This is a genomic window from Rhizobium sp. Root274, from assembly GCF_001429245.1.
Classification (GTDB): Bacteria; Pseudomonadota; Alphaproteobacteria; order Rhizobiales; family Rhizobiaceae; genus Allorhizobium.
In genome coordinates this window covers 1,620,268-1,677,938 of sequence record NZ_LMJE01000001.1, presented here as the reverse complement: position 1 = coordinate 1,677,938, position 57,671 = coordinate 1,620,268, and the positions used below count along the sequence as shown (strand labels likewise).

At 61.1% G+C, this 57,671-nt stretch carries 52 protein-coding genes, 1 tRNA gene and 1 riboswitch (2 of these 54 only partly in view); of the genes, 22 read left to right on the top strand and 31 right to left on the bottom strand.

Features of this window, described 5'->3' with window-relative positions; translation table 11 throughout:
- The 5 genes from ASE36_RS08330 to ASE36_RS08310 all read right to left on the bottom strand — a co-directional run.
- Nucleotides 1-634 carry the 5' portion of an ABC transporter permease gene (locus ASE36_RS08330; protein WP_062277593.1) on the bottom strand. 470 nt of this gene lie to the left of the window's left edge, so 634 of the gene's 1,104 nt are visible here — the first part of the coding sequence; its start codon is at nt 632-634; its stop codon lies beyond the left edge, outside the window.
- A gap of 7 nt (nt 635-641) precedes the next feature.
- On the bottom strand, nt 642-2,162 hold the full coding sequence (locus ASE36_RS08325; RefSeq protein ID WP_062277591.1) for an ABC transporter ATP-binding protein: 1,521 nt from the start codon (nt 2,160-2,162) through the stop codon (nt 642-644).
- A 68-nt stretch (nt 2,163-2,230) separates the two neighbouring features.
- Entirely contained in the window at nt 2,231-3,223 is a 993-nt protein-coding gene (locus ASE36_RS08320; protein WP_062278221.1) for a BMP family lipoprotein, read from the bottom strand.
- 256 nt (nt 3,224-3,479) lie between these two features.
- Nucleotides 3,480-4,139, bottom strand: a complete 660-nt coding sequence (gene msrA, locus ASE36_RS08315; protein ID WP_062277589.1) for a peptide-methionine (S)-S-oxide reductase MsrA — start codon at nt 4,137-4,139, stop codon at nt 3,480-3,482.
- A 124-nt stretch (nt 4,140-4,263) separates the two neighbouring features.
- Nucleotides 4,264-4,584, bottom strand: a complete 321-nt coding sequence (locus ASE36_RS08310) for a hypothetical protein (protein ID WP_062277585.1) — start codon at nt 4,582-4,584, stop codon at nt 4,264-4,266.
- Between the two features lie 173 nt (nt 4,585-4,757).
- Here ASE36_RS08310 and ASE36_RS08305 point away from each other — a divergent pair.
- A tRNA-Ser gene (locus ASE36_RS08305) sits at nt 4,758-4,847 on the top strand.
- Nucleotides 4,848-4,910: 63 nt separating this feature from the next.
- On the opposite strand, the gene ASE36_RS08300 is transcribed toward ASE36_RS08305, so the two are convergent.
- From ASE36_RS08300 to polA, 6 genes are all read right to left on the bottom strand, one after another.
- A complete protein-coding gene (locus tag ASE36_RS08300; RefSeq protein ID WP_062277582.1) occupies nt 4,911-6,224 on the bottom strand; it encodes an ABC1 kinase family protein in 1,314 nt (437 codons plus the stop codon).
- Nucleotides 6,221-6,568: a thiol-disulfide oxidoreductase DCC family protein gene (locus tag ASE36_RS08295; RefSeq protein WP_062277579.1), complete on the bottom strand. Its 348-nt coding sequence runs from the start codon at nt 6,566-6,568 to the stop codon at nt 6,221-6,223. The genes ASE36_RS08300 and ASE36_RS08295 overlap by 4 nt, the downstream gene beginning before the upstream one ends.
- A complete protein-coding gene (locus tag ASE36_RS08290) occupies nt 6,565-7,713 on the bottom strand; it encodes an FAD-binding domain-containing protein (protein WP_244474682.1) in 1,149 nt (382 codons plus the stop codon). The genes ASE36_RS08295 and ASE36_RS08290 overlap by 4 nt, the downstream gene beginning before the upstream one ends.
- A 179-nt stretch (nt 7,714-7,892) precedes the next feature.
- Nucleotides 7,893-8,678 (bottom strand): 2-oxo-tetronate isomerase, encoded by a 786-nt coding sequence (otnI, locus tag ASE36_RS08285; protein ID WP_062277573.1) that lies wholly within the window; start codon nt 8,676-8,678, stop codon nt 7,893-7,895.
- Between the two features lie 460 nt (nt 8,679-9,138).
- The gene (gene pcaD, locus ASE36_RS08280; RefSeq protein ID WP_062277570.1) at nt 9,139-9,927 is read right to left on the bottom strand and encodes a 3-oxoadipate enol-lactonase; all 789 of its coding nucleotides are present in this window, start codon (nt 9,925-9,927) and stop codon (nt 9,139-9,141) included.
- A gap of 116 nt (nt 9,928-10,043) precedes the next feature.
- Nucleotides 10,044-13,019: a DNA polymerase I gene (polA, locus tag ASE36_RS08275; protein WP_062277567.1), complete on the bottom strand. Its 2,976-nt coding sequence runs from the start codon at nt 13,017-13,019 to the stop codon at nt 10,044-10,046.
- Nucleotides 13,020-13,464: 445 nt separating this feature from the next.
- On the opposite strand from polA, the gene ASE36_RS08270 reads away from it, so the two are divergent.
- From ASE36_RS08270 to dnaJ, 7 genes are all read left to right on the top strand, one after another.
- Entirely contained in the window at nt 13,465-13,896 is a 432-nt protein-coding gene (locus ASE36_RS08270; protein ID WP_062277564.1) for a MarR family winged helix-turn-helix transcriptional regulator, read from the top strand.
- Nucleotides 13,897-14,003: 107 nt separating this feature from the next.
- A complete protein-coding gene (locus ASE36_RS08265) occupies nt 14,004-15,392 on the top strand; it encodes a dipeptidase (RefSeq protein ID WP_062277561.1) in 1,389 nt (462 codons plus the stop codon).
- Nucleotides 15,393-15,721: 329 nt separating this feature from the next.
- Nucleotides 15,722-16,180 carry a YbaK/EbsC family protein gene (locus ASE36_RS08260; RefSeq protein ID WP_062277558.1) on the top strand — a complete coding sequence of 153 codons (459 nt, stop codon included), beginning with the start codon at nt 15,722-15,724 and terminating at the stop codon, nt 16,178-16,180.
- A 188-nt stretch (nt 16,181-16,368) separates the two neighbouring features.
- Nucleotides 16,369-18,600 carry a transglycosylase domain-containing protein gene (locus ASE36_RS08255; protein ID WP_062277555.1) on the top strand — a complete coding sequence of 744 codons (2,232 nt, stop codon included), beginning with the start codon at nt 16,369-16,371 and terminating at the stop codon, nt 18,598-18,600.
- 288 nt (nt 18,601-18,888) lie between these two features.
- On the top strand, nt 18,889-20,793 hold the full coding sequence (gene dnaK, locus ASE36_RS08250) for a molecular chaperone DnaK (RefSeq protein ID WP_062277552.1): 1,905 nt from the start codon (nt 18,889-18,891) through the stop codon (nt 20,791-20,793).
- Nucleotides 20,793-21,260 (top strand): hypothetical protein, encoded by a 468-nt coding sequence (locus ASE36_RS08245; RefSeq protein WP_062277549.1) that lies wholly within the window; start codon nt 20,793-20,795, stop codon nt 21,258-21,260. The genes dnaK and ASE36_RS08245 overlap by 1 nt, the downstream gene beginning before the upstream one ends.
- 4 nt (nt 21,261-21,264) lie before the next feature.
- Nucleotides 21,265-22,413 (top strand): molecular chaperone DnaJ, encoded by a 1,149-nt coding sequence (dnaJ, locus tag ASE36_RS08240; RefSeq protein WP_062277547.1) that lies wholly within the window; start codon nt 21,265-21,267, stop codon nt 22,411-22,413.
- A gap of 116 nt (nt 22,414-22,529) precedes the next feature.
- Here dnaJ and ASE36_RS08235 read toward each other — a convergent pair whose 3' ends face one another.
- From ASE36_RS08235 to ASE36_RS08195, 9 genes are all read right to left on the bottom strand, one after another.
- The gene (locus ASE36_RS08235) at nt 22,530-22,877 is read right to left on the bottom strand and encodes a cupin domain-containing protein (protein ID WP_062277543.1); all 348 of its coding nucleotides are present in this window, start codon (nt 22,875-22,877) and stop codon (nt 22,530-22,532) included.
- Nucleotides 22,870-23,535 (bottom strand): cysteine hydrolase family protein, encoded by a 666-nt coding sequence (locus ASE36_RS08230; RefSeq protein ID WP_062277538.1) that lies wholly within the window; start codon nt 23,533-23,535, stop codon nt 22,870-22,872. The genes ASE36_RS08235 and ASE36_RS08230 overlap by 8 nt, the downstream gene beginning before the upstream one ends.
- Entirely contained in the window at nt 23,535-25,019 is a 1,485-nt protein-coding gene (locus tag ASE36_RS08225; RefSeq protein WP_156378608.1) for an ABC transporter ATP-binding protein, read from the bottom strand. The genes ASE36_RS08230 and ASE36_RS08225 overlap by 1 nt, the downstream gene beginning before the upstream one ends.
- Before the next feature lie 68 nt (nt 25,020-25,087).
- Nucleotides 25,088-26,143: a ring-opening amidohydrolase gene (locus ASE36_RS08220; protein WP_062277536.1), complete on the bottom strand. Its 1,056-nt coding sequence runs from the start codon at nt 26,141-26,143 to the stop codon at nt 25,088-25,090.
- On the bottom strand, nt 26,143-26,844 hold the full coding sequence (locus tag ASE36_RS08215; protein WP_062277533.1) for a cysteine hydrolase family protein: 702 nt from the start codon (nt 26,842-26,844) through the stop codon (nt 26,143-26,145). Before ASE36_RS08215 ends, ASE36_RS08220 begins: the two co-directional genes overlap by 1 nt.
- Nucleotides 26,845-26,855: 11 nt before the next feature.
- Nucleotides 26,856-27,872, bottom strand: coding sequence for a formamidase (locus ASE36_RS08210; RefSeq protein ID WP_062277530.1), 1,017 nt, complete (start codon nt 27,870-27,872; stop codon nt 26,856-26,858).
- 22 nt (nt 27,873-27,894) lie between these two features.
- Complete coding sequence (locus ASE36_RS08205) at nt 27,895-28,821, bottom strand: ABC transporter permease (protein ID WP_062277528.1); 927 nt, start codon at nt 28,819-28,821, stop codon at nt 27,895-27,897.
- Nucleotides 28,821-29,969, bottom strand: coding sequence for an ABC transporter permease (locus ASE36_RS08200; protein ID WP_062277526.1), 1,149 nt, complete (start codon nt 29,967-29,969; stop codon nt 28,821-28,823). Before ASE36_RS08200 ends, ASE36_RS08205 begins: the two co-directional genes overlap by 1 nt.
- 16 nt (nt 29,970-29,985) lie before the next feature.
- Entirely contained in the window at nt 29,986-31,104 is a 1,119-nt protein-coding gene (locus tag ASE36_RS08195; protein ID WP_062277521.1) for a BMP family ABC transporter substrate-binding protein, read from the bottom strand.
- Nucleotides 31,105-31,469: 365 nt separating this feature from the next.
- Between ASE36_RS08195 and ASE36_RS08190 the strand changes: the two genes are divergently transcribed.
- Entirely contained in the window at nt 31,470-32,093 is a 624-nt protein-coding gene (locus ASE36_RS08190) for a GntR family transcriptional regulator (RefSeq protein WP_413813650.1), read from the top strand.
- Nucleotides 32,094-32,157: 64 nt separating this feature from the next.
- On the opposite strand, the gene ASE36_RS08185 is transcribed toward ASE36_RS08190, so the two are convergent.
- The 10 genes from ASE36_RS08185 to ASE36_RS08140 all read right to left on the bottom strand — a co-directional run bounded on the left by ASE36_RS08185 (nt 32,158) and on the right by ASE36_RS08140 (nt 42,639).
- Nucleotides 32,158-33,741, bottom strand: a complete 1,584-nt coding sequence (locus tag ASE36_RS08185) for an FGGY family pentulose kinase (RefSeq protein ID WP_062277518.1) — start codon at nt 33,739-33,741, stop codon at nt 32,158-32,160.
- On the bottom strand, nt 33,734-34,441 hold the full coding sequence (locus ASE36_RS08180) for an HAD family hydrolase (protein WP_413813649.1): 708 nt from the start codon (nt 34,439-34,441) through the stop codon (nt 33,734-33,736). The genes ASE36_RS08185 and ASE36_RS08180 overlap by 8 nt, the downstream gene beginning before the upstream one ends.
- The gene (locus ASE36_RS08175) at nt 34,441-35,928 is read right to left on the bottom strand and encodes a mannitol dehydrogenase family protein (protein WP_062277512.1); all 1,488 of its coding nucleotides are present in this window, start codon (nt 35,926-35,928) and stop codon (nt 34,441-34,443) included. Before ASE36_RS08175 ends, ASE36_RS08180 begins: the two co-directional genes overlap by 1 nt.
- Before the next feature lie 39 nt (nt 35,929-35,967).
- Nucleotides 35,968-36,747, bottom strand: a complete 780-nt coding sequence (locus tag ASE36_RS08170) for an L-iditol 2-dehydrogenase (protein ID WP_062277509.1) — start codon at nt 36,745-36,747, stop codon at nt 35,968-35,970.
- On the bottom strand, nt 36,744-37,742 hold the full coding sequence (locus ASE36_RS08165; protein ID WP_062277507.1) for an ABC transporter ATP-binding protein: 999 nt from the start codon (nt 37,740-37,742) through the stop codon (nt 36,744-36,746). The genes ASE36_RS08170 and ASE36_RS08165 overlap by 4 nt, the downstream gene beginning before the upstream one ends.
- Nucleotides 37,743-37,800: 58 nt before the next feature.
- Nucleotides 37,801-38,625, bottom strand: coding sequence for a carbohydrate ABC transporter permease (locus ASE36_RS08160; RefSeq protein ID WP_062277504.1), 825 nt, complete (start codon nt 38,623-38,625; stop codon nt 37,801-37,803).
- Between the two features lie 22 nt (nt 38,626-38,647).
- Entirely contained in the window at nt 38,648-39,520 is an 873-nt protein-coding gene (locus tag ASE36_RS08155) for a carbohydrate ABC transporter permease (RefSeq protein WP_062277501.1), read from the bottom strand.
- A 199-nt stretch (nt 39,521-39,719) separates the two neighbouring features.
- Nucleotides 39,720-41,030, bottom strand: coding sequence for an ABC transporter substrate-binding protein (locus tag ASE36_RS08150; protein WP_062277498.1), 1,311 nt, complete (start codon nt 41,028-41,030; stop codon nt 39,720-39,722).
- A 149-nt stretch (nt 41,031-41,179) separates the two neighbouring features.
- Complete coding sequence (locus ASE36_RS08145) at nt 41,180-42,133, bottom strand: sugar-binding transcriptional regulator (RefSeq protein ID WP_062277496.1); 954 nt, start codon at nt 42,131-42,133, stop codon at nt 41,180-41,182.
- Between the two features lie 281 nt (nt 42,134-42,414).
- A complete protein-coding gene (locus ASE36_RS08140) occupies nt 42,415-42,639 on the bottom strand; it encodes a hypothetical protein (RefSeq protein WP_062277492.1) in 225 nt (74 codons plus the stop codon).
- A 125-nt stretch (nt 42,640-42,764) separates the two neighbouring features.
- On the opposite strand from ASE36_RS08140, the gene ASE36_RS08135 reads away from it, so the two are divergent.
- The 13 genes from ASE36_RS08135 (at nt 42,765) to glpK (ending at nt 57,484) form a co-directional block, all read left to right on the top strand.
- Nucleotides 42,765-44,060 (top strand): NAD(P)/FAD-dependent oxidoreductase, encoded by a 1,296-nt coding sequence (locus ASE36_RS08135; RefSeq protein ID WP_062277480.1) that lies wholly within the window; start codon nt 42,765-42,767, stop codon nt 44,058-44,060.
- Between the two features lie 99 nt (nt 44,061-44,159).
- Nucleotides 44,160-44,392: riboswitch (cobalamin riboswitch) on the top strand.
- Between the two features lie 194 nt (nt 44,393-44,586).
- Nucleotides 44,587-45,381, top strand: coding sequence for an ABC transporter ATP-binding protein (locus ASE36_RS08130; RefSeq protein ID WP_062277477.1), 795 nt, complete (start codon nt 44,587-44,589; stop codon nt 45,379-45,381).
- Between the two features lie 17 nt (nt 45,382-45,398).
- Nucleotides 45,399-46,358, top strand: coding sequence for an ABC transporter substrate-binding protein (locus tag ASE36_RS08125; protein ID WP_062277473.1), 960 nt, complete (start codon nt 45,399-45,401; stop codon nt 46,356-46,358).
- 67 nt (nt 46,359-46,425) lie between these two features.
- A complete protein-coding gene (locus tag ASE36_RS08120) occupies nt 46,426-47,436 on the top strand; it encodes a FecCD family ABC transporter permease (RefSeq protein WP_062277470.1) in 1,011 nt (336 codons plus the stop codon).
- A gap of 76 nt (nt 47,437-47,512) precedes the next feature.
- Complete coding sequence (locus ASE36_RS08115; RefSeq protein WP_062278214.1) at nt 47,513-48,301, top strand: DeoR/GlpR family DNA-binding transcription regulator; 789 nt, start codon at nt 47,513-47,515, stop codon at nt 48,299-48,301.
- 90 nt (nt 48,302-48,391) lie between these two features.
- Nucleotides 48,392-49,900: a glycerol-3-phosphate dehydrogenase gene (gene glpD, locus ASE36_RS08110; RefSeq protein WP_062277467.1), complete on the top strand. Its 1,509-nt coding sequence runs from the start codon at nt 48,392-48,394 to the stop codon at nt 49,898-49,900.
- A gap of 45 nt (nt 49,901-49,945) precedes the next feature.
- Entirely contained in the window at nt 49,946-51,025 is a 1,080-nt protein-coding gene (locus ASE36_RS08105; protein ID WP_062277463.1) for an ABC transporter ATP-binding protein, read from the top strand.
- Between the two features lie 12 nt (nt 51,026-51,037).
- Nucleotides 51,038-52,108 (top strand): ABC transporter ATP-binding protein, encoded by a 1,071-nt coding sequence (locus ASE36_RS08100; protein WP_062277459.1) that lies wholly within the window; start codon nt 51,038-51,040, stop codon nt 52,106-52,108.
- A gap of 2 nt (nt 52,109-52,110) precedes the next feature.
- Nucleotides 52,111-52,980, top strand: a complete 870-nt coding sequence (locus ASE36_RS08095; RefSeq protein WP_062277456.1) for a carbohydrate ABC transporter permease — start codon at nt 52,111-52,113, stop codon at nt 52,978-52,980.
- Between the two features lie 13 nt (nt 52,981-52,993).
- Nucleotides 52,994-53,812 (top strand): carbohydrate ABC transporter permease, encoded by an 819-nt coding sequence (locus ASE36_RS08090; RefSeq protein WP_062277453.1) that lies wholly within the window; start codon nt 52,994-52,996, stop codon nt 53,810-53,812.
- 10 nt (nt 53,813-53,822) lie between these two features.
- Complete coding sequence (locus ASE36_RS08085; protein ID WP_062277451.1) at nt 53,823-54,104, top strand: DUF2160 domain-containing protein; 282 nt, start codon at nt 53,823-53,825, stop codon at nt 54,102-54,104.
- Nucleotides 54,105-54,188: 84 nt separating this feature from the next.
- Complete coding sequence (locus ASE36_RS08080; RefSeq protein WP_062277448.1) at nt 54,189-55,910, top strand: ABC transporter substrate-binding protein; 1,722 nt, start codon at nt 54,189-54,191, stop codon at nt 55,908-55,910.
- Between the two features lie 80 nt (nt 55,911-55,990).
- Complete coding sequence (gene glpK, locus ASE36_RS08075; protein WP_062277446.1) at nt 55,991-57,484, top strand: glycerol kinase GlpK; 1,494 nt, start codon at nt 55,991-55,993, stop codon at nt 57,482-57,484.
- Nucleotides 57,485-57,505: 21 nt separating this feature from the next.
- Here the strand turns inward: glpK and ASE36_RS08070 are convergent, their stop codons facing one another.
- Nucleotides 57,506-57,671: the final stretch of a cisplatin damage response ATP-dependent DNA ligase gene (locus ASE36_RS08070; protein WP_062277443.1), read on the bottom strand. The gene runs 1,445 nt beyond the window's last position; the window shows 166 of its 1,611 coding nt (coding positions 1,446-1,611); the start codon falls outside the window, past its right edge — the gene reads right to left on this strand; it ends in the stop codon at nt 57,506-57,508.

Sequence of the window (57,671 nt, the reverse complement as noted above, 5' to 3'; positions counted from 1 at the left end):
TGAGGAAGGACACGTTGAACGGGGCAGGGCCGAGCTTGCCACCGAACATGGCGATCAGCCAGTCGAGCTTCGGCAACTGCCCACCTTCAAGGAAGGTGCGCGTTTCCGGCGCCATCTTGCCGGGAACGATGAACACGTTGACCAGCAGATAGACCATAAGCGCCGCACCGATGAAGTTGAACATGATCGTGGTGATGACGATGTGGCTGCCGCGCTTGGCCTGCAGCAGGGCCGGGATCATCGCCCAGGCGGCGCCGAAGAGAGCGGCACCGATGACCGCAAACGGCATCGTCACATACCATGGCACATAATGGTCGAGCGCCAGAGCGGCGAGGGCAGCACCCAGGCCGCCCACATAGGCCTGGCCCTCTGAGCCGATATTGAACAGCCCGGCATGATAGGCGACAGCCACCGAAAGCCCGGTGAAGATGAAGTTCGTCGCGTAGAAGAGCGTAAAGCCGATGCCTTCGCCGCGCCCGAGTGCGCCCTGCAGCATCAGTTGCAGCGCCTCCCATGGGTTTTCGCCGATGATCCAGACCACGAGGCCCGAGACCAGGAAGGCGAGCGTGAGGTTGATCAGCGGCAGCAGCGCATAATTGATCCAGTTCGGAAGGGGTACGGATGCAGTGCTCATCGAATCCTCAAGCGGCAATACCGGCCATCATCAGGCCGAGTGTCTGTTCACCGGCGTCCGGTGTCTTCTCGCCAACCACCTTGCCGGCGAACATCACCAGGATCCGGTCGGACAGCGAACGTATTTCGTCGAGCTCGACGGAAACCAGCAGCACGGCCTTGCCGGCGTCACGCGTTTCGACGATCCGCTTGTGAATGAACTCGATGGCTCCGATATCGACGCCACGGGTAGGCTGCCCTACGATCAGCAGCTTCGGATCCCGCTCGATTTCGCGGGCGACCACGATCTTTTGCTGGTTGCCGCCGGAGAAGTTCGCAGTCTTGAGCCGTGGGTTGGGTGGGCGGATGTCGTATTTCTCGATCTCCGCCACGGCCGCCTTTCGGATCGCCTCCGGATCGAGAAAGAAGCCCTTCCCGTATCGATCGTCGCGATGATAGCCGAGGATCGCGTTCTGGCTTTCCTCGAAGGCAAGCACAAGGCCCATGTGGTGGCGGTCTTCGGGGATATGCGCAACGCCGAGGCCGCGAAGCTCTGCCGGGTCAAGCCCGGCGACGTTCCGCCCGCCGATCCAGATCTCGCCGGAGGTCGGCTTGCGGATGCCGGTGATGGCTTCCAGCAACTCGCTCTGCCCGTTGCCGGCAACGCCAGCAATGCCGACAATCTCCCCGGATCTGACGTCGAACGAGACATTGTCGACCATGGTGACGCCACGGCTGTCCTTGACCGTCAGGTTGCGCACAGAGAGATAGATATCACCTGGATTGGCAGGCTTTTTGTCGACATGCAGCAGCACGCGGCGGCCAACCATCAGCTCGGCCAGTTCCTCGACCGTGGTCTCGGCCGTCTTGCGCGTCGCCACGATCTCGCCGCGCCGCATGACCGACACCGTATCGGTGATCGCCATGATCTCGCGTAGCTTGTGGGTGATCAGGATGACGGTCTTTCCCTGATCGCGCAGGACGCCGAGGATCTTGAACAGGTGATCCGCTTCAGCCGGGGTCAAAACGCCAGTCGGCTCGTCAAGGATCAGGATCTCTGCGCCACGATACAGCGCCTTCAGGATTTCCACGCGCTGCTGCAGGCCTACGGGAAGTTCCTCGACCACCGCGTCGGGATCGACTTCCAGCTCGTAATCTTCTTCCAGCTTCTTGAGGGCTGCCCGGGCGGCGTCGACGCCCTTGGCCAATGTCGCGCCGCCTTCGGCGCCGAGCATCAGGTTTTCCAGCACGGTAAAATTTTCAACCAGCATGAAATGCTGGTGCACCATGCCGATGCCGGCCGTAATTGCCGCCTGGCTGTCGCGGATGGTGATCGGCTTGCCCGCGATCTGGATGGATCCCTGGTCGGCCTGGTAGAAGCCGTAGAGGATCGACATCAGCGTCGACTTGCCGGCGCCATTTTCACCGATGATACCGTGAATGGAGCCTTTGGCGACCGTGAGGTTGATGTTCTTATTGGCGTGCACCGCACCGAACTTCTTGTCGATGCCGATCAGTTCGATCGCCGGTACCTGGCTCGTAGCAGTCATTCCGGTCCCCCAGACATACAAAAAGGGCGCAGAACGACTTGATCGCCGTCCTGCGCCCGGATTTCAGATCACTTCGGGCAGGAATTGTCCGACATGTAGTCGTGCACCTTGACGGTGCCTGCGATGATGTCGGCCTTCGCCTTTTCAACGGCAGCCTTCATTTCCGGGGTGATAAGCTTGGCATTGTTGTCGTCGAGCGCGTAGCCGACGCCGTCTTCTTTGACGCCGAGAGCCAGAAGGCCAGGCGTGAACTTGTCGTTCTTCGCGTCAGAATAGGCGTTATAGACGGCGAGATCGACGCGCTTGACCATAGAGGTCAGGACGGAGCCCGGCTGCAGGTGGTTCTGGTTGGAATCGACGCCGATCGAGAACTTCTTGTTGTCGGCTGCCGTCTGAAGAACACCGAGGCCCGATGCACCGGCTGCCGCGTAGATCACATCAGCGCCCTGGTCGAGCTGGTTCTTGGCCAGTTCACCGCCGCGAACCGGGTCGTTCCAGGCAGCGCCGGTGGTGCCGATCATGTTCTGCAGAACCTCGATGTCAGCCTTGGCAGCGCGTGCGCCCTGCTCATAGCCGCATTCGAACTTGCGGATCAGCGGAATGTCCATGCCGCCGACGAAACCAACCTTGCCGCTGGTCGATGCCATGCCGGCAAGCAGGCCGACGAGGTAAGAACCCTCTTCTTCCTTATAGACGACCGAGCGGACGTTCGGCTTGTCGACAACGGAATCGACGATCACGAACTGCGTGTCGGGGAATTCGGCAGCAACCTTTTCAATGGCCGAAGTCCAGGCGAAGGACACGGCGACGACCGGGTTGAAGCCCTTGGAGGCGAAGTTGCGGATTGCCTGCTCGCCCTGCGTATCGCTGGTCGGTTCGAAATCACGATAGTCGATGCCGGTTTCGGCCTTGAACTTCTCGGCGCCACCATAAGCGGCTTCGTTGAACGACTTGTCGAATTTGCCGCCCGTGCCATAAACCAGCGCCGGCTTGACGTCGGCCGCAAGCGCGGTTGCCGACATCGCGGCCAAGGCAAAGAGACTGAGGAGGGTTTTCTTCATTGTGCAGCCCTGTTTGTTGCTATTGATCTTGTTGGGTCCTCCCGCAAGCCTTCCCGTGAAGAAAGACATGTCTGCGGAACCGCCGCTCCCCTTTTCCAGAGGTCCTGGCTGGCCTGCATCCTTGCATGGCTTGTACGAAAATTCACCAGATTTTTTTCATCTGGTAAAGATTCACACCCGTGCCGAAAATTCAGCGCCGGGTGTGAAAATCTAGTCAGATCAAAGGGATTTGTGCCGCCGCTTTGGGCAGCACGCGTCAGGCCGCGGGGGAGATCGGGCAGGACACGCCGGTTCCGCGAAGTCCGCAATAGCCATTCGGATTCTTGGCAAGATACTGCTGGTGATAATCCTCGGCATAGTAGAACGGGCCGGCATGGGCAATTTCAGTCGTCACCCGGCTGTTATGCCCGGCCTTCACCAAGGCTTCCTGGAACGCGTCGCGCACCCTGATCGCCAGTGCCATGTCTTCCTCCGTCTCGACATAGATGGCCGACCTGTAGGTGGTGCCGATATCGTTCCCCTGGCGCATGCCCTGGGTCGGATCATGCGCCTCGAAGAAGATCTTGAGAAGCGCCTCCAGGCTGATCTTGGCGGGATCATAGACCACCTTGACCACTTCCGTATGACCGGTGAGGCCGGTCACGGTTTCCTGATAGGTCGGATTGGGAGTGATGCCGCCCTGATAACCGGCAGCGGTCACATAGACCCCCGGTGTCTGCCAGAGAAGCCGCTCGGCGCCCCAGAAACAGCCCATTCCTAGATAGATCGTCTGCATCTGCTCCGGATACGGGCCCTTGAGCGGTAAGCCAGAGACGAAATGCGTTTCTGCCGTGGCGAGCGGTTGGGAACGGCCCGGAAGGGCGTTTTCCGCCGTCGGCATCACGGTTTTCTTGTTGAACATGTCGATCAGGAACATCTCGATACTCCTTCTGAGAGGTAAAGTAGTCCGCTGCCGCAACTTGGTCGCAGGCAAAGGCAACCGCGATCGGTTTGACGCGGACCCGTTAGATGAAGGCGGCCGGCGGTGATTTCCGCTCGGCTCAGGCGGCGAAACGGCCGGCCAGCGAGGGCTTCTTGTATCCGACCATCCAGAAGACCAGCGACAGTGCGAACAGCACTACGAAGCCCGGCTGTGGCAAGAGCATATCCTGGACCGCCGACCAGGCCGCAGGCCCGAAACGCATTTCCAGCATGCTCTGCAGTTTCAGCAGCGAGCCTGGGCTGACATCATTCCAGATCGACGCGAGCGGCGTCAGGATCACGCGGGAGGCCGAAACTGATGCAATCGCATCCACCGCCGCAGCGATGGTTCCGACGCAAAGAAACAGCAAACTCAACATTCTGAACGCAAGCCGCACCATACACATCCCCGGCTGAACACGAACGGCAGTCTCCAACCCCACTGCCGTCCGGGACTATAGATAGGGATTTGACAGCCGATGTCAAAATAATGCGAGATTTAGGTTGATCAGTCGGATTTCATGGGTATATATCGCGCCCGACCAACCGCGGTGGTTTGCCCCGCGATCCCCCTGGACAGGTGGCCGAGTGGTTTAAGGCGCACGCCTGGAACGCGTGTGTGCGTGAAAGCGTACCGTGGGTTCGAATCCCACCCTGTCCGCCACCTTCTTCAATATCTTTGTGTCTTCACACCAGCGCCAGCCCGGTCTGTCTGTTGACGTCCTGGCTATGCGTGGCGTGTGAGCGTCTCAACAAGCGGCAGCTGCATCTGGAGCCGCATGAGAAGCAGGGCCATGCCGCTGATCTTGCGCTGAACAAACAGCATTTCCGCCGGCGGAAGATCAAAGCTCTGTCGGTCGGCGGCGATCGGCGCCGTATGCGCGCGCAGCACAGGAATGAGACTGCGATCGGCAAAATCGAGCAACCCGTCGGGCCTCGCGTGCAAATGTTTCAGCCCGATCTGCGCCATGACCCTTAGCGTTCTTCCATGACGCTCCATCTGCGCAGCCGACAGGAAGCCCATGGACGAAAGAGCGTGGAGGACAGCATCGACATCTTGCGAAAGGGCAGCGCGCAACAGCCTGCGATAGGCATCCGACGTCGCGGTAGAGACGGGTCTGGCGGCTCCGAAGTCGAGCAGAACGAGACGGCCTGTGTCGGGTTGCCAGCGAAAATTCGCAAAGTTCGGGTCGGTCTGCATCAGACCAAATTCGAACAGTTCCCGCAGCACCAGGTCAAGCAGCTCTTGTCCTATGCTTCCGCGTCGCTCCGGCGAAGCCTGCTCCAGGGTCTCGATCGGTTCGCCGGCGATGTAGTCCATTGGCAGCACGGTTGGTCGCAGCAGCTCGTCGACAGGTTCCGGCACCAGAAGGCGGTCGTTGCTCGACAAGAGAGCGCGGAAGCGCCGCATCTCCTCAGCCTCCCGCAGGTAATCGGCTTCCTCATGGAGTTGCCGTTTTGCCTCGGCAAGAAGCGGACGCACATCAAGCCCTGCCGGCAACAGTCCGGACATGCGCAGCAAGGTGGCGACATTGTCGACATCGGCGTTGATGCTCGCGGCAATCCCGGGATACTGTACCTTGATCGCAAGCTCCCGACCTGAAGGAAGTCGCGCTCGGTGCACCTGTCCGATCGAGGCTGCCGCTATCGGCTTCGTGTCAAAGCGGACAAAATGTCGGCGCCAGTCTGCGCCCCATGCGTTTGCCAGGGTGCCTGCCAGCTGCTGCGGCGGCATGACATGGGCGCCATCGCGCAGCTGCGCGAGGATCGTGGTGAGTTCTGCTGGAAGCATGTCGCCAGCGTCCAGGGAGATCATCTGGCCCAGCTTCATGGCAGCACCCCTGAGCCGAGACAGCTGGTCCGTCACCCGCAAGGCGTTCGACGGCGTCAGGAGCAGATCGGCAAGCTGCGGCCTCTCCCCTTGCGCCAGCCGCCTGAGCCCTTCGCCAACCACGCCGGTTGCGACGCCCCCAGCAATCTGGCCGAAGGCTGCGAGACGGGCGAGACGGCCCTGGGGCACCGGGCGAAAGCGGTCGCTCATCGCAACCACCGTTGAAGCCGGGGCCGAAATCGCAGAAACGCTTGATAGGCTCGTTCGAACAGCGGGGTGGCCGGCGGCCAGCCGGCGAGCAGACCGAGCGGACGCAAGATGGGTATAGTCCGCCACATTGCGGCAAAGGCCGCCGCTCCTGAAAGCAATCGGCCGTCTTCGAGGGCATGAAAGCGAGACAGGATTTGCCCCCGGTCGATCGGGCAGTCGGTGTCCGGATTGCAAGCATCGACGAAGAGGATAGCCCCGCGCCGATCGAGCCTTCGCATCAGCGCGATTTCGCGTTGGCACAGTGGACATCCGCTGTCGAACCAGATCGTGACGCGCTCGTTCATCTCTGGTCTCCATTGAGAGACATCAGCATCGGGATCTTCTCCTTGAGAGGAAAGAAGCCCTTCCCGCAATATGGCCAAGCGTCAACGTCCCAGGATCGTTGATATTCGGTGAGGGCCAAACCTTCACGCTCGGCGTCAACCTTGAGCGCCGACAACCTGTCAGCAATCGGCCCGACAGGGGCAAAGCCGGTCACGATCTGCCGGAATCCGACAGTTCTTGCCAATCGTAGATCGGAGACACCGAAGGGGCCGAGCACCTGTGTATCTGGCCATCTCTGACGGGCACGCGCCAGTGCGTCGGCAAGCGCCACCGCGTCTGCCTCGCTGTCACCTGGGAGCACCGCGAGCGCGTCGATCGACAAGGCGCCAATTTGCGGCAAGGTTTCCAGCGACAGATCCTCAGCAGTCAGCAGCAGCAGGCTCGACACCCCTTTCTGCAGAGGCACAGCCGGGCGTGGTGCAGATGCTTCGGGACTGTCGATACTGTCGGCGGGGATAAGGGCTCGCCTTGCAAGCCCCTGCGGTGAAAAGCGGCCCTGCGTCATGGCCCGAATGCGCTCGCCGTCGGCAAGATAGGCCTTGCCCTTGGTGTGAAGCCCCGCAACCCAGCGCCAGGAGAGGGTGTTGGAGGCTGGATCTGCATCGATAAGGCGCGAGAACATGTGGGCGGCGCCCAGTTCCCACGGCAGGCCGAGCGTAAAGATCCAGATGGAGGCGAACTGCATGCGCGCCCAGTTGTGCAGATAACCGGTTTCATTCAACTCGGCAGCCCAGGCGTCGAAACAGTCGATGCCGCTACGCCCCTCAACAGCCTGAGAAAACCGCGTTGCCCGATCGCGATCGTGGTCGAGCCATTGCTTTTCGTGATCCACGGCCCGCAAATAGCCAGCCCAAACCGAAGGCCGTTGTTCGAGCCACCCTTTCCAATAGGTGCGCCAAAAGACCTCGCTGATGAACTTTTCGCCGGCGTCCAGTCCCTGTTCGTCCACGACGGCCGAGACGACTTCCTGCTCGCTGATCAGCCGCCTTCGCAGCGCAGGCGACAGGCCTGACACATGCTGATGCCGGCCCGGACCCAGATCCAGGTTTCGCAGCCGGGCGTAGTGCGTGCCCGCCTTGGGTGCGAACTCCCGCAGCCGCGCCAATGCCGCCTCCCGGGTGAGAGGAGCGTAAGTCGGTCCTGAGCGGAGTTGCGGAGTAGCCACGGATCATCCCGTCGGGCAGTTAAAGAATACAACAGCGAGTACGCCACCACCTGTGCCTCGGATCAGAAAAACAGGTCAGTTGAGGATGCGGCATCGCGACGCTGTGTACCGGAGGCCTGTCAGCCGGCTGTAGGACCCGAAATCTTCGCCATCCAGCCGAGGCCTTCTTGCGTGATACCTGCCGGCCGATACTCGCATCCCACGTAGCCTTGATAGCCGATGGCATCGATCTCGGCGAAGATGCGTCGGTCGTCGAGTTCTCCGGTCATCGGCTCGTGCCGCTCCGGAACCGAAGCCGTCTGGATGTGACCGATCAGCGGGGCGAGGCGCCTCAAGGCCATGATCACGTCGCCATGGAGGATCTGCCGGTGGTAGATGTCGAATTGCAGTTGCACATGAGGGGCATCGACCTCCGCGATAAACGCGATTGCGCGGTCGAAGTCATCGAGGAAGTAACCCGGCATGTCGCGGCCATTGATCGGTTCAATCACCAAGCCTAGACCAGCCTTGTCCGTCAGGTCGGTCGCCCGCTTCAGGTTCTCCCGATAGGTATTGCTGGCAGCCGCATCGCGCGCCTGGGCGATGCCCGCCATCATGTGCAGCCGTGCCGGTCCGATGACACGGGCATAGGCGATCGCTCGATGTAAGCCTTCAGCAAATTCCGCTTCGCGACCCGGCAAAGCGGCAAGCCCACGCTCGCCTGCATTCCAGTTGCCCGGGGGCATGTTGAATAGGGCCGGTGTGAGCCCGGCCTCGGCAAGTTTGGCGGCAATAACCTCCGCCGGAAACTCATAGGGAAATAAAAACTCGACGGCTGTGAAACCGCAATCAGCCGCTGCCTGGAACCGGTGGAGGAACGGCACCTCCGTGAACATCATCGATAAATTGGCGGCGAATATGGGCACGTGCTTCCTTCGCAAATGACAAGGGTAAACCGGGTTCAGGGCCGAAAAGTGGCTCTATTGTAGGGGTGGCGGCGTTCGCAATCCCGAAGTCTTTAGGGGTTCGAGCCTTGAGACCAAGACCGATGCTCAAATCATAATCAGATGGCATTGCATTCAGTGCATAGCTGCAGTGCAGCATTGGCGATTGGAATTCTCGGTTTTTGGCGTATGTTCATAGTCATCGAAGCAATGCACCTCCTCCCGCAGAGCTTCGACGCAGAACGACCACTCCTCCTCCCAAGGTCGTTCTACTGAACACTGGCACTCCTCCTCCCAGTCGGTGTTCAAACTTTTCGGAAAGCCTGCCGCACCTCCTCCCGCGGCAGGCTTTTTCGTTTTCAGCCCTTCTCACGTCGACCATTTATCGCCACCGGACAGACGTCCGATGGCCCTTCGGGTTCAGGTGACACAGCGTTTCCGCTCAACCTTGCCGCATGAAACGCTGGATCAGTTCGGCGAGCGCTTCCGGCTGCTCGATTGAGGGAATGTGGGCGCATTCTTCGATGATCTCGAAGCGGGCGCCTGGGATGAGCTCTGCCGCAGCCTGCACCGTCTCAGGTGGAGTTGAACCGTCTTGGTCGCCGACCACCACAAGCGTCGGAACAGTGATCGTTGACAGAACATCGGAGAAATCGGTGTCGCGAAGGGCCGCGCACGTCGAGAGATATCCGGCAACCGGCTGGCGAGTCATCATCAGGCGGTAGCCGGCGAGCTCATCGGCACGATCCTCGTGAAAGGCGGGCGTGAACCATCGCGCCATCGCATTGTCGGCAGCACTGTCCAGTCCACCCTTTTCGATCCCGGCCATTCGCTCGCCCCAGATCGCGGCACTGCCGATGCGCGGAGCCGTGTCGCACAAAACCAGCTTGCGGAAGAGGTCCGGCCGAGCTTTCCAGAGGCCCTGACAGACCAGACCTCCGACAGAGAGGCCGCAGAAAGTCGCCTTGCGAATACCGAGCTCGTCGCACAGTCCGGCGAGATCGCCCACCAGTTCATCCATGCCGAAGGGGGCGTCGGCGCCACCGGAAAGCCCGTGGCCGCGGCTGTCATAGAGTAGGACGGACACGTCGTCGCCGAGCTCGTCAAAGAGTGGCAGCCAGATACGGAAATCCGTGCCCAGGCCGTTCGAAAAAACGATCAGGTTATTGGCCTTCGCTTCCCCGATCAGTTCGTAATGCATCAGGTGGCCGTTGATGGTCTTGAACGCCAAGGGTTGTTCCTCCGTTGGGCGGGCATCTCCGGTTCGCCAATAGGGCGGCGTTGTGCAGGGAGATGCCATGAAAGGGATGGGTGCGTGTAGGCGCAAAATCCTGCACGGCTCAATGATCAGTGTGCTTCGTCCCAGTTATTGGCAGCGCGTGCATCGACCTTCAGCGGCACCCGCATCGAGACAGCTGGCATCGCGGCATTCTCCATGACGTCGACGATCACGGGCATGGCCGCATCGACGGCGTCGTCCTCGACTTCGAAGATCAGTTCGTCATGCACCTGCAGCAGCATGCGGCAACGCTCGGCAAGGCCCGCTGCGGCAAGAGCGGGCTCGATCTGGATCATCGCGCGGCGGATGATGTCCGCCGCCGATCCCTGGATCGGCGCATTGATTGCAGCGCGCTCGTTGAAGGCACGCATCGAGGGGTTGGAAGACTTGATCTCCGGGTAATGCGCGCGCCTGCCGAAGATGGTCTCCACATAGCCCTTTTCGCGGGCGAAGGCCTTGGTGGCCTCCATGTAATCCTTGATGCCCGGAAAACGCTCGAAATACTTCTTGATGTAATCGCCCGCTTCCGAGCGTTCGATGCTCAGCTGATTGGCAAGGCCAAACGCGGATATCCCGTAGATGATGCCGAAATTGATGGCTTTCGCCCGGCGCCTTACCTCCGACGGCATGCCCTCGACCGGTACGCCGAACATTTCCGACGCCGTCATGGCATGAATGTCGATGCCATCCGCAAAGGCCTGACGCAGCTGCGGGATATCGGCAACATGGGCGAGAACGCGCAGTTCGATCTGGCTATAATCGGCCGACAGCAACTTATGGCCGGGCGTCGAGATAAAGGCCGTGCGGATCTTGCGGCCCTCTGCCGTGCGCACCGGGATGTTCTGCAGGTTCGGCTCGGAGGAGGAGAGCCGCCCGGTGGTGGTCGAGGCGAGCGAATAACCCGTATGCACCCGCTTGGTCTGCGGATGCACATAGCCCGGAAGCGCATCGGTATAGGTGGACTTGAGCTTGGTTAGCTGCCGCCAGTCGACGATCTTGCGCGGCAGCGGGGCCCCTTCCGCTGCCAGGTCTTCGAGCACCTGGGCAGAGGTCGACCATTGGCCGGTCTTGGTTTTAGAGCCGCCGGGCAGGCCCATGCGACCAAACAGAATATCGCCCAGCTGCTTCGGCGAGCCGATATTGAAGCGCTCGCCGGCAAGGGCATAGACCTCGTCTTCCGCCGCCGCCGCCTTTTGTGCCAGTTCGCCGGACAGACGCGACAGGATCTGGCGGTCGACGGTGATGCCGCGCTCCTCCATATTCGCCAGCACCGGCACAAGCGGCCGCTCCAGCCGCTCATAGATCCGGGTCAGGCCTTCGGCTGCGAGCCGGGGCTTCAGAACCAGCCACAGGCGCAGCGTTACATCGGCATCCTCGGCGGCATAGGCCGTGGCGCGGTCGATATCGACGAGATCGAAGGTGACGGAAGACTTGCCGGAGCCGGTCACGTCTTTGAAGGCGATCGGCTTATGACCGAGCCATCGTTCCGACAGCGTGTCCATGCCATGATTGCCCTTCCCGGCATCCAGCACATAGGACATCAGCATCGTGTCGTCGAAGGACTGAAGCACAATGCCGTAGCGCTTCATGATCAGGTAGTCGTATTTCAGGTTCTGGACCACCTTGAGTACGGCGGGGTCTTCAAGCACGCCCTTCATGGCCGCAAGGGCTGCAGCCATCGGGATCTGTCCGTCTGCATGCCCGCCGCCCAACAGGTCGCCGACGCCGGAGCGATGACCAAGCGGCACATAGGCCGCGCGAATATCTGTTGAGCCCGGCGACAAGACATTATCCTGAATCGCGAAGGACACGCCAACGAGGTCCGCCTGCATGGGATCGAGCGAGGTGCTTTCCGTGTCGAAGGCGACCACGCCCGTTTCGCGGGCCGCCGCGAGCCAGAGCTCGAGTGTCTCCACATCGCGGATGGTCACATATCTGGACCGGTCGATCGGCTTTCCGGCAAGAGTTTCGGCCCGGATTCGGGCGAGGTCTGCAGGCGCCTTGCCGCTTGCCCCGTTCGAACTCGTGGTGGGGGAGGTGCTTTCGCCGGTCGATGGCTGATCGGCGGAGGCCGATCCCGCATCGAGATCGGGTCCGTGGGCTGCATCACCCCATTCCACCGGAACCACGGCTGGGTCGATGGCGCCTGCATCGCAATCACAGGTCTCGGCCACACGACGCGTCAGCGTGGTGAATTCCATCGCCTTCAGGAAGCCGATCAGCTTCGGTCCGTCCTGCGGTTCAAGGACAAGATCCTCAAGTTTCATCTCGAGCGGCACATCGGTCCGCAACTCCACCAGCTGCCGCGAAACCCGCGCCAGTTCGGCATTGGCGACAATACTTTCGCGGCGCTTGACCTGCTTGATCTCGCCGGCGCGGGCAAGCAGCGTTTCGAGGTCACCGAATTCTTCCAGGAGCTGGGCTGCGGTCTTTGGGCCGATGCCGGGGATGCCGGGAACGTTGTCGGTCGAATCGCCGGTCATCGCCTGCAGGTCGATCATCTTTTCCGGCGGCACGCCCCATTTCTCGATGACGTCGGGAATGCCGATCTGCTTGTCCTTCATCGCGTCGTACATATGCACATTTGCGGTGACGAGCTGCATCAGGTCCTTGTCGGATGACACGATCGTCACGTCCGCACCCACGGCTTCGGCCTGGCGGGCGTAAGTCGCGATGATGTCGTCGGCCTCGAAGCCTTCGGTCTCGATGCAGGGCAGGTTGAAGGCGCGAGTGGCATGGCGGATCAGGCCGAACTGCGGAATGAGGTCTTCCGGCGGCGCCGAACGGTTCGCCTTGTAGAGCGGATAGATTTCCTTGCGGAACGTCGTCGACGAATAGTCGAAGATGACAGCGAGATGGGTCGGCGTCACCCCGACATCGGTGTTGCGAGCATCCCGCAGCAACTTCCACAGCATGTTGCAGAAGCCCGAGACCGCGTTGACGGGAAGGCCGTCCGACTTGCGGTTGAGGGCAGGAATAGCGTGGAAGGCGCGGAAGATGAAGCCCGAGCCGTCGACGAGAAAGAGATGATCGCCTTTGTTCATGAGCGCATGGATAACGCGAGGCGACAGAAACGTCCATGACGGTTTGGATGAGGCGTTCGGAAAAGACCGGGACAGACTGCGCTCTGGCCTTGTCGACCAGAGGAAACATTCACGAAAAGCTTACCGATTTGTAATCCCGGCTTCCCTTGAAAAACCACATTTGGAACCTCAGATCTTGGTCATCGACGTCTGATCACGTCGTAGTCTGAATGAGGCTCGTCCCCCGCCGCGTCAGACTCGGGCAAAGGCCTTATCCCCCTCTCCGGGCCTTTGTCCCCATATTCCGGAGCCGTCGTGGCAGTCCCCGCCTCAAGCCACGGCGGCTTCCGAATAAAAGACCGCATTTCATGAATGGTCAGCCAGAGGAACGCATCGCCTGCGATGCTTTTCCGCGCTACAGTCAGCGACACATATTCCCAAACCTCTCTTGCGACATTGTCGAGCCATGGCCAATGACCGCCCGGAATCTGCCACGCAACTGGCGACGCAGTTCGCCCGGAGCGTGACGCGTGTGCTGCAGACCCGGGCCGCGCTGCTCGGTTTCTCTCCCGGACAGTTCCCTGTTCTCATCGAATTGTGGGAGGAGGAGGGGCTGACCCAGCGGCAATTGCTCGATCGGGTGGATGTCGAACAGGCCACCATGGCCAACACGCTGGCTCGGATGGAGCGCGACGGCTTGATCGAACGGCGCGTTCATCCCCGCGACAAGCGCGCCCAGCAGATTTTTTTGACCGAGAAGGCGCGCGCGATGCGCGAAGAGGCGCTGGCTCTGGCAGGGGAAGCGGAAGAGGCAGTCTTCACGGGCTTTCGGCGCTTCGAAAAGGAGCTGCTTAAGGAGTATATGCGCTGGGCCATCGCCAACGCCCGCAAACTTTGACAGGCAGCCGGATTGTTGCCGGCAAAAAAACCGCTGTCCCATGCCTCGAAACATCGGAGGCTTTGCTCTATCGTCCGCCGCGATTTCAATCCTGCAGGACATACCCCATGACCGATCTTTCTCCCATTCTCGCCAAGGCCGATGACGCTCTGCCCCAGAGCCTCGACAGGCTGTTCGATCTGGTCCGGATCCCCTCCATCTCGACCGATCCCGCCTACAAGGCCGATTGCCGCAAGGCCGGCGAATGGCTGGTGAAGGAACTGACCGAGCTTGGCTTTGAGACTTCCCTCCGGGACACGCCCGGCCATCCGATGGTCGTGGCCCATCACGCCGCCGATCGGGCGGATGCACCGCATGTCCTCTTCTATGGTCACTACGATGTTCAGCCGGTCGATCCGCTCGACCTCTGGGAAGACGATCCCTTCGCCCCGGCAATTAAGGAAAAGGATGGCCGCAAGATCATCACCGGCCGTGGCACCTCCGATGACAAGGGACAGTTGCTGACCTTCGTCGAAGCCTGCCGTGCCTATAAAGCGGTCCAAGCCTCGCTGCCGGTCAGGATCACGATCTTGTTCGAAGGCGAGGAGGAATCCGGTTCGCCATCGCTCAAACCCTTCCTCGAAGCCAATGCGGCAGAGCTGAAGGCAGATTTTGCTTTGGTCTGCGACACCAGTATGTGGGATCGCGAGACCCCCGCCATTGCCGCAGCTCTCCGCGGCCTTGTCGGCGAAGAGGTGACCATCACCGCTGCTGACCGTGACCTGCATTCCGGCCTGTTCGGCGGTGCCGCTGCAAATCCCGTGCACATCCTGACGAAGATCCTCGCGGATCTGCATGACGAAACCGGCAAGGTCACCCTGCCGGGCTTCTACGATGGCGTCGAGGAAACCCCGTCCAACATCAAGGCGTCCTGGGACAGCCTCGGCCGCACCGCAGAAAGCTTCCTCGGCGAAGTTGGCCTCTCCATCCCGTCAGGCGAAAAGGGCCGTTCTGTTCTGGAACTCACCTGGGCCCGCCCGACGGCGGAGGTGAACGGCATCATCGGCGGGTATACCGGCGAAGGTTTCAAGACCGTCATCGCCGCCAAGGCCTCTGCCAAAATCTCCTTCCGCCTCGTCGGCACGCAGGACCCGGCAAAGGTCCGCGAGAGCTTCCGCAGCTTCGTCAAGGCGCGCATCCCGGCCGATTGCTCGGTCGACTTCCACGAACACGGTGGTTCTCCCGCAATTCAGCTGTCTTATGATTCGCCTGAACTGACCAAGGCGAAGAATGCGCTGTCGGACGAATGGTCGAAACCTGCCGTCATTATCGGCATGGGTGGTTCGATCCCGATTGTCGGCGATTTCCAGAAGATGCTGGGCATGGATTCGCTGCTGGTCGGCTTCGGCCTCACCGATGACCGCATCCATTCTCCCAATGAGAAATACGACCTGAACTCGTTCCACAAAGGCATCCGCTCGTGGATCCGCATCCTCGACGCGCTCGCCAACAAATGAGAGCCTGAGTCCAAAAAGCAAAAAGGCCGGTGAGAACCGGCCTTTCCTTTACGTTTCAACACTGTCCTGCCAGTACATCCGTGGTCAGGGGTGGAAACGTGCCATGCGATGCTTCGGATGTCTGTCCGCCTTGGCGAACTCATCCCAGATCCACAGGATCGCGCGGGATGATGAACAATTCCTTAAGAGCATGGCGTTCCGTGCAATCTCTGCGCTGAAACGACCCTCTCGTCGCTTGGTAGCCTGAAGATGGGGAGGTTCTCGGCCCGTTTCAAGCCCCTCTACAGGCACAGTTGAAGATTGCCGCCAAACCTGGGTAGGATGAGCCCATGAGCCTCGATTCCGTCCGCCAGTTCTTCATCACCCATGCTCCAGATATCTCCGTCATTGTGACGGAAGCGAGTTCCGCGACCGTGGCATTGGCGGCCGAAGCTCATGGGGTCGAGCCGGACCAGATTGCAAAGACCATCTGCCTCAGGATCGGCGAAGACGTGGTGCTCGTCGTCACCGCCGGCACAAAACGTCTCGACAACAGAAAATTCAAGGATCGTTTCGGCGTAAAACCCCGTATGCTGGATGCCGACGCGGTGGTCGAGATGACGAGCCACCCTGTGGGTGGCGTCTGCCCTTTTGGTCTTCCCGCGCCGCTCAAGGTCTATTGCGACATCTCGCTGAAGAACTGGATCGAGGTCGTGCCCGCCGGCGGCGCGACCAATGCTGCGGTGAGGATAGAGCCTCACCGTATGGCAGACCTTGTCGGCGCAGAATGGGCGGATCTCTGTCAGTGACGTCAGGTGTGGCTCTGGCTGTTTACCGCGTCTTAACCACCCCTTAAATCGCCGCAATTATTGTGCAATCGGAGGAAAGCCGCACCGGCCCGGAGGCGGAATTCAAGGCGATATCAAGACGGCGGTATGCGAGCTTCTCGGTTCGCAGGGCTGCCTGCCACACGAGCATCTGGAGCAAGACCGCCGGAATGGTGAGCCGAGGCAAATCCCGCGACCGTATTGAACCGAGCTTCGAGGAAGATCGCGAGGACGAGGACCTGCGGCTTGATGCGGACGATCGCATAGCCGGCGGCCGAAAGACCCGCTCCGCTGGCAAGCGGCCGGCCGCTTCATCCCGCTCTGGCAAGGCCAAGAAATCTCCGCCCCGCAAGCGACAGTCCTCCGGCGGCTTCGGCCTTGGACGGCTGATCTACTGGTGCTTCGTCCTCTCGATCTGGGGTGCCATCGGCATTGGCGGTTTGGTCGCCTATTACGGCTCGCAGATGCCGAGCGCCAGCAGCTGGACCATCCCGGAACGCCCGCCCAACATGAAGATCGTCTCGGTCGAGGGCACGGTCATCGCCAATCGCGGTGCAACCGGCGGCGAAGCGCTGCCGCTGGAAGAAATGTCGCCCTTCATCCCCCAGGCGGTCATGGCGATCGAAGACCGCCGTTTCTATTCCCATTTCGGCATAGACCCCTTGGGTCTCGCACGCGCCATCGTCACCAATGTGGTGAGTGGCCGGGCCGTACAGGGCGGCTCGACGCTCACCCAGCAATTGGCAAAGAACCTTTTCCTCTCGCCGGAGCGAACCGTCGAACGGAAGGTCCAGGAAGTGCTGCTCGCCTTCTGGCTGGAGCAGAAATACACCAAGGACCAGATCCTCGCGATGTATCTGAACCGGGTCTATTTCGGCTCCAACGCTTATGGCGTGGAGGCCGCGGCACGCCGCTATTTCAACAAGTCTGCCCGTGACGTGAACCTCGGGGAGGCCGCACTTCTCGCCGGCCTCCTGAAGGCGCCTTCCAGATTGTCTCCCGCCCGCGACCCGGAAGCAGCCGAAGCCCGCGCCCAGGTCGTGCTTCAGGCCATGCTGGAAGAGGGCTACATCACCGATGACGAAGTGAAGACGGCGATGTCGCAGTCTCCCACCAAGGCAAAGCGCTACTGGAGCGGGGCTGGCCAGTATGTTGCCGACATGGTGCGTGATGACGTAACGGCCCTCATCGGCAAGGTCACCGAAGACATCGTGGTCGAAACCACCATCGACATGACGCTCGAGAAGAAGGCCGAAGCAGCCTTGACGGAATCGTTGGCGGCCGAAGGTGCGAAGGTCAACGCGTCTCAGGCCGCCCTCGTGTCGATCGACGGAACCGGTGCAATCCGCGCACTTGTCGGCGGTCGTGACTATGCCGAAAGCCAGTTCAACCGCGCGGTCAAGGCGAAGCGCCAGCCCGGCTCTGCCTTCAAGCCCTTCGTGTATGCCGCTGCCATGGAAATCGGCTTGCGGCCGGGCTCTACCCGCAATGATGCCCCAATCCGCATCGGCTCATGGACGCCGCAGAACTATGACGAGAAATATCGGGGCCCGGTCACTCTTGCCCATGCGCTCGGCGAATCACTCAACACCATTGCCGCCCAGCTCGTGATGGAAGTAGGTCCCGATCAGGTGATCAAGCTCGCGCATCGCATGGGGATCGATTCGGACCTGCAGAACAACGCCTCGATCGCGCTCGGAACATCCGAAGTCTCTCTGCTCGAACTAACGGCAGCCTACGCCCCCTTCATGAATGGCGGCTATAAGGCGACCCCGCATATCGTCCAGCGTATCCTGAAGTCCGACGGCACGGTCATTTACGAGAACAACTATCTCGAACCGCCCCGCGTCCTCAGCGATCAGGTCGTCAGCGAGATGAACCAGATGCTGATGGGCGTCATCAACGAGGGGACCGGCAAGAAGGCGCGGTTGAAAGGCTGGGAAGCGGCGGGCAAGACCGGCACAACACAGTCCTTCCGCGATGCGCTTTTTGTCGGTTACACCAGCAATCTCACCACCGGCGTCTGGTTCGGCAACGACAACGGTGATTCGATGAAGAAGGTAACCGGCGGCGGTCTGCCGGCCCGCGCCTGGCATGATTTCATGACGGCAGCCCACCAGGGTCTGGCGCCGGCACCCTTGCCGGGGGACGACTATCAGGAGCCGGCCCCGGTCGATCAGGATCCGTCAATCGGCACGATCATTTCGGACGTGCTGACGGGCGGTGGCGAAGAGCGTTACCCGGCCCAACCGCAGGCGGATGGCGCAGCTCCCGTTCGACAGGGCGAACAGGGCAATTGGCCGGTTCTGGAAGGACCCGTGCCGCCCGGTGATGTTGGACAGGGTCCACGGCAGGGCGCGCCCAAGCGCACCACACTGCTCGACCTGATCCTCGGGCAATGATCATTGATCGCCTGGAAATCGAGACGATGGCCAGGGACAAGCCTTGACTGCTAAAGCCCTGTGACACAAGAGGAATGAGCAGCACGGAAGGCCGGCTGAAGATTGCCGTCCAATCTGTTCTTTTTACTGATTTCCAGCGGATTTCCAGCCTTGCAGTCGGAAAAACCGCTTCTTATATACGCGACATAGCCGCAGCAACGCTGTAGCAAATCCCAGACCATCCACGTCGAGGGGCTGTCAGGAATGCCTGATTGGGGTTCCGACGGCCTGCTTCAAGGAGAGAATGACATGGCAAAAGTAATCGGTATCGACCTTGGAACGACCAATTCCTGCGTCGCCGTCATGGACGGCAAGGATGCGAAGGTCATTGAGAATTCCGAAGGCGCACGCACCACGCCTTCCATGGTGGCTTTTTCGGACGACGGCGAACGCCTCGTTGGCCAGCCGGCCAAGCGCCAGGCGGTCACCAATCCGACCAACACGGTGTTCGCAGTCAAGCGCCTGATCGGTCGCCGCCACGAAGATCCGACGGTCGAAAAGGACAAGGCTCTTGTTCCCTTCTCGATCGTCAAGGGCGACAACGGCGACGCCTGGGTCGAAGCCCAGGGCAAGGGCTATTCGCCCTCGCAGATCTCGGCCATGATTCTCCAGAAGATGAAGGAAACGGCGGAAGCCTATCTCGGCGAAAAGGTCGAAAAGGCCGTCATCACCGTTCCCGCTTACTTCAACGACGCGCAGCGCCAGGCAACCAAGGATGCCGGCCGCATCGCTGGTCTTGAAGTTCTCCGCATCATCAACGAGCCGACGGCAGCCGCTCTCGCCTACGGCCTCGACAAGAAGGACGGCAAGACCATCGCCGTTTACGACTTGGGTGGTGGTACCTTCGATATCTCGGTTCTGGAAATTGGCGACGGCGTCTTCGAAGTGAAGTCGACCAATGGTGACACCTTCCTCGGCGGTGAAGACTTCGACATGCGTCTCGTCGAATATCTCGCAGCCGAGTTCAAGAAGGACCAGGGCATCGACCTGAAGGGCGACAAGCTGGCTCTCCAGCGCCTGAAGGAAGCCGCTGAAAAGGCCAAGATCGAGCTTTCGTCTTCGCAGCAGACCGAAATCAACCTGCCCTTCATCACGGCAGATGCTTCCGGTCCGAAGCACCTGACGATGAAGCTGACCCGCGCCAAGTTCGAAAGCCTGGTCGACGATCTCGTGCAGCGCACGATCGCACCGTGCAAGGCAGCTCTGAAGGATGCCGGCGTCACCGCAGCCGAAATCGACGAAGTCGTTCTCGTCGGCGGCATGAGCCGCATGCCGAAGGTCCAGGAAGTCGTCAAGCAGCTGTTCGGCAAGGAGCCGCACAAGGGCGTCAACCCGGATGAAGTCGTGGCCCTCGGCGCTGCCATCCAGGCCGGCGTCCTCCAGGGCGACGTCAAGGACGTTCTCCTCCTCGACGTGACCCCGCTGTCGCTCGGCATCGAGACCCTCGGTGGCGTCTTCACCCGTCTGATTGATCGCAACACGACGATCCCGACCAAGAAGAGCCAGACCTTCTCGACCGCCGAAGACAACCAGCAGGCCGTCACCATCCGCGTTAGCCAGGGCGAGCGCGAAATGGCTGCCGACAACAAGCTGCTCGGCCAGTTCGACCTCGTCGGCCTGCCGCCGTCGCCGCGTGGCGTTCCGCAGATCGAAGTCACCTTCGACATTGACGCGAACGGCATCGTGCAGGTGTCTGCCAAGGACAAGGGCACCGGCAAGGAACAGCAGATCCGCATCCAGGCCTCGGGTGGTCTGTCTGACGCCGACATCGAGAAGATGGTCAAGGACGCCGAGGCCAATGCCGAAGCCGACAAGAAGCGTCGTGCGGTGGTTGAAGCCAAGAACAGCGCCGAAAGCCTCGTCCACTCGACTGAAAAGTCGCTGAAGGATTACGGTGACAAGGTTTCTGAAGCCGACCGCAAGGCGATCGAGGATGCAATCGCAGCCCTCAAGACCTCGCTCGAAGCCTCGGATCCGTCGCCGGAAGACATCGGCAGCAAGACCCAGGCTCTCATGGAAGTCTCCATGAAGCTCGGTCAGGCCATCTATGAGGCCCAGCAGGCCGAAGGTGGCAATGCCGAAGCCGGCGACGACAATGTTGTCGATGCCGACTATGAAGAAGTGAAGGACGACGACGCGAAGAAGTCGGCCTGATGATGGGTCGCTTCGCAAGCGTGACGTCTGGCAGGCTGGCCCTTGGGCCAGCCTGCGTCGTATTGCTGATGACGAGCGCAGCATTCGCCCAGGATGCCAAGGTCGGTGCCGTGCAACGACAGGTGAGTGGTGCGGAAGCGCGTGTGGTGAAAGCGCTGTCCGCTAAGGACTCCAAGACACTGTCGGCAATTGGCAGCGAACTGGGCAAAATCATCGAAGCGGCATTGCAGCGGCGCGAAGACGGCGGTTCGGTATCGGCCTGCGACATGGCGGCCCATTCGCTGGCCTTTGTTGCAGTATCGGCAGCCGATGGTGTGATCAGCAAGGGCGAGGCACGCAAGCTCCTGATGGACGACGCGCTGGCGGCGTCTTCCGACTTCCAGAAAGACATGCAGGCCTGTGACAAGCTCGCCGGCAAACCGGCGGCCGGTCACACGAGCGTTGGGAAAGCTTTGAGGGCTTTGTAAAACCATGGCAAAGGCAGATTTCTACGAGACCCTGGGGGTCGGCCGCACGGCGGATGAAAAGGAGCTGAAGAGCGCCTTCCGCAAGCTGGCCATGAAATATCACCCGGACAAGAACCCGGGCGACGATGAGGCGGAAAAGAAGTTCAAGGAACTCAACGAAGCCTATGAGACATTGAAGGATCCGCAGAAGCGCGCGGCTTATGATCGCTTCGGCCATGCCGCCTTCGAGCAGGGTGGTGGCGGCTTTGGCGGTGGCGGCGGCGGTTTCGCCGGCGGCGGTGGCTTCTCCGACATCTTCGAAGACATCTTCGGCGAGATGATGGGTGGCGGTCGCGGTGGCCGGGCCCGCTCCACGGGCGGCCGCGAACGCGGCGCGGACCTGCGCTACAACATGGAAATCAGCCTCGAAGAGGCCTTTACTGGCAAGACGGCGCAAATCCGGGTTCCGACCTCGATCACCTGCGACCTCTGCACCGGCACCGGCGCCAAACCCGGCACCAAGCCCACGACCTGCGCCACCTGTCAGGGCTCGGGCCGCGTCCGCGCAGCCCAAGGCTTCTTCTCGATCGAGCGCACCTGCCCGACCTGTCACGGTCGCGGCCAGACGATCGCCGATCCCTGCACCAAGTGCCATGGCCACGGCCGTGTCACCGAAGAGCGTTCTCTGTCGGTCAACATCCCCTCGGGCATCGAGGACGGCACCCGCATTCGCCTGCAGGGCGAGGGCGAAGCCGGCCTGCGCGGCGGTCCCTCCGGAGATCTCTACATCTTCCTGTCGGTCAAGCCGCACGAATTCTTCCAGCGTGACGGTGCCGACCTCTATTGCTCCGTGCCGATCTCGATGACCACGGCAGCGCTCGGCGGCACCTTCGATGTGGTGACACTCGATGGCACGAAGTCGCGCGTGACGGTTCCCGAAGGCACGCAGGCCGGCAAGCAATTCCGCCTGAAGGCCAAGGGCATGCCGGTGCTGCGCTCGACGCAGACGGGGGATCTCTACATCCAGATCCAGATCGAGACCCCGCAGAAGCTCACCAAGCGCCAGCGGGAACTGCTCCAGGAATTCGAGCAGCTGTCGTCGAAGGAAAACAATCCGGAATCGACGGGCTTCTTCGCCCGCATGAAGGATTTCTTCGATACGCTGAGCGACTGATCGGTGGACAGTTTATGAAAACACAAATGGGGCGAGCCGCGAGGTTCACCCCTTTTGCATTCTGGATCTGCAAAGCTGTGGACCTACCCAGACTCCACCACGACGTCGCGAACCTCTCAATCCTCGAACAGGATCCGCACAGGCCGATCCCACTGGATCAATACGACACATCCCGTGTCACTCCAGACGGAATGTTCGCTGCCAATCGCATTGATCACGCAGCAGCCGACGCCATAGTCGCCACTCTCGTCCGACTGCGTTCCCTGCAAGACGAGGATCGTTTCCAGCCCCTCATGCCGGTGGCGCGGCACCGAGGCGCCCGCTTCGTATTTGAGCAGCGCCACGCCCGGCTGGTCGTCGGCAAAGCGTTTGATCCAGTGGATCGTTACACCTTCGCGAAATGGCTCGAAGGCCAGCGTCTTCCAGCCGCCCTGTGTCAGGCTCTCGCGGGTTGTTTCAGGCATCAATCGCCTCCAATACATCATCGAGATGCGCCGTCCAGCCGACGATACCGCCTTGTGCCCGGATCATGTCGAGCGCGGCCCGCTTGAACTGCGGGAAGTAGCTTGCGGTCGCCTCCTCGACCAGCAGGCACTCATAACCCCGGTCATTGGCCTCGCGCATCGTCGTCTGCACGCAGACCTCGGTGGTGACGCCGGCAAACACCAGCTGTTCGATGCCATTGGCTTTTAGGGTCTCGCCGAGCGGCGTCGCATAAAACGCCCCCTTGCCGGGCTTCTCAATTACGATCTCTCCCTCGATCGGTGCCAGTTCGGGCAGGATTGCGGTCCCCGGCTCGCCAGAAATGAGGATGCGTCCCATCGGGCCAACATCGCCGATCCGAAGTGTCGGCGTACCGCGATTGCGCTTGGCCAGCGGCAGGTCGGAAAGGTCAGGCCGATGGCATTCCTGCGTGTGGATGACAGGCAGGCCAGCGGCACGAAAACCCTCGATCAGCCGTTTGACGTCGGACACGATCGCAGTCACATGGCTAACGTCATTGCCGAGACTTTCCCCGAAGCCGCCGGGTTCGGCAAAATCCCGCTGCATGTCGATGACGATGAGGGCCACAGCCTCGCGGCGGAGCGGAAAGGAAAAGGGCAGGGCCTTGATATCAGCCATCAGTGATGCCCCGCCATATGCGCGCCGATTACAGAAATGTCGGCCATATGCGCCGGTGTCTCGAACACCAACTTGCCGTCGGACATGACGAGAATCCGGTCCGACATCTCCAGCAACTCGTCTAGATCTTCCGAGATCAGCAGCACCGCAGTCCCACCGTTTCGTGCCTTCATGATCCGCGAGCGGATCTCCGCCACAGCCGAGAAGTCGAGCCCGAAACAGGGATTAGACACCACCAGCAAGTCGACATCCCCCGTCAGTTCGCGGGCAAGGACCGCGCGCTGCACATTGCCACCCGAAAGCGAGGCGATCGGGGAAGCGGAAGAGGCGGTCTTCACCTTGAAGTCGGCAATCAGCGCTCCCGCCCGCTTCTTCATGCCGCGCAGGTCGAGCCAGCGGGTCTCGCGGCCTTCGCCATCAAGATCGAAGGTGCGGAAGGCCAGGTTTTCGCTGACGCTCATTTTGGGCGCACAGGCATTCTGCAGCGGCTCCTCGGGTATGAAGCGCACGCTGCTGCTGCGGGTTTCCGCCCGCGTCGCGCCATAGGCAGTGCCTTTCACCTGCACACGCCCGCTTTCTGTCGGTCGCTGTCCGGCCAGAATCTCCGACAATTCCTTCTGGCCATTGCCCGAGATACCTGCAATGCCGACGATTTCACCGGATTTGACAGCAAGCTGTCCGATCTCAATGGTCTTGAGGCCGGTCCGATCGAGCGCCTTTACCCCATCGAGTTCGAGGATCGGCCGCGCATCTGCTTTAACCGGTAGCCGGCTATCGAGTTCTGCAAGCCTGACATCGCCAATCATCATCGCCGCCATGTCCTTGGTCGAAAGTGCTGCCGTCTTGCCACCGCCGGTCAGCTTGCCCTTGCGCAACACCGAAACCGCATCGGCGAACTTCGTCACCTCATGGAATTTGTGGCTGATCATTAAGACGGTGAGCTCGCCTCGCTCGGTCATCCCGCGCACTAGGCCCAGCATGTCGTCAGCTTCGCCAGGCGTCAGCACCGAGGTCGGCTCGTCGAGCACGAGAAAGCGCCGGCCGAGATAAAGCTGCTTGATGATCTCCAGCTTCTGCTTTTCGCCAGCCGCGAGTTCGGAGACCGGCCGGTCGAGCGGGATCTGGAAGGGCATGGTCTGCATGAAGGCGGCGAGATCCTGCTTTTCCCGTCCCCAGTTGATCACCGCAGGGACCTCGTTGCGGCTGATCACAAGGTTTTCCGCTCCGGTCAAAGACGGCACCAGAGTGAAATGCTGGTAGACCATCCCGAGCCCAAGCGCCGCCGCATCGCGGGGCGAGGTGATCGCCACTTCCCGGTCATCCACCATCAACTGCCCTGATGTCTGGCGGTAGAAGCCCATGATGCATTTGACCAGGGTCGATTTGCCCGCGCCGTTCTCCCCGAGCAGCGCATGGAACGAGCCGGGCTCAACCTTGATCGACACGCTATCGAGGGCTGTGAAGCTGCCGAATCGCATGGTCATGTCGACCGTCTCGATGCCGACTGCCGGGATGGTTTTTGCAGGGGGAATTTCGCCGATAATGCCCACGGTCACTGCTCCCTTTCAACGATGATGGCAACGGGACCGCCACCGGGCGGCCCCTGATGTTCGGCGCCACCGGAGACGTAGAGATCGGTCATGCCGAAGACGCCCGCCAGAACCCCGCCGACAAAGGCGCGCGCATGCCGGGTGGCGGAAATGTCGGAATCGTCGAGCATGGTGTGACGACGTCCACGCACCTGACCGCTCGGGTCGGGCTCTGCCTTGGCAAGCACGGCCTTCAACCTGGTATTGGCAGGCAGCCGATCGCGCGCCTCTCGCACAGAAGCGGTATCGATCGCGTCCTGCATCACCCCATGATCGATCGCCAAAAGACCGGACCAGGCATCACTCATCCCCAGCACGATGATTTCGTGGTCGGAGAGTTCAACGCCCGCCGATGTCGAGGCGCAGCGCGAATAAAGGTCGAAATTCGTGCCGATATCGGCATCCGTGATCGCGCCCTCCGGAATTTCTCCCAGAGCAACGGCGACGCCGAGCGCCGAAGCGCCGCGTGAAAACCCCATCGACTTCAGCGTATCGCGCGTGACCGTCTTGGCTCCTTCGGCCTCCACCTCGGCAACAGCCTTGGCGGTCAGCAAAGGGCACTTGATCTGAACGAAATGCACGTCCTGAGGCGAGCTTATCCCGGCATCGCGCATGGCCGAACGCACGCCGTCGGCGACCATCAGAACCTGCACCTTCCGGCCGAGTTGGACCGGCGGAAGATCGGCCGTCCTCGCCACCCCGATGGCCAATGCCCTCGCGCCGGGCTCGTCCGACTGCCGGCGCGCAAACACGGTCCAGTGCGGCGACAGCGCACCCTCCGTTCCGCCCGACATGATGATCGAAACGCCTGTTACCCCATGCCTTTCGAACAGCGCCTCGAAAGACTGCGTCGCATAACCCCGGCTGAAATCGTTGACGCAGCCATTGCCCTCGGTCTTGCCGAGCACGGCGACGACGCTTGCAGGAGGAAGTCCCGCCTCGAACAAGGCCTCAACGCCCGCAACGTCGCTAGGGCCATCGGCAGCAACGCGATAGACCTCGGCACGCCATGACGCCATCAGGGCAGGGCCTCCACCAGCGCCTTGGAATTCGACACCGAGCCGAACACCCCGCCCTGCATCTTCACCATCTTGATGGCGGCGAGGTGGTTGCCATAGTCGGTCGCGCCGCAGCAGTCCTCCAGCAGCAGGCATTCAAAGCCACGATCATTCGCCTCGCGCATCGTGGTTGACACGCAGACATCCGTGGTGATGCCCGTCAGAATGATGTTCTCGATCCGCTTCTGGTTGAGGATCAGTTCCAGGTCTGTGGCGCAGAACGAACCCTTGCCCGGCTTGTCGATAATCGTCTCGCCCGCGATCGGGTAAAGCTCGGGGATGATATCCCATCCCGGCTCGCCACGCACGAGAATGCGACCGCAAGGCCCCGCATCGCCGATGCCTGCCCCGATCCGCTGCGATCGCCAGCGCTTGTTGGCCGGCAGATCTGCGAGATCAGGGCGATGGCCCTCGCGCGTATGGATGATGTGATAGCCCTTGGCCCGCATGGCCGACAGAACCGCCTTGATGGGCTCGATCGGCGCCTGCACCAGCGCCAGATCATAGCCCATATGATCGACATAGCCGCCCTTGCCGCAGAAATCGGTCTGCATGTCTATGATGATGAGCGCCGTATTGTCCGGGCGAAGCTTGCCGTTATAGGGCCAGTTATAGGGATCTCCGGCAATATAGCTCGTCTTGGTGTCCGTCATCGCGTCCATGGTCTTGCCTCCTATTCGCCGGCCAGCTTGTAGCTCTCGCCGAAGCGCCGCTTCGGTTTTTCGAAACCGCAGCTCGTCCCATCAGTCACCTTCACCTGATCTTCCCAGGGCAGGCGATAGCGCCCGGCGACCAGGTCATGCATGTAGCTGTAAGGCGCGTCCTGCGCCCCGCCGTCGACCGCCACATAGCCACGATGACCAAACTGGTAGATGTTGTTTTCCACGCCCCAGCCCAGCCGCGCCTCGCGCACCAGATCCGGCCGAACCTCGGCGGTGATGATCTCGTTGACCCGGCCGCTCGTGCCATGCGCGATGATCGATCCATCGAAATTGCAGATCATGCCTTCGCCCATGCTGTCGAACGTGCCGTCCGATCCGCACATGCAGACATTGGCCGTCACCATCAGGTTGCAGAAGGCGTTGGACTGGTTGGTGAATTTCCAGCTGTTCCGTATCGGCGCCGTATAGCCGGCCGTCCGGATCATGATTTCCGCACCCTTATAGGCGCATTCGCGCGCCATCTCCGGAAACATGCCGTCATGGCAGATGATCAGCGCGATCTTCGCACCCTTCGGCCCTTCGATCACAGGAATGCCCTGGTCGCCCGGCTCCCAGGGCTCCACCGGCACCCAGGGGTGCATCTTGCGGTAATAGAGCTTCAGCTCACCCTGGTCGTCGATGATGATCCCGGAATTATAGGGCATGCCGCCGGGGTTCAGCTCCATGATGGAGAAGCAGCCCCAGATTTGGTTCGCCTTGCAGGCAGCCTTGAAGGCGGCGACTTCGGGACCGTCCAGCGTGCACATGATGTCAGGATTGATATCCATCGAAAGCCCGTGCAGGGCGTATTCCGGAAACACCACGAGATCCATATTGGCCTGGTTGCGCCGAGCCTTGCCGACGAGATCGACAATCACCTGCGTCTGTTTCGCCAGATCCGCCTTGGTCACCGTGTTGGGAAGCTGCAGCTGCACGAGACCAATGCCGACCCCATGTTCCGATTTGTTCAGTCCACCCAGGCCATTCATCGAAAATCTCCTCTTTGGACGACTATTTGGTGAGCGAGAGTGCTGCCGGCGCGCCGGTCAGCGAGCGGGTCGGCGAAGACGTCGCGATCATGATGATCAGCGTCAGCACGTAAGGGGCCGCGTAGAACAGGTAGTAACCGGAGGTGACGCCAACCGATTGCAGCGCCGGGCCGAGCGCGCCGGCCCCGCCGAACAGCAGGGAGGCGAGCAGGCAACCGAGCGGGTTCCAGCGGGCAAAGATCACGAGCGCGACCGCCATCAGGCCCTGGCCGGAGGAAATGCCCTCGTTCCAGGAACCTGGATAAAACAGCGACAGATAGGCCCCGCCTACGGCTGCCAATGCACCGCCGACGGCGGTTGCCAGGAGGCGGATCGTATCGGGATTGAGCCCCATGGCGCGTGCCGCATCCGAACTGTCACCGGCCACGCGAAGGATCAGGCCGATCCGCGTATTGCGCAGCGCCCAGGACAGGGCAAATGCGAGCAGGATACCGATCAGGAATAGCACGTTGATGTTGAGCGCCGCCTGGATCTGCGGATAGCTCGACCACCCGCCGAAGGCGATCGACGGCAGCTTCGGCGCAGCCGGCTGGATGAAAGGCTTGCCGAGAAAGAAGGCGAGCCCCAGGCCGAACTGCATCATGGCGATGCCGATCGCGATGTCGTTCACCTTGGGAAACTTGCAGATGAAGCCGTGAATGAGGCCAAAGCCGGCGCCGGCCCCCATGGCCGCCAGCACGCCGAGCCAGGGTGAGCCGGTCATGACAGCCGTGCCATAGGCCGCCATGGCGCCGAAGACCAGCGTGCCCTCCAGCCCGAGATTGATCCGCCCTGACCGCTCGGTGATCATCTCCCCCAGGCTGACGAAGATGAAGGGGGTCGACACCCGGATGGCCCCGGCGAGGATCGCCAGCGGCACGCCCCAGAGCCCGATATCGGTCCCGTCCATCAGACAGCTCCCTTGGAAGTGCGGGGTGCTGCCCAGAGATCCGGATTGAAGATCTTGAAGCGCCCGTAAAGCGTTTCGGAAAACAGCACCGCAATGAACAGCGTGCCCTGCAGCACCAGCACGGTCGCATCCGGCAGCGCCATGCGCCTCTGGATCAACCCGCCCGAGGCATCGATCCCGCCAAGCAGGATGGCGACCGGGATGATGGCGAGCGGATTATGCCGGGCAAGGAAGGCAACGAGAATGCCGGTATAGCCATAGCCGGCGGCCAGCGATCCATTGGCGCTGCCCTGCACGGCGGCCACCTCGATCATGCCCGCCAGTCCGGCAAAGGCACCGGCCAGCGTAGTGAAGCCGACGATGAGCTTTCCGACGGGAAGGCCCTGGATCTGCGCCGCCCGCATATTGCCGCCGGCGATGCGCGCGGCAAAACCCGCCGTTGTCCATTCGATGATGACATAGGAGACGACGCAGGCGACGATCCCGATCACGAAACCCCAATGCACATCCATGCCCGGCATATTGCCCAGCATGAATTCCGCCGGCAGCGGCGCCGTCGACGGCTTGTTGAGGCTGGCGGGATCGCGAAGCGGTCCCTCGATCAGCTGGTTCATCAAGGCAATTGCGATATAGGCGAGAAGCAGGGAGGCAATGGTCTCATTGACCCCGCGATAATGCCTGAGAAACCCCGACAGCCCGATCCACAAGCCCCCAACGACCATGGAGGCGAGCCCCATCAGCACCCAGACCGGAAAGGGTGAGAGCGTTGATGTCAGCGGCAGCGCGATCGCCGCTCCCGCAAGTCCACCCAGCACCACGGCCCCCTCCGCGCCAATGACGGTGAGCCCAAGCCGGGCCGGCAGGGCGACGCAGAGGGCCGTCAGCAACAGGGGCGCGGCTCTGCTCAGTGCATTCTGAATCGAGAACCAGCTGCCGAACCCACCCTGATACATCAGCTGGAACAACTGCAGCGGTGATTTGCCAAGCGCTGCAATGAACACGCTGAACACGCCAAGGCCAATGACGACCGCAAAAGATGCGATCGCCACGGGTTCCGCCCGGCGTGCGAGCCATTCGAGTGCGGGTCGGAAATCCTCCGACCACGCTGCTGTTGATGTCAGGCTGTGGCTGTTGGGATCTGCCGTCATGGCATCAACTCCCGTCTCAAGAGGTCGAGCCGATAACGCCCTCGACGAGATAACCCATGCTCTCAAGCTCGATCGCATCCTCGACGAGATCGGCCGTCACCACGACTGCACCCTTGTTGTCCTTGAGGCCCGCCTTGAAGACGGAGAAGCCGCCCTTCATCATTTCGGCCTGCGTCGCCTCGAACTTCGCGCGTGCCTCTGCCGAAACAGCAGGTCCAAGCGGGCTCATCTTGACGAAGCCGTCCTTCAACCCGCCGCGCACGAAGTTGCCGAGCTTTTCGCCCGCCTGCGCCTTCTTGACGAAGTCGGTATAGACATTGCCCCAGGCCCATTCGGCGCCGGTCAGGTATTTTTCAGGCGCAAGCGGGCTCTGGTTGGCATGGTAGCCGCAGACAAAGGCGCCGCGACCGGCAGCCGTCTCGACGACCACCTTCGGGCTGTCGACATGGCAGGTGATGACATCGGCGCCCTGGTCGATCAGCGCATTGGTGGCCTCGGCTTCCTTGACCGCCAGCGACCATTCGCCGGTGAAGATCACTTGGCAGGTAATCGACGGATCGACAGAGCGCGCGCCGAGCAGGAAGGAATTGATGTTCTGCACCACCTGCGGAATGGGTTTTGCCGCCACGAAGCCGATCTTCTTGCTCTTCGAGGCATAACCGGCAGTGATCCCGTTCAGATACTGTCCCTGGCCGATATAGCCGAAATAGGAACCCGTATTCATGGGATTCTTGCCCTCCTGCCACAGCCCGCCGCAATGGCGGAACTGGATGTCGGGATACTTCTCGGCCATCGCCAGCATATGGGGGTCGAAATAACCGAAGGAGGTCGGGAAGAGCAGCGTTGCGCCGTCGAGGTTGATCATCGATTCCATCGTCTTCTGCACATCGACGGTCTCAGGCACGTTTTCTTCTTCAACGACGGTCACGCCCGGCAACGCCTTGATGATCGCAGCACCTTCGGCATGGGCCTGGTTATAGCCGTAGTCGTCCTTCGGGCCGACATAGATGAAGCCCACGGTCAACGCGGCCTGGGCCGCTGCCTGACCAAAACTCATCGGCAGGGCGGCGGTACCGGCAAGTGCGGCGGAGGTTTTCAGGAAGGAGCGGCGGGTCACGGGCATGAATCTGGTCATTTGATGGTTCCCCTTATTGGCATTTTGCCATTCGTATTCTCGGGAAAGTGTATGCAACCCGTGTGCCAAAAATCTAAGCCGCTGGAATCGTGTCAGGAAACGAAAAGAGCAGTTCTTCGACTCAAACTGCATGCAGTTTTAATTGGCCGTCTGGCTAGGTTTTAGGCAGGCCTTGCAGACAAATATTCGACAAAACGATACACAACAACCGGAGCTGCCGGTTGCGGATAAGCCTGGAGACGTGGCCGTTGCAATTTGACTCCCACCGGGGGGCTTGGCATGTGTATGCAGTCATTGGGATCGAGATTGTGCTGCCAAGACCCGAAAAGAAAACGCTGACCCGGGCAGGGACCACCGTCGAACACATGGTCCGCGCCATCGCGGATCTGATCATCACGGGTGTCCTGAAGCCGGGTGAAAAGATGGACGAGGGCTCTCTGGCGGTCCGCTTCGAAGTCTCCCGAACACCCGTGCGCGAGGCCCTGCGCCAGCTTTGCGCCATGGGCCTGGTCGATCGCCAGCCGAACAAGCGGGCCGTGGTCACCAATGTCAGTGGCAGCGCGCTCAATTCGATGTTCGAGGCCATGGCCGAACTTGAGGCGATATGCGCCAGACTGTCCGCCGAGCGCATGACCACCGCCGAGCGGCGCCGGCTACAGAGGATGCACGAGGATTCGGCGGTTTTTGTCGGCGCGCTCGCTGGCGAGGATTACGAAGCCTTCAACACCGAATTTCACACGCAGCTGTATCGCGGTGCGCACAACGAACACATTTTCGAGCTGGCCACCCAGACCCGCGCGCGGTTATCGCCCTTTCGCCGCGCCCAGTTCCGTCTTGAGGGGCGTCTGTCGAAATCGTGGGGAGAGCATGACCAGATCGTCGCCTCGATCCTGCGCGGCGATGCTGTGCCAGCCGGCATCGCAGCCTACGAGCACGTGTCAATCGTTCGTGATGCCAGCGCCGCCTTTGCCAGGATTGGTCGCGGCTGATCGCTAGGCCGGAGTAGTCAGTGACCAGCGCCGGCAACCCCGCGTTTGTTCCGACAATTCCCTCTTAACGCAGGGCCGCCAACTCGTCCCGGTGACGCATCATCGCAAGCAGCAGGGCGTGATCACGCGCCAGAGCCTTTTGCCGCGCAGGATCCGGATGCACCGCCCGCAGCGGAAAGCGCATCGCGGCTCCGCCCGCTTCCGTGGAAGCAAAGACGCCTGCACAGACGCCGGCATGCAGCGCCGAACCCAGGAGCACGGCGTCACAGCCGTCGGGCACATGCATGACCCGACCAGTCGCATCGGCATAGAGTTGCGACAGCAACGGGTGATCGGCGAGCCCACCGGCCAGAAACAGGTTTTGCGGGTTTCCGGCCTTACTGGGCAGACGATCGATGATGTTACGGATGCTGCAGGCCAGCGCCACGCAGCTACGCCAATAGAGCCGCAACAACCCGTCCAGGCTGCGGTCGAGATCGAGTCCGGCAATCGTGCCTGTCAGCAGCGGGTCCGAGAGGGGTGACCGGGTGCCGTGAAAATCCGGTAGCACGCTGATCGGCAGACCGAAATCAGGCCCTTCCTGCGCCAGTCGCACGGTGATTCGATCGAGGATGTCGCGATGCCGATCTTTCGTTGGCGTTCCACCGGCCGGATGATCCTTGAGGATGTGGTCGAGGAAAGCGCCTGAAGCGGATTGCCCCGCTTCGGTCAACCAGAGGCCCGGCAGTGCGGCATCGCGAAAGCCGCCCCAACAGCCGGGTCCCGAGACTGGCTCGTCCGAGAGCATGAGGATGCAGCTTGATGTTCCGGCGATCAACGCCGCCCGGCTGCCGGGGAGGCGCTCATGAGTAAGGTCCGTCCCGAACAGGGCCACCGCCCCGGCATAGGCATCCACAAGCGCCGGCGCGACGAGGCATTCGGTGCTGAGGCCGAGCGCCTCTGCTGCTGTCGGCGACAAAGACCCGACCGGCACACGAATGGGATGAGATGCTTCGGGAAGTCCCGCTTTTTCAATCAGGTCAGCAAGACCGATCCGGGCGTAAAATTCGTTCGGTCGCGCGCCGGGGGGCTGTGGTGCATAGCCCCACTTGGATGCCAGGGGTGAATGACTTCGCCTGTCGATGCCCGTTGCCCGCCATGTCAGGTAGTCGCACAGGTCGAAGATCAGCCCCGCGTTCGCCCAGGTTTCTGGCTTGTGCCGCTTCAACCACAGGAGCTTCGGCAGCTGCATTTCGACCGAAAGCCGCCCGCCGAAGCGCTCAAGCATTGGATCGTCGAACCCATTGCATTCGCTCGTTTCGGCGAGGGCGCGGTGGTCCATCCACAAGATGGTGTCGTGTTCGCGCTTGTCCGTGGTGGAAACCGAAAGCGGCGCCCCGTCGCTCGTCCGCACCACAAGAGAACAGGTCGCGTCAAAACCGATGGCAGCGACGGTGCCGCCCGCGATGCCTGCCTCACGAAGGGCTGCCCGGGACGCCGCGCACACGGCACCCCAAATCTCCTCGCTGTCCTGTTCCATATGGTTGTGCAGCGGTCGGTGCACGGATATCGGCACAACACATCGTGCAAGCTGTCGGCCCGCGAGATCAAAGACACCGGCTCGCGCGCTGCCCGTGCCAACATCCACGGCCATGAGGTGCTCACGCATCAGAATTGTCTTCCAGTCTCCCCGCTCCGCCGACAAAGTGGAGCAAATCCTCCATCGCGTCAAACTTTGCGTCGGGATTGAGAGCGGCAAGTGCCGCTTGATAGGAGGCGTGGTTCGTGTGCGATCCCCCCGTAAAGGCGCAAACCGTCATGCCGGCGGCCTGGGCGGCCACAATCCCCGCCGGGCTGTCCTCAATGACCATGCAGGCCGATGGATCGGCACCCATGGCGGCAGCCGCATGAAGAAAAAGATCCGGCGCCGGTTTCCCGTGTTCGACCATGGTCGCACTGAAAATCGACGGTGTGAACAGGTGGAGCAGTCCGGTTGCAGCCAGCGACAATTCGATCCGCTCACGCTGGCTTGAGGAGGCAACACACCAGGAAATGCCTTGTTCTTTCAAGGCTGCGACGACACGGTCAACCCCTGCAATCGGCTGCAGCTCCTGCCGAAAGCGCGCATAGAGCGCTTCGCGCATGTGATGGAGAAAGACCTGGTCGATCTCCACCTGAAACTCCTGACGCACCGCCTCTGCCATGGAAGCGATGCTGCGTCCGAGAAACCGTTCGGCGGCACCATCCGCGTCGATCGCGATCCCCTTCACTGCCAGAGCCTCTACCAGCACCTCCAGCGCGATCGGTTCGCTGTCGACCAGAACCCCGTCACAATCGAAGATCACCAGTTGTGTCGGCTTGATTGCGATCATGGCGCAGACAGGGTTCCATCCAGGTAGCGCTGGAGGGTAGCTGCCGTTCCGTGGGTTCGCAAGCTGTTGATCGCGGCAAGGAAGCGCTTGCGAAACAGTGGGTGGCCGCCCGTGGCTCCGAAGATGTCGCTGAGGCCGAGGAAAGCATCCGGGTTCGTGCGCGATGCCAGTGCGGCTGTCTGCAGCCGTTCGGCACTCGCATCATTGAACACCAAGGCCTTGCCGCTGTCGGATACTCCCTCAAAATAGCGACACCACAGCGCCGAAACCAGCGCCAGCCCCTGCACGTCGAGCCCCTTGGCCAGCCGGTCGGCTGTGGAGGGTAGAATGAATTTTGGCTGGCGGTTCGATCCATCCTGCGCAAGCCGCGGGATCGTGTCGCCGATCTTCGGATTGAGGAAACGCCGTTCGATCAGATCGACATAATCCGCCAGGCTCGTGTCCGGCACCGGCGGGACGACCGGAACGATCTCCTCGTGCTCGAGCTTCGACAGGAAGGCGCGGATCAACGGATGTTCCATGGCCTCATGCACGAAGTGGATGTCGAGAAGCGCTGCCGGATAGGCGATCGCCGCATGGCCACCGTTCAGGATCCGAAGCTTCATCACCTCATAGGGCGCGACATCAGGCACGAAGGTGACCCCGACCGCCTCCAACCCCGGGCGCCCGAGCGGAAATTTGTCCTCCAGCACCCACTGCTTGAATTCTTCGCAAAAAACCGGCCAGCCGTCTTCGATACCGTAGACATCTCGAGTGAGATCAATTTCCCGTTGCCCGGTCGCCGGCGTGATCCGGTCGACCATGGCGTTCGGAAAGGCCACATTGGCATGGATCCAGTGCGCGAAATCCGGATCGGAGAGATGAGCCAGCCCGCAGAGCGTCGCTTCTGTGACCTCGCCATTGCCGGGAATGTTATCGCAGCACATCACGGTGAAGGGTGGATGTCCTGCCGCGCGCCGGACCTTCAATCCGGCAATGATCAGGCCGAACACCGTCTTCGGCGCATCAGGGGTTTGTGCATCGGCAACGATGGCGGGATGGGTGGGGTCAAATTTGCCCGTTGCCGGATCGATGAAATAGCCGCCTTCGGTAATCGTCATCGAGACGATCCGGATGGCCGGGTCCGCCAGCGTCGCGATGATGCGGTCGAAGTCCGGCGCCGTGATCACGTCCAGCATCGGCCCGGTCACCGTCGCGGCCGACCGCATCGTGTCCTGCTCGACCACAGTCGTCAGGAAATCCTGCGCCTTCAGCGTATCCCGCATCCTCTGGTCCGACGGCATGACGCCGGCGCCGATGATACCCCAGTCGAGATCGCGTCCCTGGTTGAACAGCTCGTGCAGATAAACTGCCATATGGGCCCGGTGAAAATTCCCGACACCGAAATGCAGGATGCCGGGTTTGATGTCCCCACGCTTATAGGCGGGGACCGAGGCGTTGGCCGAGATGTCGGCGAGATGGTCGAGTGAAAGTCTGGTCGTCATGATCTCGTTCCTTGGCTCGGAGCGCGGCCTGGGGGGCCGTCAGCTCATCCAGTTGCCGCCGTCGACATTGTAGGTCTGTGCGACGATGTAGTCGGCCTCGGCCGAGGCGAGGAAGATCGCCATGCCGGTCAGGTCTTCGGCCCGGCCCATTCGGCCGAGGGGAACCGCCTCACCGACGAGCTTCTTCTTTTCGCCCAGCGGTCGGTTCTCGTATTTGGCAAAGAGGGCATCCACCTCGTCCCACATCTCGGTACCGACAACGCCAGGTGCGATCCCGTTGACGTGGATGCCGTATTTGATCAGGTCTAGACCGGCGGATTGCGTAATCGAAATTACGGCGGCCTTCGATGCGCAATAGACGCCAACCAGGGCTTCGCCTCGGCGTCCGGCCTGACTTGCCATATTGATGATCTTGCCGCCGCGCCCCTGGGCGATCATCTGCTTGGCGACGGCCTGCAGCGTGAACAGGCAGCCCCCGACATTGATGTCGAACACGCGCTGATAGCTCTTGCGGGTGATTTCGACGATGGGTGCCAGATCGAAGATGGCCGCATTGTTGACGAGAATATCGATGCCACCAGCACGCTCGACGCAGGCCGCAACTGCAGCCTCGATCGAGTCCTGGTTCGAGACGTCGATCCGCACCGGATAGGCAGCAGAGCCGATTTCCGCAGCCGTTGCCGAGGCGCGTTCGAAATCGATATCGGCGATCGCAACGGCAGTTGCCCCCTCACGCACATAGGCCTCGGCGAAGGCGCGGCCGACGCCGCGCGCCGATCCCGTGATGATCGCCGATTTTCCGTTCAGTCTGCCAGTCATTGGGCCAGTCCTTTGTCATTAAATTTGTGCAAGCGGGCGGGGTCAGGCGTAATGAACACCTTGTCACCATGGGAGACAGGGAAGTCGCCGCTGGTGCGTACGGTCACCATACCGATCTTGTCGACATTCACGTGCAGGAAGGTGTCGGAGCCGAGATGCTCGGCGACGCCGACTACGCCCGGCCAGGTGCCACTCTCGGCGGAGAGCTTCACGTGCTCCGGTCGGAAGCCAATCGTGTGGGCATTGTAGGGTGCTGCCATTTCGCCCGAAGCGAAGTTCATGCGCGGCGAGCCGATAAAGCCGGCGACGAAGATGTTGTCGGGCTTGTTGTAGAGTTCAAGCGGCGAGCCGACCTGCTCGATATGACCGGCGTTCAACACCACGATTTTGTCGGCCATGGTCATGGCCTCGACCTGGTCATGGGTGACGTAGATCATTGTCGTCTTCAGTTGCTGGTGCAATTCGCTGATTTCGAGTCGCATCGTGCCGCGCAACGACGCATCCAGGTTGGAGAGCGGCTCGTCGAAGAGGAAGGCGGAGGGTTCGCGCACAATCGCGCGGCCGATGGCGACGCGCTGGCGCTGGCCACCGGAAAGCTGGCCCGGGCGACGATCCAGATAGTTGGTGAGGTTGAGCACGCGGGCCGCATCCGTCACCTTCTTGTCGATGACCGCAGGATCAAGCTTGGCCATTTTCAGCGGGAACGCGATATTGTTGCGTACGCTCATATGCGGATAGAGCGCATAGGACTGGAACACCATCGCCAGACCGCGCTTGGCGGGTGGCTCGTCGGTCACATCGCGGCCGTCGATGACGATGTGGCCGGTCGTGGTGTCTTCCAGCCCGGCGATCAGCCGCAGCAGCGTGGATTTTCCGCAGCCGGAAGGACCGACGAAGACGACGAATTCACCTTCCTTGATCTCCAGGTCGATACCGGGAATGACCGTGGTCGCTCCGAAGGATTTCGTCACCTTGTTGAGGACGATATTACCCATCTTCTTTTCTCCCCGTAGCGTTTCGGCTTGTTGGCCGCATAGCGGAATGCCGATTTGTTTATTTCACAGCGCCGAATGTCAGGCCGCGCACGAGTTGCTTCTGGCTGAACCAGCCCATGATCAGGATCGGGGCGATGGCGAGCGTCGAGGCGGCGGAAAGCTTGGCCCAGAACAGCCCTTGCGGACTGGAGAACGAACTGATGAAAGCCGTCAGCGGTGCAGCATTCGTCGCCGTCAGCCGGATCGTCCAGAAGGCTTCGTTCCAGGCAAGAATGATATTGAGCAGCATGGTCGAGGCGATCCCGGGAACAGCCATCGGGGTCAGCACGTAAACGATCTCGTTCCAGAGCGAGGCTCCGTCCATGCGGGCGGCTTCCAGGATTTCCGAAGGGATCTCGCGAAAATAGGTGTAGAGCATCCACACGACGATCGGCAGGTTGATCATCGTCAGCATCACAGTGAGGCCGATCCGGCTATCCAGCAGTCCGAGATTGCGGAAGATCAGATACATCGGAAACAGCACCGCAACGGCCGGCATCATCTTCGTGGAGAGCATCCACATCAGGATGTCCTTGGTCCGCTTGCCCGGCGAAAAGGCCATGGACCAGGCGGCGGGAATGGCGATCAGCAGCGCGAGAAGCGTGGAGCCCACCGACAGGATCACCGAATTCATGAAGGGCTTGAAGTAGTTGTACTGGCCCTGAACCTCGGCATAGCTTTCGAGCGTGCCCGACGGGATCAGGTTGAAGCCGGCAATCGCCTCGGTTTCTGATTTGAACGATGTGATGATCGTATAGAGGATCGGAAAGAAGATGATCAGGGCGACGATCCAGGCCGCGACCGTGAAGACTGCCTTGCGTTTCGTGCTGATAGCGCGTGCCATTGACGTATCCTCTTCGTTCCGCTCAGCGGTCCAGGTTCCTGCCCACCGCGCGCATGGCGAAGAAGGCGACGATATTGGCAAGGATGACGGCGATGATGCCCCCGGCTGATGCCTGGCCGATTTTGAATTCGAGTGAGGCCTTCTGGTAGACGAGGAAGGGCAGGTTGGTGGAGGCATAGCCCGGGCCGCCATTGGTGGTGACGAGGATCTCCGCATAGACGGCCAAAAGGAAGATCGTCTGGATCAGGATGACCACGGTGATCGCTCGCGACATATGCGGCAGCGTCAGGTGCCAGAAGCGGGACAGGAAACCCGCGCCATCCATTTCGGCCGCTTCCATCTGCTCTCCGTCGAGCGATTGCAGCGCTGTCAGCAGGATCAGTGTCGCAAAGGGCAGCCACTGCCAGGCGACGATGATGATGACTGAGAAAAGCGGATATTGCGCGAACCAGTCCACAGGTTGCACACCGAGAAAACGCGCTATGTCGGCAAAAACACCGTAGCTCGGATGCATGATCATGTTCTTCCAGACGAGCGCCGCAACCGGTGGCATGACGAAGAACGGCGAGATCACTAGGATGCGCACGATGCCCTGACCGAAGATCGGCTGGTCGAGCAGCAGGGCCAGCAGGATGCCCCCGATCACCGTGATCAGGAGGACGCTGCCAACGATCAGCAGCGTGTTGATGATCGAAGAGAGGAAGGCGGGGTTTGAGTAGAACAGCGCGTAGTTGGCAAAACCCACAAAGCCGTCACGCATCGGGTTCAGCGGATTATACTGCTGGAACGAAAACCACAGGGTGAAGACAAGCGGCACGATCATCCAGATGAATAGCAGCACCACGGAAGGCGCCATCATCAGCCGAGCAAGCGTTTGGGTCTGTCGCGTAGCCATGGTTCCCTCCCGATTTATCTGGACCGTTCGGTCTCTTGCTGCTCTTGAGCCGCGATGCCGATCCGCCTGAAAGCGTCGACACGGCTGGCATCAATCGTCACTTGGTACGTCTCAGGATTTGAAAAAATCCGTGCCCGTCCAGGCCGGTCGGAGCAGGGCCGGTCTTGTCGACTGCGGCCCTGCTCTCACTTCGGGAGGGTTACTTGATGTAGCCGCCTTCGGTCATCGTCGCGGTCGATGCGTCCTGTGCCTGCTTCAGCGCGTCGTCAACGCTCATCTGGCCGGCAAGAGCCGCCGAGAAGAGCTGGCCGACGGTCGTGCCAAGGCCCTGGAATTCAGGAATGGCGACGAACTGGACGCCGACATAAGGCACCGGCTTGACGGTCGGCTTGGTCGGGTCGGCAGCGTTGATCGAGTCGAGGGTCATCTTCGCAAACGGAGCGGCCTTCTGGTACTCGGGGTTAGCGTAGAGCGACGAACGGGTGCCCGGAGGAACGTTGGCCCAGCCTTCCTTGGATGCGACAAGCTCGAGATAGGCCTTGCCGGTTGCCCAGGAAACGAATTTCTGAGCGGCTTCCGCCTTCTGCGTGCCGGCCGGAACAGCCAGCGACCATGCCCAGAGCCAGTTGCCACGCTTGCCGAGACCGGTATCGGGCGCGAGTGCGTAAGCAACCTTGTCAGCGACGGTGGAGTCCTTCGGGTTCGACACGAAGGAAGCGGCCACCGTTGCGTCGATCCACATGCCGCACTTGCCCTGCTGGAAGAGCGCCAGGTTCTCGTTGAAGCCGTTCGAGGAAGCGCCAACGGGACCTGCGTCCTTCATCAGGTTGACGTAGAAGTCGAGCGTGTTCTTCCACTCGGGCTGGTCGAACTGGGGCTTCCAGTTTTCATCGAACCAGCGCGCTCCGAACGAGTTGGACATGGCAGTGAGGAAAGCCATGTTCTCGCCCCAGCCGGCCTTGCCGCGAAGGCAGATGCCGTTCACGCCGGTAGCGCGGTCGGTCATCTTGCGGGCAGCATCCGCAACGAAGTCCCAGGTCGGGGCGTCGGGCATCGTCAGTCCGGCCTTCTCCATCAGGTCCTTGCGGTACATGATGAAGGAGCTTTCGCCGTAGAACGGAGCTGCATAGAGCTTGCCGTCGACGGTGAGACCGCCTGCGATTGCCGGGATGATGTCGGCGGCATCATAGTCTGCGCCGAGATTGTCGAGCGGCAGAAGCCAATTCTGCTTGGCCCAGATCGGAACTTCATAGGTGCCGATCGTCATCACGTCATACTGGCCGCCCTTGGTGGCGATATCCGTCGTGACGCGTTCGCGCAGAACATTTTCTTCAAGCGTGACCCATTCGACCTGAATGTCAGGGTTCTGTGCGGTGAATTCCGACGTCAGACCCTGCATGCGGATCATGTCGCCATTGTTTACGGTCGCAATCGTCAGCGTTTCGGCCGAGGCCATGCCGGCAAGCGCCAGCGCTGAGCAGGCGCCCAGCAGAATCGTCTTCAATGTCATGTCTTCCTCCCAGAAGAAAAATGAGCATTCGCTTTGCTCATGGGCAATTACTCATTTACGAGGCGCGCAAAGTCAAGCGGGATTCATTGCTGCAATGCCGCATGAGCAAAGCAAGCTCTTGAATAATGGGGAGAAAAACTTTGTGGCGCTTAGCGCTTCAGCAGCAGTCGAGCTGTGTCTTCGTCCGTAATCAGGCCATTGACGTGACCGCCCCTGACGGCCGCGTGGATGGCAGCATGTTTGCGCTTGCCACGTGCGATGGCGATAACGGTCGAAGTTTCTCGGGATGGAATATTGAGGCTGGCGACCCGCTCGTTGACCGGATGGTCGAGAAGTTTTCCGTTCCCGCCAAAGATCCAGCCGCAAATTTCGCCAACCGCTCCGGCCTTCAGCAGGTCCTCCATTTCGTCGCGCTTCAGGAAGCCGTCAACGAGAAGGGGTGCATTAAGCGCAATGTCGCCAACGCCCACGAAGGTCACATCGGATTTCTGTCCCAGCGCGATCGTCGGCGCCACCAGCGGCTGCGCGTGAAGCAGAGCCTTTTCCTCAGGTGAGGACACGATGACCGGCAGCGGCATGGGATAATGCGGCGCCTTGATCGCATCCGCCATCGAGAAGATGACGTTGAAATAGGCCGCGGATCCATCCGGGCTTATATTGCCCGTCAGAGAGACGATCTTGTGCTGCGGACATTCCATCGGTGACAGCTGGTGGATCATCGCTCGCAGTGTGCGCCCTGTTCCCATGGCAATCACGAGCGGATCGGGCTGCTTCAGCCAGCGCTCCAGTTCGGCCGCCCCGGCTTCGGCAAGGCCCACCGTGGCAGACTCCGATTCGGGATCGGAGGGGACGATCTCCACCTGCCGTAACCCATACCGGTTCTTCAGCGCTTCCGCGAGTTCTAGGCATGCGGCGATCGGATGGTCGAGACGGACCTTGATCAAGCGCTCCGCGATGGAGAGTGAGACGAGACGCTGGGCACTTTGCCGGGAAATACCCATGAGCGCAGCGATTTCGTCCTGCGTCCGACCTGAGACGTAGTAGAGCCAGCCCGCGCGTGCCGCATCGTCCAGCCTCGTCTGTCCTTCACTACGCCGCGCCATGCCGTCTCCTCCCTTTGGAACAGTGCTGCCAATTTTGCCGCCTGCTGTCAAATCGGCACCGACCCGGACCAGAGGAACGGTTCACGATTGCGAACCGGTCAACATCGTGAACCGCAGAAAAAAAGTCCCGCCGAAGCGGGACCGAGGTGGGAGCCCTGAGGCTACCGGGGGAGGTTGGGGGAGGAATGTTGACCGTACAACGGTCGAATTTTACGAATGTTCCATCACCTGGAACAAAATTCGACCCTTGTCAGAAACTCCAGCAGTCGCTCATCCCGTGTCTACATCCGGGAGCTGCCTGGCGTCTTGCTGTCGCTCGTCTTCATCGCATCGCCCAGATCTTGTTTGACGGGATCTTGAAGATTCTCGCCCTGCGCGTCGCGGTCGGTATCCGGATCGTCCGCTGCCGGCAGATAGCCGCGAGGCCGATTTTCCTGCGGCCCTTCCCAGCGGGGTGACTGGTCCGTTGTGCCCGCTCTTCCGTCTTTTGGTGCGTTCATGCCCATGATGGTCTCCTTTGTGCTTGTCCGGTCCCAACCGGACACCTCCCGACCTGTTCCCAGGAACATTCGCCCCTCGCCTCTGTTTGTCGAATGCACTGTGAACCTGAAGCGATCGGGAAAGACATGGCATGACGAAACCACGCGTGGTCATCATCGGGGCGGGCTTCGGCGGTTTGGCCTGCGCAAAAGCGCTCGGAAACAGCGAGATCGACGTGACCGTCGTTGACCGTCGAAACCACAATCTGTTCCAGCCGCTCCTCTACCAGGTGGCAACAGCCGCCCTGTCACCCGCAGACGTTTCGGAGCCGATCCGCCGTACTCTGGCCCGCTACGACAACATTCGCGTTCTGATGGGCGAGGTGAACGGGATCGATAGCGAGGGGAAGGCAATTCTGCTGTCGGATGGTGCCCGCCTTCCCTATGACAGGCTGATCATCGCCACAGGGTCCGAATACAACTACTTCGGTCATGACGAATGGCATCGCCATGCGCCGGGCCTCAAATCGGTGCACGAGGCCCGCCAGATACGGCATCGCCTTCTGCTTGCCTTCGAACAGGCCGAGCGCAGCACGGACGAGGCCGAGAAGCGCAGGCTTCTAACCAGCGTGATTGTCGGCGGCGGGCCGACTGGGGTAGAGATGGCCGGCGCCATCTCCGAGCTCGGCTCTTTCATGATTGCCAAGGATTTCGACAGCCTGTCACGCGATCAGTTTCGTGTGCTCCTCGTAGAAGCAGGGCCAAGGATCCTCGCAAGCTTCCCTCAGGACCTCTCCGATTATGCCGCCGCCTACCTCACCCGCATCGGAGTAGAGATCCACCTGAAGACGGCGGTCGAGGACATCGAACCGGACCGCATTCGAATGGCCGGCGAATGGCTGCCGGCCGGTTGCATCGTCTGGGGCGCGGGCGTGAAGGCGTCGCCGGCAGCCCGCTGGTTGGGTGTTGAGCCGGGTCCCGCCGGGCGCCTCCCGGTCGATCCCCGTCTTGCTGTTATCGGGCGGCCCGATATCTATGCACTGGGCGACACTGCGCTTGCACTCGATGCGGACGGCAAGCCCCTACCGGCTTTGGCGCAAGTCGCAAAGCAGCAGGGGCTCTATCTGGGCAAGGCGCTGAAGGCAGAACTGCTGACCGGCGCGATATCCCCGCCTTTCGCCTTCCACAATCGCGGCAACACCGCCGTCATCGGTCGCAACGCGGCCATCTTCGACTTCGGTCGCTGGCATCTGAAAGGCAGGTTTGCCTGGTTTCTCTGGGCCATTGTCCATGTCTGGCTGCTGGTCAATTTCGAAAAGCGCCTTCTTGTCAGCATCCAGTGGCTGTGGCGCTATGCCACCCGGCAAAGAGGCGCCCGGCTGATTGATGAGGATGCGGTCGGGCACATCATGCCGTCATCTGCTGCAGATCCTCAGCACCCTCATTGATCCGCATTTCTGAAAAAAAAGAAAACGTCTTGACGAATGTAATGTTATTACATATCGGATGAGCGACGCAGGATCTGCTTGACCAGTCTGTCTCTGAGGTTCTATTCATGGGGGGACGGTTCCCCCACCGGATGACTTCGAGGGGATTAATAGGGAACACGGTGCGGAAGACCCTGAAGGGACCAAGACCGTGGCTGCCCCCGCAACTGTAAGCGGATTGCCGTTCATCCTCGCGGCGCGAAAGCGCCGGGCCACTGCGAGAGATCGTGGGAAGGCAGATGAACAGCACATATTCGTGAGCCAGGAGACCTGCCGTCAGCAGAGAGAAGAACGTAGCGGACGGGGTGTTCCGATGGATACGAACTGGCTTGCAAACCGCGCTTTCGGCGCGTGTTCATGGGTGCCATTTTGCCTCCGGAGAAGTCCTGCGGAGGAAAGATTTGCCGGACATCATCAGCGATAGTTTCAGCGCGTCTGCTGAAATGGGCAACGCCACGGCTGCCTTCCCGCCCGGGAGGGCTGGACGATGAGCTGCGATACCAAAGGCATCTCTGTGAGGGCATCCGGCCTCGGCTGGGGACCAAAGCCATCACAGTTTCTCATCCGCGATGTCTCCTTTGCGGTCGAAGGAGGAGATCGTCTCGCCATTGTCGGGCCGAATGGAGCCGGCAAGACGACCCTCCTGCGCTGTCTCTACCGTGGCGTCACGCCGCTTGAAGGCAGGGTGGAAATTGATGGTCATGATATCGCGGATCTGACCCCGCGTCAGGTTGCCCGCCGCGTGGCCGTCGTTCTGCAGGAAATGCCAGCGGATTTCCCCTTCACTGTCCAGGACGTCGTCCTGATGGGCCGCGTGCCCTGGCGGGAGGGCCTGACAGGCTGGACCGCACAGGACCGCGACGAAGCCCGTCATGCGCTGGAACATCTCGATCTGCTGTCTCTTGCCTCCCGTCAGTTTTCCACACTGTCCGGCGGCGAAAAGCAGCGCGTCCTCGTGGCACGGGCTTTGGCGCAGAACCCCGAGATCGTCATTCTCGACGAGCCCACCAACCATCTCGACATCCGTCATCAGCTCGAGATCCTGGCGCTGCTCGCCACGCTGCGGCTGACCATCGTCACCACCTTGCACGACATCAATCTGGCCGCCGATTTCGCCACCCATGTCGCACTGATGCAGTCTGGCCGCATGACCGCCTTCGGCCATCCGGACGAAGTCCTGACCGATCACGCCATCTCCGGCACCTTTGGCGTTCTTGCCGAGCGTCAGCGCATGGCGGGTGCCGGTCTTTCCCGTTTTTCATTCTCGCTTGCCAGTTCCTGATTTCGAAAGAATCCCTCATGTTGACGCCCCGTCTGCTCTCCGCCGCCACTCTTTTCGCTGCCGTTCTGGCCGCTTCCACAGCCGCAGCCTTTCCCGTCACGGTGAAAAGCTGCGACCGTGATGTCACCTTCGACGAGGCGCCGAAGCGGGCGGTCTCCAACGACGTCAATCTGACCGAGATGATGCTGGCCCTGAAGCTGCAGGACCATATGGTTGGCTATACCGGCATCTCCGGCTGGAAGACGCTGGATGAGAGCCTGCGCGAGGGTGTGAAGGAACTCCCCGAACTCTCTCCCAAATATCCGAGCAAGGAAGTCCTGCTTGAGGCGGATGCCGATTTCTATTTCGCCGGCTGGAACTACGGCATGAAGGTCGGCGGCGAAGTGACGCCCGAGACGCTGAGCCCCTTTGGCATCAAGGTCTATGAACTGACCGAATCCTGCAGCCACATCATGGCCAAGGCCAAGCCGACCATGGACGACATGTTCGTCGATCTCCTCAATCTCGGCCGTATCTTCGGCGTCGAAGACCGTGCGGAAGCACTCGTCGCCGGCTACAAAAGCGATTTGGCAAAAATCCAGGAGCGGATCGGCACCGTCAAGGAACCTGTCCGCGTCTTCGTCTATGATTCCGGCAACGAAAAGCCCTTCACCTCAGGCCGCTTCGGCATCCCGACAGCCATGATCGAAGCCGCTGGCGGCATCAACATCATGGATGACGTCGAGAAAAGCTGGACAGAGGTCTCCTGGGAGCCGGTGATCGACCGCAACCCGCAAGTCATCGTCATCGTTGACTACGGCGACGTCACCGCCGAGCAGAAAATCGCCTTCATGAAGGAGAACCCTGCGTTCAAGAACCTCGAAGCCGTCAAGGCGGATCGCTTCGTCGTACTCGCTTACGTCGAAGCCACGCCGGGGCCGCGCAATGTTGCGGCAATCGAACGCCTCGCCGAAGCCTTTCACCCGCGCAACATGTAAGCACATCGACTGACACCGAGCCGCAGCTCTGCGGTCGATCGGGTCACCCAATCAGGATTAAAACAGCATGCGCGGCAGCAGGATATTGATCTGGACGGCAGGCGCTCTCGGCCTGCTGGTCCTCTGCGTCACGCTCGGCGTATCGCTCGGCTCGGCACGCATCCCCGTGGGGACCGTCTGGTCGATCCTCGGCCACCACGTCGCGCCCGACCTCTTCGAGCAGACCTGGTCCGCCGGCCGTGACAGCATCGTCTGGGAAGTGCGTCTGCCCCGCGTCCTGCTCGCCGCTCTGGTCGGCGCTGGTTTGGCCGTCGTTGGCGCCGTGCTCCAGTCGATCACCCGCAATCCACTCGCCGACCCGCACCTGCTCGGCGTATCCTCCGGCGGCGCCCTCGGCGCGATTATCGCACTTCTGCACACCGGCCTGATCTTCGGCGTGATCACTGTGCCCCTGTTCGCCTTTGCAGGCGCGCTCGGCGCCACCATGGCCGTGGTCGCCGTCACCCGCATGACCGGCGCTGCCCCGGACCGGCTGGTCCTGTCGGGCGTGGCAGTCGCTTTCATCGCCACGTCGCTCGGCAATCTCGCGATCTTCCTCGGCGATCCTCGTGCCGCCCACACGGTCATCTTCTGGATGCTTGGTGGCCTTGGCCTCGCCGAATGGAGCCACCTTGCCTACCCGGCCGTCACGCTCACCGCCTCCCTCGTCTTCCTCGTCCTGCGGGCCCGGGAAATCAACGCGCTTGCCATGGGGGACGAAACGGCGGCCACGCTTGGCGTGCCGGTCGCCCGCTTCAGGGCCGAACTCTTCATCGTGACGGCACTGCTCACCGGCGTCATGGTCGCCTTCTCCGGGGCCATCGGTTTCGTCGGCCTACTCGTCCCCCATTTCGTCCGCCTCACCGGCGGCAGCGACAATGTTCGCGTCATTCCCCTGTCCGCCTTGGTCGGCGCCGTGGTGCTCATCCTCGCCGACGTCGTCTCCCGCACGATCATGGCGCCGGAAGACGTGCCGATCGGTGTGATCACCGGCCTCGTCGGTGGCTTCTCCTTCATCCTCCTTCTGAGACGTTGCTGAAGCCCTCGTGAAATTTCTGTTGCCCTTGTTTCGTTTTGACTTAGGTTGAAGAAAAACGAAAGAGTAGGGGATGGAGATGCTACTTTCGGCGCGACAGACGGAAATCATGGCGCTCGCCAAGGAATATGGGCGCGTTCTCGTGGATGAACTGGCGGCTCGCTTTGCGGTCACGCCGCAGACGATCCGCAAGGATCTCAATGACCTGTGCGATATCAGGGCCTTGAACCGAATCCACGGAGGCGCCGTATTCCCGACCGGAAACGAAAACGTCAAATACGAAGCGCGCCGCTCCATGGCCGCCACGGAGAAACAGGCCATCGGTCGCGCCGCAGCCGATCTCATTCCCGACAATTCCTCGCTCTTCATCAATATCGGCACCACAACCGAGGCCGTGGGGGACGCACTCGTCGACCACAAGGAGTTGATGGTCATCACGAATAACATCAACGTCGCCAATCGCTTGCGGGTATTTCCCTCGATCGAGGTGGTCATCGCGGGCGGTGTCGTGCGTGGCTCCGATGGCGGCATTGTAGGCGAGGCGGCTGTTGATTTCATCCGTCAGTTCAAGGTGGATTTCGCCGTGATCGGCGTCTCCGCCATTGATGCCGATGGCGCGCTGCTCGATTTCGATTTCCGCGAAGTGAAAGTGGCCCAGGCCATTATCGCCAATGCGCGCCATGTTATTCTCGTCTCTGATGCCTCCAAGTTCGAGCGAACGGCACCGGTGCGCATTGGCCATATTTCCCAGGTTCAGACCTTCATTACCGATCATTGTCCCTCCGACAGCATCCGATTGATCTGTGGCGAAAACGACGTCCGAATGATTGAAACCGCTGTCATCGAACCCAACCCGGACGCTCCTTAACTTTCGTTTGACATTCGTTTAAATTTCGATTTAGATATCCATGCTTTCGCTATTGCAGCAAATGCTGCGCTGCGAAAACGGGGAGGAAAGATGTCAGGGCAGCCTATCTACGATCTGTTTGTGATCGGTGGCGGGATCAATGGAACCGGGATCGCACGTGATGCGGCCGGTCGTGGTTACTCCGTTGCCCTGGCGGAAATGAACGATTTCGCCTCCGGCACATCGTCTGGTGCCACCAAGCTGATCCATGGCGGCCTGCGTTATCTCGAGCATTACGAATTCCGTCTTGTGCGCGAAGCGCTAATGGAACGCGAAGTTCTTTGGGCCATGGCGCCGCACGTCATCTGGCCGCTGCGTTTCGTCCTGCCCTTCCAGAAGGGCGGCATCCGCCCCGCCTGGCTCATTCGGCTCGGCCTTTTCCTGTATGACCATCTGGGTGGTCGCAAGCTCTTGCCAGCCACGCGAACGCTCGATCTCCGCCGCGATCCCGCCGGCAAGCCGCTGAAGCCGATCTTTTCAAAGGCATTCGAATATTCCGACGGCTGGGTCGATGATGCGCGCATGGTCGTCTTGAACGCCCGCGATGCCGAAATTCGTGGCGCAACCATCCTCAGCCGCTCGCGCGTCACCTCGGCCAAGCGCGAGGACGGTATCTGGGTCATCACCACCCGCAAGCGCGATGGATCCGTTTCCACGCACCGCGCCCGCATGCTGGTGAACGCCGCAGGCCCCTGGGTCGATCAGGTGCTCGCCGGCGCCTTCGGCCGCAACAATGTCCACAACGTCCGCCTGGTGCAGGGCAGCCACATCATCGTGAAGAAGAAGTTCAACGATGCGCGCGCCTACTTCTTCCAGAACCCTGATAACCGCATCATTTTTGCCATTCCCTATGAGCGCGACTTCACCCTGATCGGCACCACCGATCGCGACTACACCGACGACCCGAAGGATGTGCGCATCAGCGCCGAAGAGGTGGACTACCTCTGTGGTGCCGCCAGCGAATATTTCCAGGAACCCGTGCTGCCCGGCGATATCGTCTGGAGCTACTCGGCAGTCCGACCGCTGTTCGATGACGGCGCCTCGAAGGCGCAGGAAGCCACCCGCGATTACGTCCTGAAGGTCGAGGGCAAGGAGGGCGATGCGCCCCTGCTCAACGTCTTCGGTGGCAAGCTCACGACCTATCGCCGTCTCGCCGAACATGCGTTGGAAAAAATCGGTGAGACAATCGGGGAAAAGGGCGCGTCCTGGACGGCCGCCAGCACATTGCCCGGCGGCGATTTTGCAGTCACCGCATACGAGCCGACCGTTGCAAAACTGCTGAACGCCTATCCTTTCCTGCAAAGGGCGCATGCCGAGCGGCTGATCCGCTGTTACGGCACCGATGCCAACACCATTCTCGGCGCCGCCCGGAAGATCGAAGATCTGGGACGCTATTTTGGCGGCACACTTTACGAGGCCGAGGTTCGCTGGCTGATCGAGCGGGAATGGGCAGTGACGGCAGAAGACGTGCTGTGGCGCCGAACGAAGCAAGGTTTGTTCCTGACGCCGGAGGAGGCGGAAGGGCTTGAAGGTTACATGGGGCTGATGGCTGCGGCTTGAGGCCATAATGACGATACCGACGGTTTGGAGGAGGCCCGAGGAAACATGTTGGAACTGCGTAAAGTCTCGAAAATGGTGGGGGTGGATTATCACATTCACCCGACCGATCTGACGTTGCAGCGGGGTACGCTGAACGTCCTGCTCGGCCCCACGCTTTCGGGCAAGACCTCGCTGATGCGCCTCATGGCGGGCCTCGACAAGCCCACCTCCGGCAGCGTCTTCTTCGATGGCGTCGACGTCACCGGTGTGCCGGTACAGAAGCGCCAGATCGCCATGGTCTACCAGCAGTTCATCAATTATCCCGCGCTGACCGTCTACGAGAACATCGCCTCGCCGATGCGGGTCAAGGGCGTGGATCAGGCGACGATTGATCAGGAGGTCCGCAAGGCGGCCGACCTGCTGCGGCTTACTCCCTATCTCGACCGCACGCCGCTCAACCTTTCCGGCGGCCAGCAGCAGCGCACGGCGCTCGCCCGCGCCATCGTCAAGAAGGCCAATCTGGTCCTGCTCGACGAGCCGCTCGCAAATCTCGACTACAAGCTGCGTGAGGAACTGCGCGAAGAACTGCCGAAGATCTTCGCCGAATCCGGTGCGATCTTCGTCTACGCCACGACCGAACCCTCGGAAGCCCTTCTGCTCGGCGGCAACACCGCCACGCTCAGCGAAGGCCGCATCACCCAGTTTGGCAGCACCATCTCCGTCTATCGCAAGCCTTCCGATCTGGCGTCGGCGCGGATCTTCGCGGATCCACCGCTCAACACGCTCGACGTCACGAAAGTCGGCGGCCAGTTCCAGCGCGAAGGGCAGGCGGTTCTGTCGGTTCCCGCCCATCTGGCAGCCGTGCCGGACGGCCCCGTCACCATCGCCTTCCACCCGCACCACTTGTCCCTATCAGCACCAACCGGGGCCGTCGCGGTCAAGGCAAGGACGCTGGTCTCCGAGATTGCCGGATCGGAAAGCTTCATCCACGTCGAATATGGCAATGCCCGCTGGGTCATCCTCGAGCATGGCATCCACGACATTGAACCCGACCGCGACATTGATGTCTATGTCGATACCCGACACCTGATGGCCTTCGGTGCCGAGGGCCGCGCCCTTGGCGTCGCGCCCGAACTGGCAGCGTGAGGGAGGACCGACATGGCGCGCATCAATCTCGACCATATCCGCCACGCCTACACGCCGGCTGCTCGTGCGGCGGGCGATTATGCCCTGAAGGAAGTCCATCACGAATGGGATGACGGCGGTGCCTACGCTCTGCTCGGCCCGTCCGGGTGCGGCAAGACCACGCTGCTCAACATCATCTCGGGCCTGCTGCATCCCTCCGATGGCCGCATCGAGTTCGATGGCGTCGACGTCACCAATCTGCCGACCCAGGCCCGCAACATCGCCCAGGTTTTCCAGTTTCCGGTCGTCTACGACACGATGAGCGTCTTCGACAATCTGGCCTTCCCCTTGCGCAACCGCCATGTGTCGGAAGATCAGGTGAAGAGCCGGGTCAACGAGATCCTCGACATGATTGATCTCCAGCCCATGGCGCGCAAGCAGGCACAAGGGCTGACGGCCGACCAGAAGCAGAAGATCTCGCTCGGCCGCGGCCTCGTCCGCTCCGACGTCAACGCGATCCTCTTCGACGAACCGCTGACCGTCATCGATCCGCACATGAAATGGGTGCTGCGTTCGCAATTGAAGCGTCTGCACCGCCAGTCCGGCTTCACCATGGTCTATGTCACCCACGACCAGACCGAGGCGCTCACCTTCGCTGACAAGGTCGTCGTCATGTATGACGGCCAGATCGTCCAGATCGGCACGCCGGCCGAATTGTTCGAACGCCCGAGCCACACCTTCGTCGGTTATTTCATCGGCTCGCCGGGTATGAATGTCATGCCGGCCAAGGTCAGCGGCACGACCGCCACCGTCGGCGACCAGGCCATCGCGCTTTCTGGTGCGCCGAAGCTTGGCCAACAGTCGAAGATCGAACTCGGCATCCGCCCCGAATTCGTCCGGCTCGGGCGCGAGGGCATGCCGGTCACGATCTCTAAGGTCGAGGATATCGGCCGCCAGAAGATTGTCCGCGCCCGCTTCTGCGACCAGCCTTTGTCGATCGTCATCTCGGAAAATGCCGAGGTCCCGACCGATCCGAAAATCACGTTCGACCCCGCGGGCATCGGCATCTTCGCCGACTCCTGGCGCGTAGGCATGGAGGGCTGACAATGGAAAAGACCTGGAACAACAGGGCCTGGTTCATGGTCATTCCGGTCCTGCTGCTGGTGGCCTTCTCGGCCGTGATCCCGCTGATGACCGTGGTGAACTATTCCGTTCAGGACACCTTCGGAAACAACGAGTTTTTCTGGGCCGGCACCGATTGGTTCACCGAGATCCTGTCTTCCGACCGCTTCTGGAATGCGCTCGGCCGCAACATGATCTTCTCGATGATCATCCTGGCGATCGAAGTGCCGCTCGGCATCCTGATCGCGCTCAACATGCCGAAAAAGGGCTTAGGGGTACCGGTCTGCCTCGTTCTGATGGCACTACCGCTGCTTATCCCGTGGAACGTCGTCGGCACCATCTGGCAGGTCTTCGGCCGTGTCGACATCGGTCTTCTCGGCTACGTTCTGAACGCCATGGGCGTCGACTACAACCTGACGCAGGATCCGGTCGACGCGTGGATCACGGTCATCGCCATGGATGTCTGGCACTGGACCAGCCTTGTCGTGCTGCTGTGCTATGCCGGTCTCGTCTCAATCCCCGATGCCTATTATCAGGCAGCGAAAATCGACGGTGCCTCGCGCTTCTCCGTCTTCCGCTACATCCAGCTGCCGAAGATGAAGCGCGTGCTTTTGATCGCAGTCCTGCTCCGCTTCATGGACTCATTCATGATCTACACCGAACCCTTTGTCGTCACCGGCGGTGGCCCTGGCAATTCCACCACCTTCCTGTCGATCGACCTCGTCAAGATGGCCGTCGGCCAGTTCGACCTCGGCCCGGCAGCCGCCATGTCGATCATCTACTTCCTGATCATCCTGCTGATGTCATGGGTCTTCTACACCGTGATGACCGTCAGCGACGCAAAGAGCCAGTAAGGAGGCGCACTCGATGAGCAGTTCCGACGATCGTTCGCGCTTCGGCTTCCTGATCCCGACGATTTACATCGTCTTCCTGATCTTGCCGATTTACTGGCTCGTGAATATGAGCTTCAAGACCAACTCGGAAATCACCGGTGCGCTGTCGCTCTGGCCGGTGAACCCGACGCTTCACAACTATGCCGTGATCTTCACCGATCCGTCCTGGTACAAGGGCTATATCAACTCGATCATCTATGTCTGCCTGAACACGGTGATCTCCGTTGCCGCAGCCCTTCCGGCAGCCTACGCCTTCTCGCGTTATCGGTTCCTCGGCGACAAGCACCTGTTCTTTTGGCTTTTGACCAATCGCATGGCCCCGCCCGCCGTCTTCGCACTGCCCTTTTTCCAGCTCTATTCGGCTTTCGGCCTGATCGACACGCATATCGCCGTTGCCTTGGCGCACTGCCTGTTCAACGTGCCGTTGGCGGTCTGGATCCTCGAAGGCTTCATGTCCGGCGTGCCGAAGGAAATCGACGAAACTGCCTATATCGACGGTTACTCGTTCCCGCGATTCTTCGTGAAGATCTACATTCCGCTGATCGCGTCCGGCATCGGTGTCGCCGCCTTCTTCTGCTTCATGTTCTCCTGGGTCGAGCTCCTGATCGCCCGCACACTCACCACCACCGACGCCAAGCCGATCGCCGCCATCATGACGCGCACGGTCTCGGCCTCGGGCATGGACTGGGGCGTGCTGGCGGCAGCTGGTGTGCTCACGATCATCCCAGGCGCACTCGTCATCTATTTCGTTCGCAACTACATCGCCAAGGGCTTTGCCCTGGGCCGCGTCTGAGGAGGCGTCGATGAACTTCACATGGATGGCCTGGACGCTGCCGACGGCACTCTTCTTCATCGCAATCCTGACGCTCATCGTCTCGATGGCGGTCTGGGAATACTTCTCTCCTGGCGGCAACCCGCGTGTCGGCGTGCTGCGGTTTGAAACCACGCGCGGCGACCGCCTGTTCGTGTCGCTGCTCGGATCAGCCTTTATTCATCTCGCTTGGCTCGGCCTCGTTGGGCCGAACCTGTGGTGGGCTCTCGCTCTCTCCGTGGTCTACGCCATCGGCGTATTTCGCTACGTATAGAGCAAGACAACGGCGGATGGCGGCGGGAGGTCGCCATCCTGACGGACTGGAAACTCTGCAATCGCAACCTTAGGGAGGACGAAAATGCGAAAGCACCTTTTGACAACGACGGCGGCCATGCTGCTCGCCATGACCGGCGTGGCATTCGCCGACATGGACGCGGCGAAGAAATTCCTGGACACTGAGATCGGCGATCTGTCGACACTCGATCGTGGGGCCCAGGAAGCCGAAATGCAGTGGTTCATCGATGCGGCAAAGCCCTTTGCCGGCATGGAGATCAAGGTCGTCTCTGAAACCATCGCCACACATGAATATGAATCCAAGGTTCTGGCACCGGCATTCGAAGCCATCACCGGCATCAAGATCACGCATGACCTGATCGGCGAAGGCGACGTCGTCGAAAAGCTGCAGACGCAGATGCAGTCGGGCGAGAACATCTATGACGCCTATGTCAACGATTCCGACCTGATCGGCACCCACTGGCGCTATCAGCAGGCCCGTTCGCTGACCAAGTGGATGGCCAACGAAGGCAAGGACGTCACCAACCCCAATCTCGATCTTGCGGACTTCATCGGTACCAAGTTCACCACCGCTCCGGATGGCGACCTCTATCAGCTGCCCGACCAGCAGTTCGCCAATCTCTACTGGTTCCGTTACGACTGGTTCAACGACGAGAAGAACAAGGCTGACTTCAAGGCGAAGTACGGCTACGACCTTGGCGTCCCCGTCAACTGGTCTGCCTACGAAGACATCGCCGAATTCTTCACCGGTCGCGAAATCGACGGCAAGAAGGTCTATGGTCACATGGACTACGGCAAAAAGGACCCGTCGCTCGGCTGGCGCTTCACCGATGCCTGGCTCTCCATGGCCGGCAACGGCGACAAGGGTCTGCCGAATGGTCTGCCCGTCGACGAATGGGGCATCAAGGTCAACGAAAAGTCCCAGCCGGTCGGCTCTTGCGTTGCCCGCGGTGGTGACACCAACGGCCCTGCCTCAGTCTATTCGATCCAGAAGTATCTCGACTGGTTGAAGGCCTATGCACCGCCGGAAGCGCAGGGCATGACTTTCGGTGAAGCCGGTCCGGTGCCTGCCCAGGGCAACGTTGCCCAGCAGATGTTCACCTACACGGCCTTTACTGCAGACTTCGTCAAGAAAGGCCTGCCGGTCGTCAACGAGGACGGCACGCCGAAATGGCGTTTTGCCCCGAGCCCGCATGGCGTCTACTGGAAGGACGGCATGAAGCTCGGCTATCAGGACGTCGGTTCCTGGACGCTGATGAAGTCGACCCCTGATGACCGCGCCAAGGCCGCCTGGCTTTATGCGCAGTTCGTCACCTCGAAGACAGTGGACGTGAAGAAGAGCCATGTCGGCCTGACCCTCATCCGCGAATCGACGATCCAGCACAAGTCCTTCACCGACCGTGCGCCGAACCTCGGCGGTCTGATCGAGTTCTATCGTTCGCCGGCCCGCGTCCAGTGGTCGCCGACCGGTACGAACATCCCTGACTATCCGAAGCTGGCTCAGCTGTGGTGGCAGGCGATCGGCGATGCATCCTCGGGTGCGAAGACCGCGCAGGAAGCCATGGACTCGCTTTGCGCCGAGCAGGAAAAGGTCCTGCAGCGTCTCGAACGCGCTGGCGTCCAGGGTGACATTGGTCCGAAGCTCGCCGAAGAGCACGATCTCGAATACTGGAACAAGGATGCAGTCGCTAAGGGCAACCTTGCACCGCAGCTGAAGATCGAGAACGAGAAAGAAAAGCCGATCACCGTCAACTACGACGAACTGGTCAAGAGCTGGCAGAAGTGAGCCGGATCAGACCCTGATCATTGACAAGCGCCGGGGCGAAATCTACGCCCCGGCTTCTTCACATAAGGAGTTTGCGCCTGATGAGCGGTTACATTCTGGCCATCGACCAAGGCACCACCTCGACCCGATCGATGATCTTCGATCACGAGATGCACATCGTTGGTGTCGCCCAGCAGGAGTTCACCCAGCATTTCCCCGATTCCGGCTGGGTCGAGCATGATGCAGACGAGATCTGGCAGAGTGTGCTGGCGACCATCGAAAAGGCGCTGGCAGCCGCCGAGATCGCCATCACCGATGTCACCGCCATCGGCATCACCAACCAGCGCGAAACCGTCGTCGTCTGGGATCGCCAGACCGGCCAGCCGGTCAGCCGCGCCATCGTCTGGCAGGACCGCCGCACCGCCCGCTTCTGCGACGAGCTCAAGCACAAGGGGCTGGAAGCGCTCTTCACCCAGAAGACCGGCCTGCTGCTCGATCCCTATTTCTCCGGCACCAAGCTCTCCTGGCTGCTGAAAAACGTCGACGGTCTGAAAACCCGCGCCGAAAACGGCGAGATCTGCTTCGGCACCGTCGACAGCTGGCTCATTTACAAGCTGACCGGCGGCAAGGTGCATGCAACCGATGCGACCAATGCGTCGCGCACGCTCATCTACGACATCGGCGAAAACCGTTTCGACGACGAGCTTCTGTCCATCCTTGAGATCCCGCGTGCCATGCTGCCCGAGGTCAAGGACTGCGCCGACGACTTCGGCATTACGGACAAGGCTGTTCTCGGCGCCGAAATCCCGATCCTCGGCGTCGCCGGTGATCAGCAGGCCGCCGTCATCGGCAATGCCTGCTTCGAACCGGGCATGATGAAATCCACCTATGGCACCGGCTGCTTTGCCCTTCTCAACACAGGTACAGACCGCGTCACCTCGTCCAACCGTCTGCTGACCACGATCGGCTATCGCATGAACGGCAAGACGACCTACGCGCTCGAAGGCTCGATCTTCATCGCCGGTGCCGCCGTGCAATGGCTGCGTGACCAGATGGGCTTCGTCAAGGTCGCCTCGGAAACAGATGCATTGGCGAGCAAGGCAGACCCGAACCAGCGCGTCTATCTCGTCCCCGCCTTCACCGGCCTCGGCGCCCCCCATTGGGATGCCGACGCACGTGGCGCAATCTTCGGCCTGACCCGTGGCACTGGCCCCGCCGAATTCGCCCGCGCCGTGCTCGAAAGCGTCGCCTACCAGACGCATGATCTTCTCGAAGCAATGAAGAAGGACTGGACGGGTGCGAGCTCGCAGACGGTTCTGCGAGTCGACGGCGGCATGGTTGCTTCCGATTGGACGATGCAGCGCCTCGCCGACATCCTGGCCGCTCCCGTCGATCGTCCCGTCGTGCTCGAAACCACGGTTCTGGGTGCCGCATGGCTCGCCGGATCCCGCGCCGGTCTCTGGCCTGATCAGGCTGGTTTTGCCGCCACCTGGAAGCGCGACCGTCGCTTTGAACCGACGATGGAGACAGGCGAACGCGAAGCCGCCATTGCCGGCTGGCAAGACAGTGTCTCGCGCTGCCTCACCACGCGCTGAACCCCGGATACAAGTCTGCCGTCAAAGCATGGCAACCAGCGTCTCCAGCCGGTCGGCATCTTTCGGCAGCTTGTCCTGCCTCAACCGCGCGATGCGGGGAAACCGCATGGCAATCCCCGACTTGTGCCGAGTCGACCGCGCCAGCCCCTCGAAGGCGACCTCGACCACGAAGCCATGCTCCGGCTCG

Bases quoted from the DNA above. Each gene is read 5' to 3' on its own strand.
- ASE36_RS08200 (WP_062277526.1), bottom strand. From the start codon at position 29,969: ATGACGGCAGATCCCAACAGCCACAGCCTGACATCAACAGCAGCGTGG.
- ASE36_RS08210 (WP_062277530.1), bottom strand. From the start codon at position 27,872: ATGAATGGCCTGGGTGGACTGAACAAATCGGAACATGGGGTCGGCATT.
- ASE36_RS08145 (WP_062277496.1), bottom strand. From the start codon at position 42,133: ATGGCGCGGCGTAGTGAAGGACAGACGAGGCTGGACGATGCGGCACGC.
- ASE36_RS08080 (WP_062277448.1), top strand. From the start codon at position 54,189: ATGCGAAAGCACCTTTTGACAACGACGGCGGCCATGCTGCTCGCCATG.
- ASE36_RS08190 (WP_413813650.1), top strand. From the start codon at position 31,470: ATGGTCCGCGCCATCGCGGATCTGATCATCACGGGTGTCCTGAAGCCG.
- ASE36_RS08245 (WP_062277549.1), top strand. From the start codon at position 20,793: ATGATGGGTCGCTTCGCAAGCGTGACGTCTGGCAGGCTGGCCCTTGGG.
- glpD (WP_062277467.1), top strand. From the start codon at position 48,392: ATGTCAGGGCAGCCTATCTACGATCTGTTTGTGATCGGTGGCGGGATC.
- ASE36_RS08255 (WP_062277555.1), top strand. From the start codon at position 16,369: ATGGTGAGCCGAGGCAAATCCCGCGACCGTATTGAACCGAGCTTCGAG.
- ASE36_RS08165 (WP_062277507.1), bottom strand. From the start codon at position 37,742: ATGGGTAATATCGTCCTCAACAAGGTGACGAAATCCTTCGGAGCGACC.
- ASE36_RS08230 (WP_062277538.1), bottom strand. From the start codon at position 23,535: ATGGCTGATATCAAGGCCCTGCCCTTTTCCTTTCCGCTCCGCCGCGAG.
- msrA (WP_062277589.1), bottom strand. From the start codon at position 4,139: ATGTTCCTGATCGACATGTTCAACAAGAAAACCGTGATGCCGACGGCG.
- ASE36_RS08215 (WP_062277533.1), bottom strand. From the start codon at position 26,844: ATGGACGCGATGACGGACACCAAGACGAGCTATATTGCCGGAGATCCC.
- ASE36_RS08155 (WP_062277501.1), bottom strand. From the start codon at position 39,520: ATGGCTACGCGACAGACCCAAACGCTTGCTCGGCTGATGATGGCGCCT.
- ASE36_RS08105 (WP_062277463.1), top strand. From the start codon at position 49,946: ATGTTGGAACTGCGTAAAGTCTCGAAAATGGTGGGGGTGGATTATCAC.
- ASE36_RS08085 (WP_062277451.1), top strand. From the start codon at position 53,823: ATGAACTTCACATGGATGGCCTGGACGCTGCCGACGGCACTCTTCTTC.
- ASE36_RS08125 (WP_062277473.1), top strand. From the start codon at position 45,399: ATGTTGACGCCCCGTCTGCTCTCCGCCGCCACTCTTTTCGCTGCCGTT.
- ASE36_RS08205 (WP_062277528.1), bottom strand. From the start codon at position 28,821: ATGGACGGGACCGATATCGGGCTCTGGGGCGTGCCGCTGGCGATCCTC.
- ASE36_RS08265 (WP_062277561.1), top strand. From the start codon at position 14,004: ATGACCGATCTTTCTCCCATTCTCGCCAAGGCCGATGACGCTCTGCCC.
- dnaJ (WP_062277547.1), top strand. From the start codon at position 21,265: ATGGCAAAGGCAGATTTCTACGAGACCCTGGGGGTCGGCCGCACGGCG.
- ASE36_RS08225 (WP_156378608.1), bottom strand. From the start codon at position 25,019: ATGACCATGCGATTCGGCAGCTTCACAGCCCTCGATAGCGTGTCGATC.
- ASE36_RS08325 (WP_062277591.1), bottom strand. From the start codon at position 2,162: ATGACTGCTACGAGCCAGGTACCGGCGATCGAACTGATCGGCATCGAC.
- ASE36_RS08310 (WP_062277585.1), bottom strand. From the start codon at position 4,584: ATGGTGCGGCTTGCGTTCAGAATGTTGAGTTTGCTGTTTCTTTGCGTC.
- ASE36_RS08185 (WP_062277518.1), bottom strand. From the start codon at position 33,741: ATGCGTGAGCACCTCATGGCCGTGGATGTTGGCACGGGCAGCGCGCGA.
- ASE36_RS08175 (WP_062277512.1), bottom strand. From the start codon at position 35,928: ATGACGACCAGACTTTCACTCGACCATCTCGCCGACATCTCGGCCAAC.
- ASE36_RS08320 (WP_062278221.1), bottom strand. From the start codon at position 3,223: ATGAAGAAAACCCTCCTCAGTCTCTTTGCCTTGGCCGCGATGTCGGCA.
- ASE36_RS08100 (WP_062277459.1), top strand. From the start codon at position 51,038: ATGGCGCGCATCAATCTCGACCATATCCGCCACGCCTACACGCCGGCT.
- polA (WP_062277567.1), bottom strand. From the start codon at position 13,019: ATGAACAAAGGCGATCATCTCTTTCTCGTCGACGGCTCGGGCTTCATC.
- ASE36_RS08300 (WP_062277582.1), bottom strand. From the start codon at position 6,224: ATGAGCGACCGCTTTCGCCCGGTGCCCCAGGGCCGTCTCGCCCGTCTC.
- ASE36_RS08195 (WP_062277521.1), bottom strand. From the start codon at position 31,104: ATGACCAGATTCATGCCCGTGACCCGCCGCTCCTTCCTGAAAACCTCC.
- ASE36_RS08150 (WP_062277498.1), bottom strand. From the start codon at position 41,030: ATGACATTGAAGACGATTCTGCTGGGCGCCTGCTCAGCGCTGGCGCTT.
- ASE36_RS08235 (WP_062277543.1), bottom strand. From the start codon at position 22,877: ATGCCTGAAACAACCCGCGAGAGCCTGACACAGGGCGGCTGGAAGACG.
- ASE36_RS08160 (WP_062277504.1), bottom strand. From the start codon at position 38,625: ATGGCACGCGCTATCAGCACGAAACGCAAGGCAGTCTTCACGGTCGCG.
- ASE36_RS08220 (WP_062277536.1), bottom strand. From the start codon at position 26,143: ATGGCGTCATGGCGTGCCGAGGTCTATCGCGTTGCTGCCGATGGCCCT.
- ASE36_RS08115 (WP_062278214.1), top strand. From the start codon at position 47,513: ATGCTACTTTCGGCGCGACAGACGGAAATCATGGCGCTCGCCAAGGAA.
- ASE36_RS08135 (WP_062277480.1), top strand. From the start codon at position 42,765: ATGACGAAACCACGCGTGGTCATCATCGGGGCGGGCTTCGGCGGTTTG.
- ASE36_RS08260 (WP_062277558.1), top strand. From the start codon at position 15,722: ATGAGCCTCGATTCCGTCCGCCAGTTCTTCATCACCCATGCTCCAGAT.
- glpK (WP_062277446.1), top strand. From the start codon at position 55,991: ATGAGCGGTTACATTCTGGCCATCGACCAAGGCACCACCTCGACCCGA.
- ASE36_RS08090 (WP_062277453.1), top strand. From the start codon at position 52,994: ATGAGCAGTTCCGACGATCGTTCGCGCTTCGGCTTCCTGATCCCGACG.
- dnaK (WP_062277552.1), top strand. From the start codon at position 18,889: ATGGCAAAAGTAATCGGTATCGACCTTGGAACGACCAATTCCTGCGTC.
- ASE36_RS08140 (WP_062277492.1), bottom strand. From the start codon at position 42,639: ATGGGCATGAACGCACCAAAAGACGGAAGAGCGGGCACAACGGACCAG.
- ASE36_RS08130 (WP_062277477.1), top strand. From the start codon at position 44,587: ATGAGCTGCGATACCAAAGGCATCTCTGTGAGGGCATCCGGCCTCGGC.
- ASE36_RS08120 (WP_062277470.1), top strand. From the start codon at position 46,426: ATGCGCGGCAGCAGGATATTGATCTGGACGGCAGGCGCTCTCGGCCTG.
- ASE36_RS08270 (WP_062277564.1), top strand. From the start codon at position 13,465: ATGGCCAATGACCGCCCGGAATCTGCCACGCAACTGGCGACGCAGTTC.
- ASE36_RS08170 (WP_062277509.1), bottom strand. From the start codon at position 36,747: ATGACTGGCAGACTGAACGGAAAATCGGCGATCATCACGGGATCGGCG.
- ASE36_RS08295 (WP_062277579.1), bottom strand. From the start codon at position 6,568: ATGAACGAGCGCGTCACGATCTGGTTCGACAGCGGATGTCCACTGTGC.
- ASE36_RS08095 (WP_062277456.1), top strand. From the start codon at position 52,111: ATGGAAAAGACCTGGAACAACAGGGCCTGGTTCATGGTCATTCCGGTC.